Below are 57,671 nucleotides of genomic sequence, written 5' to 3'. Positions count from 1 at the left end.
AGACGAAGAGAAATCAAAACCTCAGGCGGAAAGAAGCGAAATGGCTTTGTTAGAGAAACTAAACTTTGTTTTAGAGAACAACTTCAAACGTGTTTCTTATACAGAAGCAATTGACATTTTGAGAGATTCTACTCCAAACAAAAAGAAAAAATTCCAATATATCATCAACGAATGGGGAGCTGATTTACAGTCGGAACACGAGCGTTATTTAGTGGAGAAACACTTTAAATGTCCGGTAATTTTATTTGATTATCCGGCAAGCATTAAAGCGTTTTACATGCGTCTGAACGACAATACTGAACCTGGAAGAGAAACCGTTCGTGCAATGGATATTCTTTTCCCTGGAATTGGAGAAATCGTTGGTGGTTCTGAAAGAGAAGAGCGTTACGACGTTTTGGTTGAAAAAATGAAAGCCTTAGAAATTGACGAAGAAGAATTATCATGGTATTTAGACACCAGAAGATTCGGATCGGCAACTCACGCAGGTTTCGGACTTGGATTTGAACGTTTGGTATTGTTTGTAACCGGAATGACAAACATCCGCGATGTAATTCCTTTCCCGAGAACTCCGGGGAATGCAGAGTTTTAAAAAAGGTTCTAAGGTACTGAGATACTGAGGTTCTAAGTTTTTAAATATAATAAAATTTGTTTCAGGTTTCAAGTTATTGGAGTTTGAACTAAAATAATAATATTTGTTTCAAGTTTCAAGTTTCAAATTGTGGCATGTTCTACAACCTGAAACCTGAAACTTGAAACTTTTAACAAAATCAAATGCTAAAGCAATTTTTAAATCTAAAATTATCCCAAAAATTATCTCCACAGCAAATTCAGCTGATGAAGTTAATTCAATTGCCTACGCAAGCTTTTGAACAACGTTTATTGGAAGAAATGAACGAAAATCCGGCCCTCGAAGCCGGTAAAGAAGACGAATACGAAGCCGATGAATTTGCCAATGAAGACTACGACGATTACGATGATGCTGAATCAGACAGAATCGAAGCAGACGACATTAACATTGACGAATATCTAAGCGACGACGACACACCCGATTACAAAACTCAGGTTAACAATTACAGCGAAGACGAGGAGCGCGAAACTCCTTTTGCCTCACCAATTAGTTTCCACCAGGATTTAATCAATCAGCTGAATACTTTTATTCTCAATGATGAAGAACGCGAAATCGCTGAATTCCTTGTTGGAAGTATTGATGATATGGGTTACATCCGCAGAAGTGTTCCGGATATTGTAGACGATATGGCTTTTACTCAGGGAATTTACACCGATGAGAAAATGGTCGACAAAATGCTTCATGTCATTCATGAGCTCGAACCTTCAGGAGTCGGAGCACGTGATTTACAAGAATGTCTGCTACTGCAATTAAAACACAAAACTCCAACCGAATATATTGATTTAGCAATTGATATTATCGAGAATCAATTTGATGCTTTTACCAAGAAACATTACGACAAACTTTTACAGAAATACGGTGTTTCGAACGAACAGCTTAAAAAAGCCATTCACGAAATCGAAAGACTGAATCCAAAGCCCGGAGGTTCTTACACCGGAAACAATAAAGTAACAGAGAACGTTGTTCCCGATTTTGCCATTAGAATTGTTGACGGAGAACTGGAACTTACCTTAAACGGACGAAATGCTCCTTCCCTGCACGTTTCTAAAGATTATCAGGAAATGATGCAGACGTATAAAGATTCTCGTGATAAATCATCGGCACAAAAAGATGCTGTTCAGTTTATCAAACAGAAACTGGATTCGGCCAAATGGTTTATCGATGCTATCAGACAGCGTCAGGAAACTCTGTTTGTTACGATGAACGCTATCATGCATTATCAGGAAGAATACTTTCTGGACGGTGACGAAACCAAACTAAAACCAATGATCTTAAAAGACATTGCGGATATGGTTGGTCTTGATATTTCGACGATCTCACGTGTAGCCAACAGTAAGTATGTAGAAACGCCATACGGTACAAAACTGATCAAAGAGTTTTTCTCTGAAGCCATGAAAAATGATCAGGGAGAAGATGTCTCTACTTTAGAAATTAAAAAAATTCTTCAAAACACCATTGAAGAAGAAGATAAAAAGAAACCTTTACCGGACGATCAATTGGCCGAAATCCTGAAAGAAAAAGGATACCCAATTGCCCGAAGAACTATTGCAAAATACCGCGAACAATTAGACATTCCGGTAGCAAGAATGAGGAAGAAAATTTAAGTTTTTAATCTCTTACAAGAAGAAAAAAATATTCTATTAAACAAACCTAACAGCTTTTTAAACACTGTTAGGTTTTTTTTACCTCAAAAACAACAAAGCCGACAGGTTTTTGTTTTATAACTGTTTTTATCAAGTTTATCGTTCTGTCAGGCTGAGCGAAGTCGAAGCCCTACGCGCAAAGCTTCGACTTCGCTCAGCCTGACAGTCGTTTTCAAAAAAATAAACCCGACAGGTTTTTGAAACCTGTCGGGTTTATTTTTTAAAACGCTTAAATTATTTATACTGACTAGGCGTTATCGTAATCTGAAACAGATAATTTTCTTTTTTGTCATCGTAATTATAGATCAGGGTAAAATCATTATCTCTAAAAGCTTTAAGCCCTGGATTTGCTTTAACTGTACTTAGGAGACTTTCTTCTATATTTTGCTTAATTACTTCAATTTCGGCAGTTTCTTTTTCAACATTTAACAAAGTCAAATTGTACTGAACCACTTTATCTTTAGGCAGTGTAACATTATCCAGACGAATTCCTTCCTGAATGGTTAAAGGGCAATTTTCGTTGTATTTTGCAACCAACTCAATCATTTCCTTATCTGTTACAGGCTCTTTAAAAGAACAATATGCAATCAAAGCCAGCAATAATGCCGCAATTGCACACACTATTAAAATGGTTGAATTCTTTTTTTTAGTTGGTTGCTGCATCTGTTCGTTTGTTTGTTAAGAAAAGAAAAAATTATTTATCCTGAATCTTTTTCATGGCATTAAAATAGGCTGCACGGCTCAGTGGCTCATACTCTTCCGTTTCGCCAAGCATCACTAACTTATCATTATCGGTTTTACGAAAACTGTAGTTGGCAAGATTTCCTGTTCGGGTGCAAACCGCATGAACTTTGGTGACATATTCGGCGGTTGCCATAAGTCCCGGCATGGGACCAAAAGGATTTCCTTTAAAATCCATATCAAGTCCTGCAACTATCACACGAATTCCCTGATTGGCCAGATCGTTACATACTGTCACTATCTCATCATCAAAAAATTGTGCTTCATCAATACCGATCACATCGCAACCTTGTGCTAAAATAGAGATATTGGCAGCCGCCGGAACCGGAGTAGAACGAATTTCATTGGCATCGTGAGACACCACCATTTCGTCATGATAGCGGGTATCAATAGCGGGTTTAAAGATTTCGACTCTTTGTTTGGCAAATTGGGCGCGCTTTAATCTGCGGATTAATTCCTCGGTTTTACCCGAAAACATTGATCCACAAATAACTTCAATCCAACCAAATTGTTCTTTGTGATTTACTGTATTTTCGAGAAACATTTTGTATTTTTCTACCTTTAAAAATGAATAGTTTTTATTACTTTGTACTGGTAATAAATCGACGTAAAAAATCGCAATTTTTCACTTTTTCAAAAGTAGAAAATTTTTATCAAATCGAAGATTCGCAAACGCGTATTAACAGAAATAAAAAAATATCTTTCAGATTTCGGCGACGAATAAAGACATTCAAATACAAAATATACTAAAATACCCTATTCACTATAATTTCAACAGTTATGAAAAAAAAATTGGAAGCCGATTTAATCAGCATTGCTCATCGAATTTTAAAGCTTAAAAACAAATCCGATATCAATCAATTGTATCTTGAAACGCAGAAATTATATGAAAAACTAGCGGTTTTAAAATTTGTAGATGAAAATTTCGACACTCTGAAGCCAACCATTGGCCACAGCGAAATCCATTCTGAAATTGAAGCTGTCTTTGAAAAAGAAGAAGCAATCCCAACAGAAGTTCAGACTGAAACTCCAATAATCGTTGAAGAAATAGCTACTGAAGAAACTTTAGAGCCAGAAATTGCTGAAGAAATTACTGCTGAGCCTGCAGAAGAATCAGATCCGGATCCTGAAACTCCTGAAGAAGCAATTGGTGAACCCTCCGAAGATATAAATCCGGAACCTGAGATTTTCGCAGAAGTAACAACAGAAATTCCTGAAGAAACAGCAGCCGAACCAATTGTAGAAACCATTGCCGAACCGATAGCCGAAATCGCAGCCGAACCAATTGTTGAAAAAATGGAAGAACCAATTTCAGAAACAACAAAAGAACCGGAAACTATAGCAGAACTTTCGTTTACAACTATTAGTGATTCTAAACCGATTCCTGCTTTTATTCCAGCTTTTGAATTGGATAAATCAGAAGAGGTACAAGAAGAGAAGAAACCGAAAAAAGAAGAGCCAAAAGCAGAAAGCCCATCAAAACCGGAACCTGTTCACATTTCTTTTGAAGAGATATTAGGTGTAAACTATGCCGATGCGCATTTTGTAAAAGTAGACAGTTTTGAAGCTGTTTCTCCTGCTCCAACACCGTCAATCAATGAGTTCAAAGAGCAAAAAGCAGTTGAAACAACTGTATTAGAGACTCCGGCTGAACCGAAAGCTGCCACTCTAAATGAAAAACTGGTAAAAGGTTTTCACATTGATTTAAACGACCGAATTGCCTTCACTAAAAATCTTTTTGGAAACAGTTCAGAAGATTACAGTCGTGTTTTAAATCAGTTACTGACTTTTGACACTTACGGTGAAGCAAAAGAATTTATTGAGGATATGGTAAAACCGGATTACAACAACTGGGATGGAAAAGATGATTATGCAGAACGTTTCTTAGGAATTGTAGAAAAGAAATTTTCATAAAAACTAAAACACAAATTACACGAATTAGCACGAACCTTTTGTTTGTAAAATTCCTAAAGACACTTAAAATTTATGTCAATTAGTGAAATTCGTGTCCAATAAATCCATTTAGAATTCAGAAAAATTATGTCTAAATTATATATCGTTCCCACGCCAATTGGCAATCTTGAAGACATGACTTTTCGTGCCATTCGGATTCTGAAAGAAGTCGATTTGATTTTGGCGGAAGACACCCGAACCAGTGGCAAACTTTTGAAGCATTTTGAGATTGGCACGCACATGCACAGTCATCACATGCACAACGAGCATAAAACAACCGAAAATTTAATTGCACGTCTGAAGGCGGGTGAAAATATCGCCCTGATTTCAGACGCAGGAACTCCTGCTATTTCAGATCCCGGTTTTTTACTCACGCGTGCCTGTGTCGAGAATAAAATTGAAGTGGAGTGCCTTCCCGGAGCCACAGCTTTTGTTCCGGCCTTAGTCAATAGCGGATTACCCAATGACAAATTTGTCTTCGAAGGTTTTTTACCCGACAAAAAAGGACGTCAAACTCGTTTTCTGACTTTAGCCGAGGAGACCCGAACCATGATTTTATATGTTTCGCCACATAAACTGGTTAAAACTTTAGCCGAATTCATTCAATATTTCGGAGAAGACCGACAAGTTTGCGTCTCCAGAGAATTATCGAAACTGCATGAAGAAAATGTACGCGGAACCGCTAAAGAAGTTTTAACACATTTTGAAAAAACAGCACCACGCGGCGAAATTGTCGTGGTGGTTGCCGGAAAAACAGTAGAAAAAGAAACGAAGAAAAGTAAATATTCGAAAAACGAAGAAGAATAAAAACTTCATTGATTTTTAAGCCCCGGTTTGTCACATCGAGCGAAGTCGAGATGTCACAAACGGTTCTCGACTTCGCTCGAACTGACACTCGACTTCGATCGAACGGACAACAAGATTATATAAAATAGCAAAGCATAAACATCATGAGCATACAAGCCTTTTTAGAAAAAGTAAAACAAACTCCAAACGAAATAACATTCCCGGAAACTATTGCAGTAATTGAAGAAAACTACAACTTCACTCCAACAGCTTTCCAAAACGGAACACAACATAATGCTGCCGGAGAAAATTCCGGTTCCTGCAAATTATTCTCTTTCGCAAAACTGCAAAACTTAACTAAAGACGAAACTTTGGCCTGTTTTGGAGCTTTCTATTTCGATGAAGTTTTGGGCGATCCCAACGGAACTAACCATCAAAACATTAGAAACTTCATCAATTTAGGCTGGGACGGAATTCAGTTTGAAGGAAATGCTTTAGAACAAAAATAATTATCTAAGATTTTTGATTAACGATTTTTGATTTCAGAAATCAGCAATCTAAAATCAACAATTTAAAATCTAAAATCAACCATGCGTTGGACCATAAAACCAAAACCTTCTGAAGAAAAAATCAAGCATTTAGCACAAGCTTTAAATGTAGAAGATTTTGTCGCAACACTTTTGATTCAGCGTGGCATAGAGACTTTTGATCAGGCAAAGGATTTCTTTCGCCCTCAATTAGAACAGCTTCACGATCCATTTTTGATGAAAGACATGGATAAAGCGGTTTCAAGAATAGAACTGGCGATTAAAAATCAGGAAAACATTTTGGTTTTTGGTGATTATGATGTCGACGGAACAACGGCCGTTTCTTTGGTTTCTTCCTATTTGAAATCACATTATCCCAATATTGCGACTTACATTCCGGATCGTTACGATGAAGGTTACGGAATTTCTTTTAAGGGAATTGACTTTGCCGATGATAACGGATTTTCATTAATTATTGCTCTCGACTGTGGCATAAAATCGATTGATCATATCGCTTACGCAAAAGAAAGGAACATTGATTTTATCATCTGCGATCACCACAGACCCGGGGATTCTCTTCCGGATGCTGTCGCCATTTTAGACCCAAAAAGAGACGACTGCTCTTATCCTTATGATGAGCTGTGCGGCTGTGGTGTTGGTTTTAAACTAATTCAGGCTTTAGGAACAAACAGAAACGAAACCATTCACGATCTCGTTCCCTATCTTGATTTAGTTGCCACGGCAATTGCTGCAGATATCGTACCTATAACGGGTGAAAACAGAATTCTGGCTTTTTATGGCCTACAGGTTATCAATTCTGACCCAAGACCCGGAATCAAGGCTTTGGTACATCAGGTAAAAAAGAAAACATTAGACATAACCGATGTTGTTTTTATCATCTCTCCGCGAATAAATGCAGCGGGAAGAATCAAACATGGCAATCATGCTGTGGAACTACTCACTGAGTTTAATTTTGAACAAGCACAGCAGTTTGCTTCAGAAATTGAGCAATACAATGCAGACCGAAAAGATCTGGACAAAAAAATTACAAAACAAGCTTTTCAGCAAATTGCAGCAAACAACGAACAAGATCGATTTTCGACGGTTGTTTTTCAGGAAGACTGGCACAAAGGTGTCATCGGAATTGTGGCTTCCAGATTAATCGAGACTTACTATCGCCCTACTTTGGTTTTTACCAAAAGCGGAGACAAATATGCCGCATCAGCAAGATCCGTAAAAGGATTTGACGTTTATAATGCGCTTGATGCCTGCTCTGAACATCTGGAACAATTTGGAGGGCACATGTACGCCGCAGGAATGACTCTGAAAGCCGAAAATTATAAAACCTTTAAAGAAGCCTTTGAAACACAAGTTTCTGCAACCATACTTCCGGAAATGCGAACTCCGGAAATAGAAATTGACGCTGAAATAAATTTCAGCGACATCACTCCAAAACTAATACGCATCCTAAAACAATTCGAACCCTTTGGCCCTCAGAACATGACACCGGTTTTTATGACTTCGGATATAAAAGATACGGGATATGCCAAAACTTTAGGTGCTGAAGAGGAACATTTGAGGCTTTTTGTAAAGCAAAATAATTCAGATGGAATTGCCGCAATAGGCTTTGGTCTTGGAAAAAAATTAGACCTCGCAAAAAATCAAAATTCATTTCAGCTGGCTTATTCTCTGGCTGAAAATGAATGGAACGGAACCGTTTCGAACCAACTTATGCTTAAAGATATCAGAACAAATGGAAAAAAATAATTCAACCAAACCTGATCCGTATCAGGCCTTACGTTACAGAGAATTCAACGTATTTTTAATATTGCGTTTTGCAATGGTTTTTGCCTGGGCAATGCAGTTTATCGTAATTGAGTGGGAAGTTTACAGCATCACTAAAAATCCGCTATCACTTGGAATTATTGGTTTAATGGAAGTTATTCCGGCTGTTTCAATGGCACTATTTGCCGGACACATTGTCGATCAAAGAGAAAAGAAAGGATTATTGGTAAAATGTATTCTGGGCTTTTCGGTAATCAGTTTCGGATTATTTCTGGTAACCTGGCCAAGAGTTGTTGGGGGTCTATCTTCAAATGTAATTTTATACTCCATTTATATCTTAGTCTTTTTGGGCGGATTAGTCAGAGCTTTCCTTGGGCCGACTATTTTTTCTCTTTTATCCTTGATAATTCCTAAAAAAGCATATCCCAATGCCGCAACCTGGAGTAGTACAGTTTGGCAAATTGGTGCTGTACTAGGCCCTGCCGTAGCAGGTTTTTCAATCAATTGGATTGGGGTTCACTGGTCAATGTGTCTTGTTTTCGGATTCTCTGTACTTTCCTTAATTGCCTTATCACAAATCAGCAAAAAACCTATTATAAACCCAAAGATTGGAGAATCAATAAAAGACAGTCTTACCGAAGGTTTAACGTTTGTATTTAGAAACCAAATTGTATTAGGAGCTTTATCACTGGATATGATTGCAGTCCTTTTTGGAGGTGCCGTAGCTTTATTGCCTATTTTTGCTCAGGATATTCTTAAAGTCGGTTCAGAAGGATTTGGCATTTTAAGAGCCGCTCCTGCCGTGGGTTCTTTTATAACAATGCTGGTTTCGGCTTACGTACCTCTCTATAAAAACGCAGGAAAAAAACTTTTGATTGCCATATTCGTTTTCGGATTATCGATCATCTTATTTGGCTTTTCTACCTATTTCTGGCTTTCTGTTTTTGCTTTATTTTTAAGCGGACTTGCCGATGGAATTTCGGTCGTAATCCGTCAAACGATTTTACAGCTTAAAACTCCGGATCATATGCGTGGACGCGTGGGTGCAGTAAACTCTATTTTTGTTGGATCTTCTAACGAGCTGGGAGCCTTTGAGAGTGGAGCAACCGCCAAATTAATGGGAACTGTTACTTCAGTAATTTTTGGAGGTAGTGTCACACTTCTAACTGTTTTAGGCTTTGGACTGATCTCTCCTACTTTTAGAAATCTGGATCTTCAAAAAGACATGGACGATCATCATAATATGGAGTAAAACATTCAAATTCTAATTTTTCAAATTCCAAAATTTCAGTAAAAGAGGTTTAGACCTCATAAACATTATATGTTTTTTGACTTAGAAAGAAAACCAAATTAGCTTATATAACTTATACGTTTAAAAAAAACATTTTTTTAAGACTTTTTTATTTAGAACAAATATAAATAATATCTATATTTGTTGAAATAAAAGAATCTGTAATGAGAGAAATAGAACAATTATATCATAATAATTTTGGAATTGCCTTTTACTGGAAAAAGGAAAACGAAACCATCACCGACAAAGTACAATTGGTTTTTAAAGAAACCGGATTTTATTTCACGGTTCAGGAACTGAATTATTTTTGTGATTTAATTGAGGACAGTATGATTGAAAATGCTTGTTGTGAAGCTTGCGAACTAAAAAACTCCTGTCATAAATTCCTGCTCAAAACTCCTTGCGCTGCAATAGATTTGGCGGTTTCTATCAAAGAATTAAAATCAATTAAAGACTTAGTTGAAGGTTCTTTATTCAGAATCGAACTGGATGAATACGTTTACGGAGTTGGCTTAAACTAAAAAAACGCTCAAGATCATTCGTTTATAACAAAACAAAGTGATTATTTCTCGAATTTTTTAAGTTCGAAGTTTTCTCCGTCAAATACTCCGTAAGTAAAATAGCCAATCCAGTCGCCTAAATTCACATAATTGGAATCTTCTCCAACCGGAAGAATCATTGGTAAATGGCGATGACCAAAAATAAAATAATTGTAGTGTTTGGTCTCCAGTTTACGTTTGGCATATAAAACCAGCCATTCGTTTTCTTCTCCCAGGAATTTCACATCTTCATCCCCTGAAATCAATTTGTTTTTAACGGATAAATACTGTGCCAGACTTACCCCTACATCGGGGTGAAGCCAACGAAAGAGCCATTTTGAAAACGGGTTAGTAAAGACCTTTTTCATACGTTTATAGCCTTTATCTCCCGGTCCTTTCCCGTCACCGTGGCCAATTAAAAAGGTCTTTTCATTAAAAGTAAACTCCTTGTTATCATGATAAACCGGAATATTTAATTCGGTTTCAAAATAATCATCCATCCATAAATCATGATTTCCCACGAAAAAATAAACAGGAATACCACTATCACGAATTTCAGCCAGCTTACCTAAAATACGAACAAATCCTTTTGGTACAACCGTTTTATATTCGAACCAAAAATCAAACAAATCCCCCAGTAAAAAAATAGCTTCTGCATCTTCTTTCACCTCATCCAGCCAGGCCACAAATTTCTTTTCACGTGGCAAACTCAACTCTGGCGTTGGTGCTCCGAAGTGCTGATCTGAAGCAAAATATACTTTTTTCATTTAGATTATTAGATTGTTGGACTTCTTAGATGTTTTAAATTGTGAGATCGCTTGACTTTCGACTTTCGACTAAATTAATTATCTGAAGCGTACCATTCAGCAAACGAAGATTCGGTTTCCTGAAGTTTAAGCGAAAAAAGTGAAATCTCCTTAGGTAAACGTGCTATAATTCTGTCTGCAAAATCAACTACCATATTTTCACTTGTGGGCTGATAATCTACCAGAATTACATGGTGACCGCGATTCTTCAATTCATTTGCCAATTCGATATGTGGTGTTGTTTGATTAAAAACCGTCGCATGATCAAACTGATCGACGATTTCTTCCTTTACAATTTTCTTTAGATCCGAAAAATCAATTACCATCCCGAATTTCACATTCGATCGGTCTGTAATTGGCGAACCAATAACCGTTACCGATAATTTATAACTGTGTCCGTGAACGTTCTTGCATTTTCCGTCGTAACCGTATAAAGCATGTCCGGTTTCGAAACTAAATTGTTTTGTAATTCTGATATTACTCATCGATTTGAATTTTAGGTTGCAAATTTACAAATTAATAACCGTTCTCGTCTCTTTTTTTGGCTCTGTTATACATCCAATATGCAATTCCGACTAAAACAACGAAAGGAATAAAGGATCCGATCACCACTCCTATCTGATAACTGCTGTCCGGAGCAGCCTTAATTTTCTCTGCAACATCAACTTGCTGCAACAACGAAATAATTCTCATCTTGATTTATTTTTTATGTTTCACTTCAAAAACATTTCAAATTTATGCCTGTCTGACGCTGCATCCAATGACAAATATCATAATCCAAAATCTCTGAAAGGAACCAGATAAAAATTTTAGGATTCCGCTATTTCTTAAACTGCTCTAAAGCATTTCTGCTAAAGTCCGACAAAACTAATTTTCCCGTTATAGAGGCACGCTCGACAAGTAAAGATTCCCAGTGTTCGGTTCCTTCCCAAATAATTTTCTTCATTTCGTACAAAGCTTCAGGATTATACAAACTTAATTGTTGAGCAAAATCTGCTACCGCCACATCTAAATTTTCAGCATTATGAATCTCTGTGAACAATTTATTTTCTAATGCCCACGTTGCCGATTTCCATGCATGTGCTGCCAAGGTCATTTCGGCCATCGCAGCTTTTCCAATCTTACGCGAGACCGCGGGTTCAATCACAAACGGACCAATTCCGATGGCCAGTTCCGACAATTTCACAGCACTTTCAGAAGTCGCAAAAACATAATCACAAGCCGAAATAATTCCGACGCCGCCACCAACTGCTTTTCCCTGAACACGAGCCACAATAATTTTAGAACAATTTCGCATCGCGTTCAGCAAATGAGCAAAACCGGAGAAAAAGTGTGCTCCCTGTTGTTCATTTTTCACGGCTAACAACTCGTCAAAAGAAGCACCTGAACAAAAAACTTTCGTCCCTAAGCTTTGTAAAACAATAACCGAAACGGCTTTATTCTGACTTAGAGTATTAATTTCGGAAGTTAAACGATCTAATAATTGTCTTGGAAAAGAATTGCTGGCCGGATGCCCAAATTCAACTGTTGCAACAGCATTATGGTAAGTAGTCTCTAAAGAACCTTCAAGTTTTTCTGCACTCATAAAAATAAATTTGATCGTAAAGTTACACTTTTGAAAAATATTTTCATCGGAAGTGATTTGAAATTTGCTTTTTGAAAATTAATTGACTTTATTTGCTATCGCTTTGGGGGATTAGCTCATTTGGCTAGAGTATCCCGATGAAAAATCGGGAAGGTGACAGTTCAAATCTAATGTTGTCCAACAAACAAAACACACGGGGGATTAGCTCATTTGGCTAGAGCGCTACGCTGGCAGCGTAGAGGTGATCGGTTCGAATCCGATATTCTCCACTAAAGTTTTTATAAAAAATACCCAAACGTACGTTTGGGTATTTTTGTTTATAGCCATTATGTTCTACACTTATATCATATACTCAAAAGCGCTTGACAAATATTATATCGGTTCCTGTCAGGATGTTGAAAAACGACTTCAGGATCATTTAAACAGTAGAAGCAATTACACAAAAGTTGCCAAAGATTGGGAACTAAAATATTATGAAACTTTTCCAACCAGAAGTGAAGCCTGCAAAAGAGAATCACAAATCAAGAAGATGAAAAGCCGAAAATATATCGAAACCCTAATCAAAACAAAAAGCTAGAGCGTCCCGATGCATCGGGAAGGTGATCGGTTCGAATCCGATATTCTCCACTAAAGTTTTTATAAAAAAATACCCAAACGTACGTTTGGGTATTTTTTGTTTATAACCATTATGTTCTACACTTATATCATATACTCAAAAGCGCTTGACAAATATTATATCGGTTCCTGTCAGGATGTTGAAAAACGACTTCAGGATCATTTAAACAGTAGAAGCAATTACACAAAAGTTGCCAAAGATTGGGAACTAAAATATTATGAAACTTTTCCAACCAGAAGTGAAGCCTGCAAAAGAGAATCACAAATCAAGAAGATGAAAAGCCGAAAATATATCGAAACCCGAATCAAAACAAAAAGCTAGAGCGTCCCGATGCATCGGGAAGGTGATCGGTTCGAATCCGATATTCTCCACAAAAAAACCGTATTTCTTTATTGGAATACGGTTTTTCTAATTTAAGGAGAAAATCTCTTAGCGTTCATTCGCAGAATCTTCAGCGTCTACTCTTTCTTTCTCGGCTTTCTTAAAATCATTATTTAATAAATCCGTCAGTTTCTTTTTCTCTTTCTGATTTTTTTTGATTGTAAATACGATCACAACGATTACAACGGCCGCTACAATTCCAATCACTACCCAATTGATTTCCATAACTTTAATTTTGAGTTAAAAGTAAAGAATTAGAAGTTTTGCGACATTACCAAAAAGTTAAGCCTTAATCTTATAAAAATGCGGAGAGGAGAAATTTGCTAACGAAGAACAATTTCTCTTGCCTAATATTGCATACTTTATCAAAGAGATTGCAGTCTGGTACTTTCATGAAATGCAGAGACTAGATCTATAAATAAAAGTTAAATGTATCAAAAGAAGAGAGTTCGGAATTGTTTTTGTTAAACTTATCGAATACAACTTTTAAACGCCAAAAAAATGAAGAATTTAATTTTACTCCTGAGCTTAGTTTTAATTACCTCTTGTTCGTCAAGCGACGAAGATACCCAAGGTGTTTTCTATTCTCCTTCCTGGATACAAGGAAGCTGGAAAGATAATACCACCGGAGCAATCCTTACTTTTACTAAAAATGATATCAAGTACAATTCTGGCGGAAACACCTATTCTTTCAGTAAAAATCAAATTAGGACTTCCTCCAACCGAATCATTCCACAGCAAATAGCTAAAACTGACAATCTGTATATTGTAGACTTTGGTCAGGGACTTGAAGGGTCATTAATCCGATTTAACTTTTTCAAAAAGACAGATAATACAATAGAATCAAAAGGACATTTACCCGGAAATTATACCCGATTATAGTTAACCCCAATTTTATCGCGTATTTCTTATAGCTGTCAGAATAAAAATCATCATTCTAGTCGAGACATTACACAGAGATCCACAAAATGTACACACAAAGATTCACGAAATCCTGAAGGCATATTTACATCACCGAAAACCAAAATTACAAGAGCTTACTTCAACAAATACCCAAATCGAATCGACCCGTAAAAGTAACCCGCATTGGTATTGGTATTCGGATCGTTTAATTCTCTGCCCCGATAGATAAACGAGTACGACATATTGAAGTTATTGTGTCGGTATTTTAATCCGGCCTCGGCATTGAAACGAAGGGGCTCCAAATCAAACGTTAGCGGACTGGTGTTACTAAACATACTGCCTTCTATGGTAGCGTCGTAAAACTGGTAATTGACACTTGGCATTGCGTAAAAGTAAAACTCACGGATATTGTATTGCCGAGTATTGCTTACCGAGGCATCGTGTAAATTGGAATCATAAACCGGGAGTAGTTTTTTGAAACCAATTCTGGTCAGTAAGCCTGTTGAAACACCTGTGAAGATTGTCCCTACATTGGCTTCCGACTGAAAGTGAAGATCGACAAAATCATTGTGCTTTGAGGGAAATAATTTCTTCGAATACATTACATGCGCCTGAATAGCGAATGCGTTGTGCAGCTGGTTTTCCCAACCATACACCGTTTTGTACCCAATAAGATGATGGAAACTTTCCTGAGTTTCTCTTCCAAGGGCATTGGGTCCCATAAAGCCCAACTGAAAATCGGTCTTTAAAACGGATTCGCTTTTATAGAAAAAACTTCGTCCTGCTTCGGCAAAAAGATAACCTGTGAAAGGTCGATCGTTAATCGTAACAGCCTCTTTGTTTATAAATCTCGGATTATAGATATACTGCCCAATACGAAATTCGGTGATTTTCTTGCTGATTTTTTCGTTATTGTTCTTCGATAAAAAACGATAAAAAAGCTCCAGACCATTGGTATAATACATATCGTTTTTAGATGAAGTATATAAATCGTTATCTGTAATTAAACCTATTTCTGTCGTTTTTGCCTGTCCAAAACTGAAGACCGTCGTCAATAACAGAAATCCGAGAAAGCTTTTTTTATTCTGCATTGTAATTTATTTTCCCAACCGAGCGCATTTCACGAACAATTCGTTCTTTTCTTCGGTTGATATAACTGGAAGATCCTGTTGCTTTAAATTTTCTTGGGTTTGGCAAAATAGCTGCAATTCCGGCTGCCTGCATAGGTGTTAAACTTGAAGCATCGCGTCGGTACCAATGTTCGGTTGCGGCATAAGCTCCGTACACTCCATCTCCCATTTCGATGCTGTTCAGGTAAACCTCCATAATACGTTCTTTACCCCAAATGAGTTCTATTAAAACAGTGAAATAAGCTTCTAAACCTTTACGGAAATAACTTTTCCCCTGCCATAAAAAGACGTTTTTAGCTGTTTGCTGCGAGATGGTACTTCCGCCACGAATACGACGTCCGCGTTCGTTGCTTTTATAGGCTTTTTGAAGTGCTTTAAAATCGAAACCATTATGTTTTAGAAAAGTTCCATCTTCACTGGCAATAACCGCTTTTTGCAAATTCATTGAGATTTTATCGATCGGCTCCCAGTCATGATCAAAATAGACTTCTTTATCGGCCATTTTGTTTTCGATCGCCCGGATGATCATTAAAGGTGTAAAAGGTACAGGCACATATTTAAAAAACACGACAGACGCAATCGAGATTCCGAAGAACCATAAAAATAATTTGATGAAAAACCACTTTACTTTTTCGCCAAAAGAACGATTGCCTTTCTTTGGTGCCGGTTTTGGTTTATTGGCGGTTGTTTTTTTTGGTGCCGGTTTTTTGGGTGCTGCCATTATATTAAATCTGTTAATCTAAAATGTAATACTAAAAGATAGTACAACTTAGAACATTACTTCTTTATTACTTTAAACGTTTCTTTTTTATCATCCTGAGTTACCACCAACAAATATACCCCTGAAGCATGATTTTTAAAATCAATACTAACTTTAGAATCCGAGTAATTATTTATAGAAAGCAACTGTCCGCTTAAAGTATAAACTTCTACTTTCGAAATTACCGAATTACTTTCTATATGTAAAACATTTTCTATTGGATTTGGATAATATTTAAAATTGGTAAAATGAGTTCCGTCAACACCCAGTGATGATGTTTTGTCGAACACCAGATTGTCCAGATAAGCATTATCTCCGGCATCAGATTTACCAATATGCTGTAATGATATTTTAATATCTGTCCCGATATACGGTGTCAGATCAAAGGTGTATTTTTTATAATCATCTCCATTGGCCGACTGTGGTTTTATTATATCTCCCACTACATTCCCATTTACAACAACTCTAAACATTGATTCTGTATTTGAAGAAACAAAGGTTTGTTTCAGGTCAAAATGCATAAATAAGCTGCTTGCATTTGCGGCATTTACTTTTGTATTTATCTTGGTAATACTACTTTCATTTCTTTCCCATACCGAAGAATTGTCAACAGCCGTTCCTTTCTTTATTGGAGAAGTACCATTAGCCTCCTTCCATACAGATGGCGTACTGTTTCCTTTCATCACCAGTATATTATTGTTAGCATCTAAAACAATGCTATTGTAACCTCCTTCTAAAATCAATTCTTCTGACGGCATTTTTGTAAAATCATACGTTGTTGTTTTTCCACTTCCATCAATTGAAGACGTATATCCTTCTTTCAATTCAAAATCATCCACAAGTAATCGTGAACCACCCGAATTGGCAAATTCCATCAAGAAACTGTAATCACCCGATACCAGAGGCGTAAAATAATAGGATACATCTCTATAGTTGTATTCGGTCAGGCTACCACTTCCGGTTTGACTAATGTTAAGAGACATGTTGTAGTCGTTTTGTCCTTTTCCAACATATAATCCAACACCCTGAACGCGGTATTCATAACTATTTCGACCTTTCAGGTTAAACTTATAAGTAGTCCCTGCATTTAAGTAAAACATAGGCGTCATGATCTGAGTCCAGAATCCACCGGTAAGATACAAATAACCCGTATCATCAAATCCGGTTCTTATATTATCCGGATTAAAATTATAATAAACATCATTCTGAGCTTTATTCTCTAAAATAAACTCTCCTCTTAAAAACTTAAAGCAATCAGGAAGTACATTTTTTCCGTAACGACTCAGATTGGTAAATTTCTCTTTCCACGGTAAAGTCAGTGCTTCACAGGTCGTTTCTATTTTTCGCGGTCCTGCTTCTAACGAACTACCGGATGCACAAGTGGTTTTGAAATAGAATTCATACGAAGTTCCCGCTTGCAGCTTCGAAATCAGAATCTCATTCTTGTTGGCGTTTACAATAGTTCCTGTACCTTTAGTAAAACCGGTTAGTCCGTATTCTATCTGAACATTTTCTGCCGCCTGATTTTTTGAAGTCCAGCTTATAAGCGCCGAATTATGATTGATATCAGAAAAAACCACGTCTATTGGTTCATAACATGGCAAAGTCTGATCATAACGAAAATTGTCTATCAAAACATTATTTCGTGTGTAATCTCCATTAATTGATTCGGTCACATATTTAAAAACGATCTGTTTGTTTGCTCCCTGATACTGAGAAAAGTCAATATTGACTTCTTTTCCGTACAGTGGCAAACTATTAATTTCCTGCTCCGTAATGGTCATATAAGGTTCGAAAGTACTAAGATCCGCAGCATTCTTAATCGTTCCTATAATTAAAGTTCCTGCCTTTGCATAACTACCGGTCTGCATACCTCTAAGCCAAAATTTTACTTTTTTATTTTTATCAAAATCATCCAGATAAGGAGAAATTAATATTGCACTGTCTTTGTTGGTGTACAGTGAAAAAGCATAAGGTGCACTGGTAATATTAGTCAGATTGAATTCTGCTAACTGTGCATAAAGCTGAATATTGTAGCTCCAGCAAAAAGTAGCGCTCTGATCTAAATTCCTACCATGTTCATCAAAATTTTCCACAAAAGGTGCTGTTTTGGAACAAGAAGTTTTAAAAGTATATCTATCACTCCAGTCTGAGGTAATATTGGTATCGCAATATGCTCTTACTCTATACTCGTAAGTGCCACGAGCTAATCCCGTCAAATTGTAAGGACTTGCAGTGACTTTAATTATCGTTCCTGAACCGTTTACAAAACCTTTAGGACCATACTCAATATCATAACCCTGGGATGGTTTTACAGTATTATTGTCTTTCCAATCCAGTGCAACACTTTCGGGACCTGATTGTCTCGCTCCTAATACTCCCGGAATTGGGCATCCGTTCTGGAAATATTCAAAATCATCTATAAATATTCTTCTGTTTCTCGCGTTTTTTACGCTTTGTTTTATTCCAATAAATTTATCTGTACCATAGTAGTTCGAAAAATCTACTTCATATCTAATCCATTTTCCAATATTTTCAACAGGAATAGCGATGACTTTATAGGATGTAAAAGACATATAGTCTTCAGGATCAGACATTGTACCCACAATCATTTCTACCACAAGGTTTTCATTATCTTTTGGCGAAAGCATCCAGAAAGCGATTTTTTTATAATGATCAAAATCTTTAAATCTCGGAGAAACCAGCACTACTCTGTCGGTTTTCTCTCCTTTGCTACCTGCCGGATACGGAGCATCTAATTGATTTAGCATAAAGATAGAAGCAGTACCGCCATGAACTGTCGATGATCCCTGACTCAGTGTGTTTACTTTTATAAAATTATTTTTATCCCAGTATCTTTGATTGATATACGGAACAATTCTGGTCCAGCATCCGTTTTTTTCAAAAAAGGCATTTTCAAAATTTTCAGTATAACCTGCCGTTAGTCCCAAACATTTGGTTTTAAAATTACCTCTGTCAGACCATGCGCTGTATTCGTTTCCACATTGAGCACGAACATAAAAATCGAAATCCGTATCGTCCTGAAGAGACTCTAACTTAAACGGAATTGTTACCGCATCAACGATCTTTCCCGAGCCATGAGCAAATCCTTTTGGCCCATACTCTATTTGAAATTGTGATGCCGGTTTATAATTTTCCCAACTTACAATGGCAGAATCATAGCCCAAACTGATGGTTTTAGGATCAAGAGGTTCTACACATACAGGTGCTTTTTCGTAGGTAAAGTCATCGATACTAAAATAAGAATCGCTCTCATTATTGTATCTCAAAGCGATATAATTATGGTTATTACTCTTTACATAATTATCTAAATAAACAGTATGCTCTTTCCATAGCGAAGACTTATTTAAGTTTTCAGTCTCGTTCATCTCTGAAGGCAAAATTGTTTTTAAAGCCACAAATGTAGCTGCATTTTTAGGATCAGACATTGTTCCAATAGTCAGCGAAGTTTTGTTATACACATTGTCACTGCTATAAGCTAAAAGACTAAATCTTATTCTCTTATCAGCATCAAGGTCCGCAATATAAGGTGTTACAAGATAAGCTTTGTCAACATTCAGGGCACCCACAAATTTCGATATTACAATCGTTGCTGTACCTGTTTTGGGTGCAGGTTTTCCGGACCAACCCGTATTTTCAAAACTACTCTGAACCAAACATTTTCCTGCAATAACACTCCAGCATGGATCAACATATTTTGTTCCTTCAAAAGAGGTGCTGTAACTTCCTGTAATTACGGTACAAGGTGTTTTGAAACTTATTGTCTTAGTCCAGTTTGAGAACAGATCATCAATACAATTGGCACGTACCTTTACTTCATAATCTGTATTTCCAACCAATTTATCTAAAGTAAAAGAGGTGCTCTGAATCGTAAAAATTTCCGTAGTCTTCTTAACTGTATTAGTCAGACTCACCTGAAAGTTATTTTGATTGGGAGCATCAAAACTTATCTGAGCGCTATTTTGCTGAACATTTGTTACTGCGAAATTAGTCTGATTGAAACAGTCTGACGCTTTTTCGTAACTAAAATCGTCTATATATAAATCGGTACTGTTACTCCCATAATACCCCCTTTTAAAGAAGAATACCACATATTGGTCTGTACCGTTATAATTTGTAAAGTAAACCGTTTCCTGCTTCCATTCTGACGATGATTTCGGCTCTATTTTCTGCAGAAGATGAAATGTGTTTTTGTCATTAGGATCACTCATGGTTCCCACTAACAATTCTGTTCCCGAATCATAAAGTCCGTTTAACCAGAATTTTATTTTTCGATCTGTGGCCAAATCATTAAATCTCGGAGATATCAAACCAATATGACTCTTATCGTCATAGTTGTAACTGGACATTGTCATCGAAGAACCTGCTGCATTGTTTTCGCTGTGATTCTTATAGGTTGTATGAAATACACCGGCTGCACTGCTACTGTTGTTATAGATAAGGCCTCTCCATTCTGAATCTGTTATTTTTTTATCATTGAAGTTTGTAGTATAACCTACAGAAAAGACTTTATCGCTTGAAGCAAATATTGTTTTAATTTGTGACCAGTCTGTCCAGGCTAAACCGGACATATCATCTAAAAGATAGAGCTGTCTTACCCGGAAATCATATCCAATCAGAGGATTTGTTAAGGTAAAGCGATAAAAGTTAATACCCGTACCTGAAACACTTATAACTTTACCCTGACCCGGCTTGAACCCCTTAGGACCATATTCAAATTGCCATTGCGATGTTTTATAAACATTATAATCATGGTATTCAACCAAAACTTCCCCCGTTAACGAAACGGTAACATCAAAATTCGCATCCGCAATATTTGATTCTGTCCTATGATTTGCATGAGCAAAAAGAATGAAAAAAAAAGAAAAAAGAGCAACTAAAGTAGTTTTTTGCATGTATTATCTGTTTTTTTAGGTTGTGGTATTACTTGGATTAAATTCTTTTAAAATTATAATAAGTCTGCTAATTCTGTTCCTATTAAACTCCCGATTGCTACTCCCATTCCTCCTAAACGCACTCCACAAAACACGTTTTCAGACAATTGAGTAACAACAGGATTTTTACTGTTTCCTATTCCCATGATACCGCTCCAACGATGGGCGATTCGGAAATCCTGATTCGGTAAAATTACATTTTTAAGTAAATCCTCCAATTTATTTTGTACAATTTTCGTCTCCCCAAATTCCGTTGTTGTTTCGGTTTCAAAATCAAGATTTCTGCCTCCGCCAAGTAAAACTCTATCGTTTATATTTCTAAAATAATAATACCCGCGATCCAGATGAAAAGTTCCTTTAATGGCTAAATTTGCAATGGGTTCTGTAATCAAAACCTGCGCTCTGGCAGGCTTTACCGCTCCCTTTGTCAGCTGAGCTGCAAAACCGTTGGTCGCAAAAAGTACTCTCCCCGATTTAAAACTAAAATTATTCAACACCAGTTCAACCTCACTCCCTAAATCAGAATAAGCAGTAAGAGTTTGCTGATTGAGAATTAAAATATTTTCAGAAACGGCCTGTCTCAGCAATTCCTGCATCATACTTCCGGTATCAATTTGTGCCTCAAAAGGATTAAAAATTAAATAATCATGACTGTTTCCAAAACCAAACCGATCGGATTCTTTAGCAAAAACATCCGCTTTAAAAAGTGGTTTTAAAATTTCATTGACAAAAGGCAGCCTTGCAATACACTCCTCAAAATTTAAATCATCTTCTCTTAAAAACAATTCATAACCGCCATATGGCTTGAAATCTATTGCGGTATCACCTAATCTTTTTCTCAACAGTTGCAATCCTTTCCATCTTTTCTCTACAAGCTGTACCACTTCCTCTTCTGAATGCGTTTTAAGATCTTCCATAATTTCAGAGAGGCTTCCAAAGCATGCAAAGCCGGCATTTTTAGTACTGGCCCCTTGTGGCAACATTCCTTTTTCCAGAATCAGAATTTTTGCGGTTGGAAATCTTTCGCGTAAGCGTAGTGCCGCGTGCAGTCCTACGATTCCGCTGCCAACAATAGTATAATCAACATTTGTAAACCAGTTCTTGAGTTCCCAGTAGCTTAGTTCCATCATAAAATAATAAATTCCAATTAGTTAAAATCCAAATCACAATTTAGGAAATAAATTTAAGCCAGAACTTTCATTTTCTAAAATTCCAAAACGCGTACTATTTTTTTTCAGCCACGAATTCACAAATTATTTTTGCTGATCCTTAAGAATAAAAATTCGGGAATTCATAGCTGAAAAAACTTAGCCCATAAACTTTAACAATTTTTGGAATTTGGAATTTAGCTAATTTGGAATTTAATTGTTGTATTTTTAGTCCCACGAAAAATTAGAATTTTATTATGAAAAAAGTATTATTTACAACCTTAATAATGATGAGTTTAAACGCTATCGGACAAAATGTAATGTCCCCAGAGTTGTTATGGAAATTAGGAAGAGTGAGTGCACTCGGACTTTCAAAAGATTCAAAAAATGTTGTTTTTAAAGTTTCTACCCCTTCGGTTGAAGAAAACAAATCGTCTTCTAAATTTTACATCATTCCTGTAGGTGGTGGAACTGCAACCGAAATTAAAGACACTAAAGAAGTTTTGGCAGACAAAAACGTTTCGCCTGACGGAAAATTTTTAGTGTACAACGAAGAAGTGAAACTGGAAAAAGTTCTAGGTAAAGATTTTTATCCAAAACTGGATAAATCTGATGCTCAAATTTATGACGGATTGGATTATCGTCATTGGGATACCTGGAATGAAGGTAAATTCAATCATGTTTTTTACAAAGAAAACAAAGAAGGTGCCGCCGGAATTGACATCCTGAAAGGTGAAAATTTTGATTCTCCACAAAAACCTTTTGGTGGTGACGACGATTACATCTGGTCTCCTGACGGAAAAAGCATTTTATATGTATGCAAGAAAAAAGCAGGAACTCAATACGCAATTTCTACTAACACTGATATTTACGAGTATAATTTAGAAACTCAGAAAACGATAAACAGAACCGAAGGTAATTTAGGTTACGATACAGCACCACAATTTTCGCCAACAGGAAACTTAACCTGGCTGCAAATGAAACGTGACGGTTATGAAGCCGATAAAAATGATCTTATTGTTGAATTTAAAGGCATCAAAACAAATTTAACGGCAAACTGGGACGGAACTGTAGATAATTTTATCTGGAGTAAAGACGGTAAAAACGTATACTTTGTAGCTCCGGTGGATGGTACAAAACAGCTTTTTACAGTTAACTTTCCGGGATTGACCAGAATCGCTATTCAAGTTCGTCAATTGACTAATGGGGATTTTGATGTAAATGATTTAGTAGGTTTTGCCGGTGATGATATTATTGTTACCAGAAATGATATGAATCACGCTCCGGAAATTTATTCTTTTAATTTGAAGAAAAACACCTGGAAACAAATCTCAAATGTAAATACAGAAATCTACAAAACATTAGCGCTTAGCAAAACAGAAAAGCGTTATGTAACTACTACAGACGGTAAAAAAATGTTGGTTTGGGTAATTTTACCTCCAAATTTTGATGCTTCTAAAAAATATCCAACTTTATTATTCTGTCAAGGTGGGCCACAAAGTGCTTTAACACAATCGTATTCTTTCCGTTGGAATTTCTCATTAATGGCTGCAAAAGGTTATGTGGTGGTTGCACCAAACCGTCGCGGAATGCCGGGTCATGGTGTTGAATGGAACGAGCAGATTAGTAAAGATTGGGGCGGACAGGTTATGGATGACTACCTATCAGCAATCGACGATGTTTCTAAAGAAAACTATGTAGACAAATCTCGTTTAGGATGTGTAGGCGCAAGCTACGGAGGATATTCTGTGTTTTATTTAGCAGGTATTCACAAAAACCGTTTCAAAACTTTTATCGCTCACGACGGTGTTTTCAATACTGTGAGTATGTTAGGAACTACTGAAGAGGTTTTCTTTAACAACTGGGATTTTGGAGGTCCGTACTGGGAGAAAGACAATGCAGCTGCTCAAAAATCGTATACTGTTTTTAACCCTGCAACAATGGTACAAAACTGGAACAGACCCATCTTAATTTTCCAGGGAGGAAAAGATTTCCGTGTACCGATCGGACAAGGACAGGAAGCTTTTCAGGCGGCACAATTAAGAGGACTTAAAAGCAGATTTGTATATTTCCCTGATGAAAATCACTGGGTTTTACACCCGCAAAACGCTCAGGTTTGGCAAGGTGAATTCTTCAAATGGCTGAACGAGACGCTTTAAGCCTAAACATATTAAATTAAAAAATAGCCGTAGATTTTAAAAATCTGCGGCTATTTTATTTTCTGAGCCCTCTTAATTATGTAAAACATTAGCATTATTTTGTATTTCAAAAACCGAAATTTTAAATAAATTGCACTGATTTCCAATATAAACATCCCAAAACCTATAACATTACCCCATGGAGAGTAAAAAAAGTTACATGCCGATAAAAGTACTCTTCAGTTATATTGCGTTACTGGGATTAGTGGTTACTGTTGGTTGGTTTTTGTACTCAGAAAATGTAGTCTACAATAAACTCGAAAGTAAAATTGCTTTTGAGAAAACTAAAATATTAAAAGTAAGTAAACTGTTTTCTAACGTTTATAAGACCGAAAGTTTAGCCAGAAAAACCATCCAGACTAATTCTGAGGCTGATTTTAAAAGTTACCTTATCGAAACCGATTCCCTGAAATGCAGAATCGATACCTTAAAACAAATTGTTACCACACAATATCAAAAGACACTGCTCGACAGTGTTACATACCTGTTGTCAGAAAAGACAAAAAACATCAAACAGTTAAAAACCATAAAAAACAAAGCCGACGACGAAGTTTCGGTAAATACGGCCATTGATGAAATTACCAAAATGGAGTTTAAACTCCGTAAATTAGAACTCCAGGATTTCAACAAGAATCCGAATCAATTGGGGAGTTATCAACGCAGTGTACTTCAAAAATATGTCGATTATCTCAATCAGAATATTCCTGACGACAGCACCAATACCTTAAGCAAACAAGCCTCAGATTCGATCCTCGCCAATTCCAAAAAACTTTTAAGCAATGTGAAGCTGAAAGCTGAAAAGAAAAAGGAATCATTGAATTTTGAAGAGAACAAATTATTAAAAAATGAAATCGCTATTTCAGAACAACTCCGAAAAGTACTTCGAATTATTGAAAGAGAAATCATCATCAACTCGATAAAAAACAATTCTTTAAAAGAAAAATCACTTAAAAAAGTGAATGATATTGTTACGGCTTCGGCAATTATTGGTTTGATACTGACGTTGTTTTTCTCGATACTAATTGTAAGCGATTACTCTAAATCGCAGGTTTATAAAAAGAAGCTGGAGATTGCGAATTTCAAAACAAAGAATCTACTGAAAAGCCGTGAACAGCTCATTTCGACGGTAAGTCATGATTTAAAAACACCTCTGAGCACAATTGTAGGCTATTCAGAACTGCTGGGTAATTCTGAAGTGAATTCCAAGCAGTCTTATTTCATCAAAAACATTAAAAATTCTTCTGAATACATCACACAGCTGGTTCAGGACTTGTTGGATTTTTCTCAAATCGAAGCTGGAAAAATCACCATTGAAAAGGTCCCATTCTTATTGCCGGAAATAATCGATGGAGTAGCCAAGAGTATTCAAACCGTTTACCAACAAAAGAACATCGACCTGATTATTAACGTCGATGACAAGCTGAATACGCGAATTGTAGGCGATCCGTTCAGGCTAAAGCAAATTCTAAGCAACATCATTGGAAATGCCTATAAATTTACCGAAGAAGGCTTCATAAAAATAAGCGCTTACACCACAGAAAATAATGACTTTTTCATCGTTTCCATTCAGGATTCAGGGATTGGAATCGAAAAAGGAAATCAAAAATTAGTTTTCGAAGAATTTGCTCAGGCAAATGAGGGAATCGAAAAAAAATATGGTGGAACCGGCTTGGGATTATCCATTTGTCAAAAAATAATTTCGATTTTAGGCGGAAACTTAAATCTTGAAAGTACTTTTGGAAAAGGAAGTACTTTTCAAATTCAACTTCCTTTATTGTTCGATAACAGTCAGAATTTAGTAATTGAAGAAAAAGAACCTATTATACTGAATACTCCAAAACAAACCTTTATCGTTCTTGACGATGATATTAATCTTCTGAATTTAACGAGTGGTGTTTTAAGACAGGAGAAACATGAGGTCTTTTCTTTTAACAGCGCCGAAAAAGCTCTTGAAGCAATTGGAAATACTCCTTTCGATTTTATCATTACAGATATACAAATGCCGGAAATGGATGGTTTTATGTTTCTGGAAAAACTCAAAAACAACGGTTACTCTACTTTTAAAAACCAGCCTGTAATTGCTTTAACCGGAAGGACTGATCTGGATGCTGAGATTTATACCAAGGCAGGTTTTACCACGGTAATTCAAAAACCTTATTCCCCTAAAATACTATTGGAGACGATTCATCTAATTTTGGAAAACGACACCTTGCCCAATATTGACATTAACAAAGAGGAAGAAACTGTAAATTCAACATTGTATTCTCTGGATACCCTTAAAGAGTTTCTAGGCAACGACAATGACGAACTAAAAGAAATTCTGAAATCGTTTATCGAAAACAGCTCTGAGAATCTGAACGCTTTAGAAAATGCCTTTAGGGCAAAAAACACGGCCGAGATTAACTCAATTGCACATCGAATGGCGCCTATGTTCAAGCAAATTCAGACACAAGAGATTAGTGAAATTTTAAAAACTTTGGAAAGCGCAAATCTTGATATTTCTGAAGCAGACAGCATTCTGGACACCTTAAAATCTAAAACTAATATTCTTTTTGATGCCTTACAACAAGAAATAGTTTAATCTATATTGTAATGCTTTAATTTATTGTAAAGCGTTTTTCTGGTAATCTTAAGTAGTTTTGCTGCTTCCGATTTGTTATTCTGCGCTCTAGACAACGCCTGAATAATGGCCTCTCTTTCATTTTCGGATAAGGAAAAATTATCGTTGGAACTTGTCGGCTTTTGTATCTGAAAAAACTCTGCCGGCAGAACGTCACTTTCGATAAATTCACCTTTGGACAACAATGTTGAACGTTTGACACAATTTTGCAGTTCACGTAAATTTCCCGGCCAGTTGTAATTTTGAAAAATCGCAACTACTTCGGGTGAAAATCCAATCACCTCTTTGTTCAGCTGCTGGTTTGCTTTTTCGAGGAAATAATCTGCAAAAACCATCAAATCTTCCTCCCGCTCTTTTAAAGAAGGTGACAGTATTGAAAACTCGTTGATTCTATGGTATAAATCTTCTCTAAAATCGCCGTTTTTTACTGCCTCACGCAAATCTTCGTTCGTAGCGGTAATAATACGTATATCGACGTTTATTTCTTTATTACTTCCAACGGGTTTAATTTTTCGTTCCTGAAGTGCTCTTAACAGTTGAATTTGATTCTCATAAGAAAGATTCCCTATTTCATCCAGAAAAAGCGTTCCGCCATTCGCTGCTTCAAAATAACCCATTTTGTCGCTGATAGCACCAGTGAAAGATCCTTTTAAATGTCCGAAGAATTCACTTGCTGCCAATTCTTTCGGAATAGCTCCGCAATCGACCGCAATAAAATTATTGTTTTTTCTTAAACTTTGCTGATGGATACTTTTGGCAATAATCTCCTTTCCGGTTCCACTCTCTCCGATAATTAAAACCGACATATCTGTCGGGCTTACCAATTGAATATGATCCAGAAGTTTTTTAGAGGCTATAGAAATCCCTTTTACAAATTCGTTTTCGGCAGCAGTTTGTTTTTTTGTAGTTTTCTTCTCTTTCACCACTACTTCATCCGTCTCCTCTTCTGAAGCTTTTAACGCATTTGTGATGACCAGTAAAACTTCATCAGGATTGAACGGTTTTGAAATGTAATCAGCTGCTCCATTTTTGATGGCTTTAACTGCAGTATTAACATCAGAGTAGCCCGTCATCAAAATTACCGGAACTTGCGGATATGCCGTTTTAATTTCGGCCATAAGTCCGATACCATCAGAATCAGGTAAACGGAGATCTGTTAAAATCAAATCGAAAGATTCTTTTTTGATTGCAACTCTGGCTTCGGCAGCTGAGAAAGCAATGGCTACTTCGTATGTTTTTTTGATTAGAAATTTCTCTAATAATTTGCAGAACGAAATATCATCTTCTATCAGTAATATCTTTGGCATTTGTTTCTGAGGACTTTTTTGCTAAAATAATACTAATAAAATTGTCTTTTCACAAAATTATGTAAAAAAAAAGAGATTGCTTATCGCAATCTCTTTTTCACCAAAAACATAAATCTAAAATTCACCTAATTATATCTTTAACCAGTTGCCATTGACATCTGAAAAAACAGTAGCCTTTTGGTCCCCAACTGATATCTCAAGTTTATATTCCTTTTTTTCGTTTACCCATGCTTTCGCGAGTTTTGCTCCAGGATACGCTGTTTGCAATGCAGTTTTCACAGCAGCTGGCACAGCATCTGCAGCAACTTCTGTATATTCTGTCTGAACATTAACAGCAATTTTTATTTGCTCCTGAGCAACAACAGTATTCGCAGAAACGGATAAACTTCCTAAAACAACTGCTACTGATAAGGCTAACTTTTTCATATTATTCTTTTTTAATATTTCGGGGCAATGACTCCTTTGTCATTTGTGAAGACAAAATGTTTGTCCTGATCGGCCCCGGAATTAAGTTCTAATTTGTACTGCTTTTTCGGATTTACATAAGCCTTTACAAGCTTTGAACCTGGAAAAGATTTTTCTAAAGTCGCTTTAACTTCAGCAGGAAGTGCTTCTGGTTTTATTTCCTTAAAATCGTCTTGAAATTTAACAAAATTCAAAACTGATTTTTTTAATGTAGTCGCTTCTGCATTCGTTAATAAACCTCCTAAAATGATTACAGCTGATAAAATTAATTTTTTCATAAGTACTTGCTTTTTTTAATTAGTATTAGCTGATAAAATTAGGCAATTATTTTTTAAGAATATTTCCGGAAGCATCTGTAAACACAGTGTATTTTTTATCTCCGCTGGAAATTTCCAATTTATACTCATCCTTCTCACTCTTATACGCTTTTTCAAGTTTTGTGTTAGGGAAAGATTTTTCGATTGTTGACTTTACTGCCGCCGGAACTGCATCTGTACCAATCTCTTTGTATTCATCCTGAACAATTACAGATTGAATGTCTGAAGTTTTCACTGTCGAAGTTGCTGCCTGAACGGATAAACCTCCAAGAACAATCGCTGCTGATAAAATTAACTTTTTCATAATAAATGGTTTTTATGGGTTACTAATCGTTATTTTTTAAGAATATTTCCGGAAGCATCTGTATAAACTGTAGATTTTTCTCCTCTAACGGTTATCTCTATTTTATACTCCTTCTTTGCATTTACATAAGCTTTATCCAGTTTTACTCCCGGATAAGCATTGTCTAATGCGGTTTTGATCGCAGCCGGAACCGCATCAACTTCTTTATATTCATCCTGAACACTTACAGTTTTTACCAATAAACCTGTCATTGTTCCACTTCCTGCCTGCATAGACAAACTACCTAACACGATAGCTGCCGATAAGATTAACTTTTTCATAATGATCCTTTTTAATGGTTCTTATTAATTATTTTTTGATCCAGGTTCCATCTGCATTTGCATAAAGAGAGCCTACTTTGTCACCTACCGTAACACTAAGCTTGTACTCTGCTTTTTCATTTTTGTATGCTTTTGAAAGTATTGCATCCGGATACGCTTTTTTAAGAGCATCGATTACAGCAGCAGGAACTTCTTCCACTTTAATTTCAGTGTACTCGTCCTGGATAACTGCTATTTTTACGATTGTATTTGACATTGGAGAAGTTGAAGCAAATGATGTTAAACCTCCCAAAACGATTGCGGCTGATAGAAATAAATTTTTCATAGTGTGTATATTTTAGTACTCTTAATTTTATTTTAATGTTCTTAATTTGTATAAACATAAGAACGGCTTTACCTTATTTTTTAATCCAGGTTCCGTCTGCATTAGCAAAAAGGTTACCTACCTTTTCTCCTACTGTAACGTCTAATTTGTACTCGGATTTTTCGTTTTTATACGCTTTTGTAACTACAGCGCTTGGATATGCTTTTTTCAAAGCTTCCGTAATTGGAGCAGGTATCTCTTCTAATTTGATCTCTGTATATTCGTCTGCAACAGAAACCGTTTTAACGATAGTGTTTGCAATTGGAGCATTTGATGCGAATGATGTTAAACCTCCTAAAACAATTGCGGCTGATAAAAATAAATTTTTCATAATGTGTACGTATTAAATTATTTAATAGTTGTTTACGCTTTAGATAATGAAATTATTATGCCGTAACGAAAACGTTGTACCTACAATTAGCTAAATCCTTATTTTTAAAGGAATTAAACCATTTGTGCCAAAATTCAAAATTTATAAAAAGTGTGTAACTCAGGAAAAACCTGTATAAAAAATACACACCAAAAGTGTTTACTCTACCAAAAAGCAAACCCGATAAGTTTCTAAAACCTATCGGGTTTACCAGTTGGTAACATAAAAAAAAGGCTGTTGAAAAATCAACAGCCTTTAATTTTATTCCTCTATAGGTTTCATTTTAAATGTATCCATAAAAGCAGTAGTATAATCTCCTGCAATATATCTTGGGTCATCCATCAATTGTCTATGGAATGGTATTGTAGTTTTGATGCCTTCAATAACAAATTCATCTAAAGCTCTTCGCATTTTACTGATAGCTTCTTCTCTTGATTGTGCAGTTGTGATTAACTTTGCAATCATCGAATCGTAATTTGGCGGAATGCTGTAACCAGAATATACGTGAGTATCTAAACGAACACCATGTCCTCCTGGCATATGAAGCGTCGTAATTTTTCCTGGTGAAGGACGAAAATCGTTATAAGGATCTTCAGCATTAATACGGCATTCGATGGCATGTAATTGTGGTAAGTAGTTTTTTCCTGAAATTGGAATTCCGGCCGCTACCATAATTTGCTCACGAATTAAATCGTAGTCAATTACTTGTTCAGTAATCGGGTGCTCTACCTGAATACGGGTATTCATTTCCATGAAATAGAAGTTTCTGTGTTTGTCCACTAAAAACTCTACAGTTCCGGCTCCTTCGTACTTAATGAATTCTGCCGCTTTTACAGCCGCTTCTCCCATTGCCGCACGCAATTCATCAGTCATGAATGGTGAAGGTGTTTCTTCAGTTAATTTCTGGTGACGACGTTGTACTGAACAATCTCTTTCAGAAAGATGACATGCTTTTCCGTATGAATCTCCAACAACCTGAATTTCGATATGACGTGGTTCTTCGATAAGTTTCTCCATGTACATTCCGTCATTTCCAAATGCAGCGGCAGCTTCCTGACGTGCACTTTCCCATGCTTTCAATAATTCATCTTCTTTCCATACCGCACGCATTCCTTTTCCACCACCACCGGCAGTAGCTTTAAGCATTACCGGGTAACCAAATTCTTTAGCTAACTTTTGTGTTTGTTCGAAAGATTCTAATAATCCGTCAGAACCTGGTACACATGGAACTCCTGCAGCTTTCATTGTCGCTTTTGCAGAAGCTTTATCTCCCATTCTGTCAATCATCTCAGGAGCTGCACCAATAAATTTGATTCCGTGCTCCTGACAAATTTTTGAGAATTTAGCATTCTCAGAAAGAAATCCATAACCTGGATGTATTGCGTCTGCGTTAGTAATTTCAGCAGCAGCAATTATATTTGACATTTTCAAATACGATAAGTTACTTGGAGGGGGACCAATACAAACCGCTTCATCAGCAAACTTAACATGTAAACTTTCAGCATCGGCTGTAGAGTAAACTGCTACAGTTTTGATTCCCATTTCTTTACATGTACGAATTACACGAAGTGCAATTTCTCCTCTATTTGCAATTAATATTTTTTTAAACATCTTATTTTAATTAGATAATTAGACAATTTGATCATTAGATAATTTTAGATGTCTGTATTAATTCTGTCAGATCAATCTAAAATCTAAAATCTAAAATCTAAATTTATTTATGATGGATCAACTAAAAATAAAGGTTGGTCAAATTCTACAGGAGACATATCGTCAACAAGAATTTTTACAATTTTACCTGAAACTTCCGATTCGATTTCGTTGAATAATTTCATTGCTTCAATTACACAAAGAACATCACCTTTTGCGATAGTGCTTCCAACTTCAGTAAATACTGGTTTGTCTGGAGATGGTTTTCTGTAAAAAGTTCCAATAATTGGAGATTTAATAGTAATGAATTTAGAATCTTCAACAGCAGCAGCAGGTGCTTCTGCACTTACATTTACAACTACAGGAGCTGTTTGTTGAGGAACAACTGCTTGTGGCAATGCTGCCTGAGCTGGTAATTGCTGTACATAAGTAGCTTCAGTTACATTCGTCTCTAAAGTTGTTCTGATCGTGATTTTTACATCATCCATTTCCAACTTTACTTCTGCAACACCCGAATTTGCTACAAATTTGATTAGGTTTTGAATTTCTTTTAAATCCATAATGATTCGTTTTTAGTTTTGATTTATTTTTTATCGTATGCCCATTTTAGGTAAATAGATCCCCAAGTGAATCCTCCACCAAAAGCGGCAAAAATAATATTATCTCCTTTTTTAAGCAAATGTTCAAAGTCACTTAATACTAATGGTAACGTAGCTGAAGTGGTGTTACCATATTTTTCAATATTCACCAATACTTTTGAATCCTCAAGATTCATTCTGTTTGCAGTAGCATCGATGATACGTCTGTTTGCCTGATGTGGCACTAACCAATTCACATCCTGATTCGTGAGATTGTTTCTTTGCAAAATCAATTCGCTCGCATCGGCCATATTGGTTACAGCGTATTTAAAAACGGTTTTTCCGTCCTGAATAATATTGTGTTGTTTGTTTTGTACGGTCTCCGCTGTAGTTGGAGTTAAAGAACCTCCTGCAGAAATTTTAAGAAAATCGCGTCCTACACCGTCGCTTCGTAAGTATTCATCTTGTAAGCCTAAGCCTTCATAATTAGGTTCGAATAAAACGGCTCCCGCTCCGTCACCAAAAATAATACAAGTTGCTCTGTCTGTATAATCTACAATTGATGACATTTTATCGGCACCAATTAATAATACTTTTTTATATCTTCCTGACTGCACATAAGCTGCAGCGGTAGACATTCCGTATAAGAAACTTGAACATGCCGCCTGCAAATCATAAGCAAATGCATTGGTAGCTCCAATTTCTGTCGCAACAAAAACTCCTGTAGAGGCTACCGGCATATCTGCTGTAGCTGTTGCCATTATAATCAGATCAATCTCTAACGGATCAATATTAGCTTTTGCTATTAAATCCTGTGCTGCTTTTATAGCAAGAAACGATGTTCCTTTATCAGCATCTTTTAAAATCCTTCTTTCTTTAATTCCGGTACGAGTAGTAATCCATTCGTCATTGGTATCGACCATCGTTTCCAAAACTTTGTTCGAAAGTACAAAGTCGGGAACGTAAGCTCCAACAGCGGTAATTGCGGCTGTGATTGTATTCATTATATTCTATTATTTCGTTTCAAATACAGCGTATCTGAAAAATTTTTAAAAGACTTGAAAATTACAAAAAAAAAACGAAATTAATTTGCAGTTATTTTCTTAAAAAAAGAAAAGTATAACCAACAAAAAAAACTCTCACTATGTGAGAGTTCCAGTATCATTTACAAAAACGTATTAAGCAACCGCTACAGATTTATCGATAACAACTTGCCCTCTGTAGTACATTTTACCTTCATGCCAGTAAGCTCTGTGGTATAAATGTGCTTCTCCAGTAATAGGACATGTAGCGATTTGAGCTACAGTAGCTTTATAATGTGTTCTTCTCTTATCTCTTCTTGTTTTCGAGATTTTTCTCTTAGGATGTGCCATTTTACTATATTATTTATCCGTTAATAGTTTCTTTAATTTGTCCCAACGCGGGTCAATATCTTCTTCTTGTTTACTCTCTTTTTTCTCTTCTTTAACCGTTAGCTCATTCAGTTTTTTTAAAGCGTCAGTTTGCAAACTGCCGTCTTTCACTCCCGGATGAACTCGTTTTAGAGGTACCGACAGTGCAATCATTTCATAAATGTACTGTGCTACATCAATTTCATGCTCTCCATGCGGCAAGATTAAAAGCTCTTCATTATCGTTATTGAATTCTTCTCCAAAACGAACTATTAATTTCATTTTACCTTTTAAGGGCAAATCAAAATCTTCGCTTGTCAGATCACAAGGTACATTTACAGTCCCTTTGTGCTTGAATTCCAACTCTAACATGTTGCTTTTCTTATCTAAAACTAAACCTACTTTGATATCTGAACTTTGAAATTCGTCGTAATCAAAGTTCGCAAAGAACGTGTTACTTATTTGATACTCAAAATGGTGTTTTCCTAGTTTTAATCCTACGAAAGGAATTAAAAATTCTTTTGTTTTGCTCATTTCAACATCAATTTGTCCAATCCGTATCTAAAACTCAGATACCTGAATTGGGGTGCAAAGATATAAAATTATTATAAAACTAATAATCTTATTCACCTTTTTTTGTTTATAACTGTTTTTCTTTTATTTTGAGTGGTTTTTCAGTAATCTCCTCATACTGATTACGCGAGCGAAAAATATCTATTGCAAGATAAACCGCCTCCTTAAATGAGTTAAAATCTGCCATATCTTTTCCGGCAATATCATAAGCCGTACCATGATCCGGTGAGGTTCTAACCTTATTCAAACCAGCCGTATAATTCACTCCTTTACCAAACGACAATGTTTTAAACGGAATCAATCCCTGATCGTGATAAGTAGCTACAATAGCATCATACTTCTCATATTGACCACTTCCAAAAAAACCATCTGCCGAAAATGGTCCAAAAACCATAGTTCCTTTTTCAAAAATCTTTTTCAGAGCTGGCTTCAAAATCAAATCTTCTTCTTTCCCAATCACACCACCATCACCACTATGCGGATTCAATCCTAAAACAGCAATTTTTGGTTTAACAATGCTAAAATCCTGAACCAGTGATTTTCTGATTGTTTCAATCTTTCTAACGATTAATTCTTCTGTCAAATGCGAAGAAACCTCATTCAACGGTACATGATCGGTAAGCAAACCTACTCGCAAATTATCCTGAACCATCATCATTAAAGCATTTCCTTCTAATTCTTTGTCCAGATAATCGGTATGTCCCGGAAATTTAAAATCTTCCGATTGAATGTTGTATTTGTTTATTGGCGCCGTTACCAAAACATCTACCAAACCTTCTTTTAGCGCTTTGGTAGCCGCAACAAATGATTTAATTGCGTATTCGCCAATTTTCTCATCATTTTTACCGAAGTTAATATCAACCCCTTCTTTCCAAAGATTAAAAACATTGACTTTTCCCGGCAAAACCTGCTCTAATTTATCTACACCGTGAAACTGAACAGTCGACGTGAAGCTCTTTTTAACAAAAGAAAGTATTTTGGCGTTTGCAAAAATAACTGGCGTACACATCTCCAACATACGAGAATCTTCGAATGTTTTTAATATAACTTCGCTTCCAATACCGTTTAAATCTCCAACCGAAATTCCAACAATTATATTTTCTGCTTTTTTATTCATGAGCTCAGATTATTTATTACTAATTTTGATGTGCAAATTTAGTAAAATAAAACCAAAATGTTCACAGGAATTATAGAAACCCTAGGAAGGATTCACGAAATAAAAAAAGATCAAAACAATCTTCACATCACAGTTGACTCCACAATCACTAATGAATTAAAAATTGACCAAAGCGTTTCTCATAACGGAATCTGCCTGACGGTTGTAGCTATAAAAGATTCATTTTATACCGTAACCGCTATCGACGAGACCATTTTAAAAACCAATATTGGCGACTGGAAAGAAGGCGATATTGTAAATCTGGAAAGAGGAATGAAACTTGGAGACCGTCTGGACGGGCACATCGTACAGGGGCACGTTGACCAAACCGGAACCTGCATTAAAATCGAAGAAGCACATGGAAGCTGGAATTACACTTTTGAATACGACAAAAACCTCAGCAATATTACCATCGAAAAAGGCTCTATTACGGTAAACGGAGTAAGCCTGACGGTAGTAAACTCAAAAACAAACGAATTTAGCGTTTCGATTATTCCTTACACTTTTGAAAATACTAATTTTAAAAACTTCAAAGTTGGGACTAAAATAAACCTTGAATTTGACGTTGTTGGAAAATACATTTCAAGACTTTATGCGATAAACAAATAATTTACAGAATATACCCATAAAAAAAAGCTTCAGTTTACGCTGAAGCTTTTTTTATTTTATTTCGATATATAATTGTAATCCCTAAAACAATGGCCACTATTGCCAAAAATACTAAATGATCATCTATTGGCACTATGTCCGGATCATTCGGATCGTCTGGTGGAGGCGGAGGTTTTTGCGCCAAAGCACTAAAACCATTCATCAAGGTCAGGCAAACTGTAAAAAAAACGATCTTTATTGTCTTCATAATTTTAACATGCTGCAAAACAGCAAGGTAGGTTGTTAAACTTATTTTTATCTACTACAATTCTCACAAAAACAGGGGCTTACAGCGAATTGTGCGACAAATGTATAAGATTTTTATAGAACCACAAGGTTTAAAACAAAAAAAGCAAAACAAAAATAATCTGCCCGTTTTACCGTAAGAATAAACCTTAAAGTATCAATCCCCCACTGCTATTTACGTATATTTCTGTCTGTTAGTTTTCTATTTCCACAAATCAAAACTCCTTTTTTTATCACAATAAATCAGGATTGCGTGATTTACGAAAAAAAACACATCCTTTTTAGTTCATTACATTGTTATTTCGTAAAACCACCTACTCTAAAACACGAGCAACTGCTTTATATTCAAAAAACCAGATATTAACCACAAATGACCTCCCATTACACACCAATTACAGTTGTTACAATAGCCCGTTAAAAACAAGACCAAAGCGATACTTTTGTACTATATAAAACAAAAATTTGAGTCTATTTCTAATCAAAATAAGTTTTAAACCGCATTTTCTTTGAATTCTAAATCAGGGAACAAATCAGCTATTATCAGAAAACAAAAACACCTGATTTAAAGAAAACTAACTCAATTCCGACAACTTAACTTATGTCTTTTTATAGTAAGTTTTTTTATTTAAAAAGATTCATATACAAAGAAAAACCGAAAAAAGTTCATTTCCATTTTTGCTTGCTTACCCCCTTAAAAACAGACAATTAATTTAAATCTATTATCAAATGAGGAAAACTACTATTATACTGCTTCCATTGTTGTTCTTTTTACAACTGTCAATTGCCCAATCACAGATTAAAAAGGAAAAACTGAAAGAGTTTCGTAAAAGTGCGAAATGGAAAGAAATGATGAAGGACCCTAATGCAAATTTCGACGAAACTAAGGCTGCTTTTGAAGAATTTTGGAAAGGAAAACCTAATCCGTTAGAATTGATGGAGGGAGAAGAAGAAGCGTTGGAAGAATTAAAAGAAAGATCCTTTATTTCCAGACTCTTTAAAAGCAATAGGGCACTAAAAAAAGAATCACTTCAGTACGCTGAAGATTTTAAGAAATTTAAATTTTGGAGAATCCAAAGTGAAGGGTTTGTAAAATCTGACGGAAGGGTAATGACTCCCGATGAAATTCAAGAGATGGTCCAACAGGAACTACAAAGCAGGCAAAAAAATAAAAAATAATTTCCCGATAATCTTAAAATAATCTATGCAAACAAATCTACGTATTGCAGTGTTACTTGTATGCTCTCTTTTCTTTAACCTTACAAGTGCTCAAAATTCTGCTCCGAACTGGAAAAATATCGGCCCTATACCCTTTCCACAGAAAACCATTGGTCAGGTACACGGTATTGGACGTTGTGTTCAGATTAAATTTCACCCCACAGATCCTAACAAAATGTATGTTGCCAGTGCTTCAGGGGGGCTGTATCAGAGTAATGACAAAGGTCTTAATTGGACTTCATTAGGAACCGATCAGGTTATTAATGCTTCGTCTTCCTCCATAACTGTAGATCCTACTAACAATCAGGTGATTTATTGGGGAACAGGTGATGCAAATTATTCTTATGATGGTTTGGGGGTCTATAAAACGATCAATGGAGGAGCCACCTGGGCAAAATCTAATTCCGGAATGGGTAATCGATTGGTTAGAGACGTACTTATTCTTCCCACAGATAGCAATACTATCATTGCGGCTACCAATAACGGTATCTATAAATCGACAGACGCAGGGGCTAATTGGACCTTACAATCTGTTTCTGGCATTGAAGTTCAGGATATCTGCTACAAACCGGGCACAAACGGTCAGATAATATATGCAACAGCATCTAAAAATTTTTATCGTTCTCTCGATGCCGGAAGCAGTTGGACTGAAATCACTTCTCCAGCCTTTGTATTCGGAGCTAACGGAACAAGAGTATCGGTTTGTGAGGCCGATCCAAATGTTGTTTATGTTGCCAATGTTGGTGCTAATGCTATAGGAGAAATTTACAGATCAACAGATGGAGGAAGCACCTTTACAAACACGCGTTCGACTACGGAGTGTATTGCCGCATATTCGGCATCAGGGGGCGGCCAGGGAGATTATAATTTTGATTTTGAGGTCAATCCTGTTAACTCAAATGAGCTTTATGTATGTGCTCATGTGATATGGCGTTCTACAGATGCAGGTGTTACCTGGGTACAGCAACAATCTTCCTGGGCAAAGGATCTTCATACCGACCAACATCATATTGTATTTGATCCTTATGTTAGCGGTCAGCTCTGGAATGCCAACGATGGTGGAATCTGGAGCAATACAGCCAATGGAACAGGAGCATGGACTCCAAAGTCTGACGGTATTGCAGCCACCGAAATTTATCATGGTGCTCTTGGTAAAACGAATAGAAACCTACAGTATATAGGCACACAGGATAATGGCGGATTTTACTACAATAACGGTATCTTTTATAATAACAGGGCTGGTGACTATGGTCCATATATGTGGTTTGATTATTTAAGTAATTTTTACTCTGAGTCAAACAAATATAAATGCCCCTATCCTCCTGGCTCAGGTTCTTGTGTAGATTTGAATCTGCCAGAAACCCCATCGGGCGGAAAATTTGCCTTCACTCCGGAAAATGCTGATATTGCTTACCATGCTAATGCCGGAAAAATTTACCGCTGTCTTAATCTAACTTCAGCCTCTCCTTCCTGGACACTTATTTACACTGTACCATCTGGTACTATAAGAGACCTCCAGATAGATCCCGGTAATGCAGATCGTTTATATGTATTTACAGATTTACCTGCATTATACAGATCAGACAATGCAAAGACTGATGCCTCTTTTGTTCAGACAACACTTCCTTCTACATCGACTAATGGTTCTGTAGCTCCCATATCAAATTCAGATGTTGTATACTTAGGACTTGGAACTACTATTTATCGCTCTGCCGATAAAGGAACAACATGGACCCCTACAAAAGGATTTCCTTCAGCACAAGTTCAAAAAGTGGTGGCCGATAACAAAAGTATAAATGAGGCGGTCTATGCTTCTTATGCCTTGGGCGTTTATTATAAGGACATCACTAAATCCTCCTGGATCAATTACTCTTCAGGCCTTCCTATAATTTGCAACATAACAGATATGGATATTTATAATGATGGTATTTCTAAAGGCATATTGACTGTTTATTATTATGGAAGAGGGGTATGGCAGAGTGATCTGGTTCCTCCTCCGAGTAACATTACGGTGGCTATGACTTCGCCAGTCAACAATACAACATTTAGCGGTCCGGCTACTATCAATCTCAATGCTACTGCTTCTGTAAGCTCAGGAAATATTAGCAAAGTAGAATTCTATAATGGAACTACCTTACTGAGTACAAGCACATCCTCTCCCTATAATTATGTGTGGACTGGAGTATTGCCCGGAAACTATGATCTGACGGCTGTGGCTTATGATAATCTGGGAAATAAGAAAAGCTCTGCCTTAGTAACTGTTATGGTGACTTTAGTTTGTAATAAAGTCACAGGAATTGCCTTTGGGACCGCTCCTTATTACCACTATACATGTGATAAAGCTTTTGACGGAGATATAAACACCTCTTTTGATGCTGATGATTCAGAAGATCCAGCTTATGTCGGATTAGATCTTGGAACAGCAAAAGTGATTACAAATCTCCGATATTATCCAAGAGATTCGCGAGCAGGAAGGATGACAGGTGGGAAATTTCAGGGTTCTAATACCTCTACTTCTGCCGGTTTTGTTGATCTGTATACCATCCCAACCGAGCCAAATTATGCCTGGCATGACGTTAGTATACCGAACAGTACAGCCTACAGGTACTACAGATATTGCACTCCACCCGATAATTATGCTGATGTGGCCGAGATTGAGTTCTGCGCTTCTAATGAGCTTCCAACAGTAAACATTACAGCACCACTCAATAATAAACTTTATGCTACTGTTCCTGCGAATATAAACATTACAGCAACTGCTTCTGATACAGATGGATCGATAAGCAAAGTCGAATTTTATCAAGGAGCAACTTTACTTGGTATTGTTACCTCAAGTCCCTATTCGTTTAACTGGACAGGAGTTCCCAGCGGCACTTATCAACTTAATGCAAAGGCTTATGACAACCTAAATGCTGTAGCGGTTTCCTCTAATATTACTGTAATAGTAGGAAATCAAAACCCAACAGTTTCCATTATTTCACCTGATGATTATGCTGACATTCCAAATCCTTCAGCTATTACTATTTATGCAACAGCCTCTGACGCTGATGGTACGATCAGTAAAGTAGAGTTTTATAATGGCACCTCTTTCTTAGGGACTTCAACAACCAGCCCGTACAGTTATAACTGGACCAATGTCCCTATAGGAACTTACACGCTAACCGCTAAGGCGTATGATAATAGCGGCGGGATTACAAGCTCTTCACCTATCACTGTTAATGATATTTTCCCTTGTTCTACACTTTCGGGCAGTACTTTTGGCACTTCTCCCTGGACAGCTGGTTATGAATATGATAAAGCATTTGACGGAGATATAAATACAAATTTTAGTGCTAAATCTGCTAGTTCAGGTTATACCGGATTAGATTTTGGAACAGCAAAAGTGGTTAAAGCAATACGTTTTTATCCAAGAGAATCTTTTGAAAAAAGAATGACAGGTGGAAAATTCCAGGGTTCTAACACCTCTACTTCTGCTGGTTTTGTGGATCTGTATACCATCCCGACCGAGCCAAGTTATACCTGGCAAGAGGTTAGTATACCTAACAGTAAAGCCTACAGGTATTACAGGTACTTATCTCCCAAGAATGGATATTGTGATGTAGCGGAAATTGAGTTTTGCGGATTAAACGATACAAAGGTAAGTATTAGTACTCCTGCTAATGATGCTACTTATATTGCTCCGGCTACCATTAATATTGCCGCTGATGTAAATGGCGCTGTAAGCAAAGTGGAATACTATATAGGAGCTTCTTTACTTGGCACATCCACTAACAGTCCATACAATTATAACTGGACAGGAATAAGTAGCGGATCATACAATCTGACAGCAAAGGCTTATGATAATACGGGGGCGGTTACTTCTTCGGCTCCAGTAAGCTTTACTGTCAGAAATAATATTGCTCCAACAGTAAGCATTATCACTCCGGCCGACAAGGCAATGTATACTGCCCCGGCCACTTTCGATATAGCAGCCACAGCTAATGATACCGACGGAAAAATAGACAAAGTAGAATTCTATAACGGCGCTACACTATTAGGAACCGTTAATACAAGTCCGTATTCTTTCAATTGGAAAAACGCAGCCGCCGGAACGTACACCTTAACTGCCAAAGCTTACGATAATAATGGAGTTGCCACCAGTTCTTCCGCAGTTTCAGTAAGAGTAAACCAACCTCCTACAATAAGTATTACTTCTCCGACCGACAATACAATTTATGCCGCTCCGGCCACTTTCGATCTATCGGCCACAGCTAACGATACCGACGGAAGTATAGGCAAAGTAGAATTCTATAATGGCACTACCCTGTTAGGAACCGTTAATGCAAGTCCATATACTTTCAATTGGAAAAACATAGCTGCCGGAACGTATTCGTTAACGGCCAAAGCTTACGATAATAATGGAGCTGTTACCACCTCTTCAGCAGTTTCAGTCAGAGTGAACCAACCACCTACAGTAAGTATTACCACTCCGGCCGACAATGCAATTTATGTTGCTGGTACCACTTTTGATATATCCGCCACAGCTAAAGATGCCGACGGAAGTATAGACAAAGTAGCATTCTATAATGGTGCTACACTTTTAGGAGTAGTTAATGCAAGTCCGTATACTTTCAATTGGAAAAACGTAGCTGCCGGAACGTACACGTTAACAGCTAAAGCTTACGATAATGACAACGATGTTACCACTTCTTCTGCAATTGTAATTACAGTAAATACACCTGTCAATCAATCACCTTCAGCAGCCATTACTGCCCCTGCCAATAATACTGCATTTACAGCTCCTGCAAGTATTACTATCGATGCTGTAGCAACCGATTCTGATGGTACAATCTCTAAAGTAGAATTCTATAACGGAGCAACTTTATTGTCGACTTCAACAACCAGTCCTTATACCTACAATTGGAAAAATGTGACTGCGGGAACTTATGCCATAACAGTAAAAGCATATGATAATGCAAATGCAACAGCAACATCAGCCGTGGTAAACCTGGTCGTTAATAATAATCAGGCTCCTACAGTAAGAGTCACTTCTCCTGTTGACAATACTACATTCATTGCTCCCGCAACTTTTACAATCAAAGCTGAAGCGGCCGATTCTGACGGAACAATCTCTAAAGTAGAATTCTATAACGGAGCGACTTTATTGTCGACTTCAACAACCAGCCCGTATACCTACAATTGGAAAAATGTGACTGCCGGAACTTATGCCATAACAGTAAAAGCATATGATAATGCAAATGCAACAGCAACATCAGCTGTGGTAAACGTAGTCGTTAATAACAATCAGGCCCCAACAGTAAGACTTACTGCTCCAGCTGATAATACTACATTCATTGCTCCTGCAACTGTTACAATCGATGCCGAAGCAGCCGATTCTGACGGAACAATTTCTAAAGTAGAATTCTACAACGGAGCAACTTTATTATCGGCTTCAGCAACCAGTCCTTATACCTACAATTGGGAAAATGTGACTGCGGGAACTTATCAGATAACAGCAAAAGCGACAGACAATACCGGAAACGTCACCAGCTCGACTCCTGTAATTATTGCTGTAAAAGCTAGCCCAATTATTAGTATGATTTCTTCTTCTGAAAATAATCAGGTAATAGATAATGGGAAGGATATTTTATTCACTTTCAATGTGACTGATCCTGATGCTGTATTGTCATCTATTATTATTAAAGACAACGGGGAAATAATTTCTACAATAAATAAGTCTTCTTATTCATTTGTTCTTACCGATATAAGTCCCGGAGATCACTATTTCACCGCAATCGCTATTCTTAAAAATGGTACAAAATACACATTTGCGAGTTTAAATATAGTAAGTAAAAATTGCAAAAGTACAGAATGGAATACTTCAACTGATTATTTAACTGGAGATCAGGTAATCTATCAAAATATTATTTACAGGGCTTTGGCAGTTAACAAAAATAAACAACCTAATCAGGACCAATCCACTTGGTCTAATATAGGAACTTGTGAAAATTTGATAGTTAAAAATCCTCCTGCAGTTAAACCTAAGTATATGTTATACCCAAATCCATGCACCACACATTTCAATATCAAATTTATGGATTGCGAAGGGAAGAGTTTTTACTATAGCATAATGGATGTAAACAGCAGAATCTTAAGAGAACAAAAAAGCGAGAGCATCAACAATGCCATATTTGAGAAAGAGGTAAACATTCAGGGATTACCTTCCGGAACATACTTAGTACACATTCATTTAGATGAAAGGATATATAGTGAAAAGATAATTATCATAGAAAAGCCTTCTATGTATAAGAGAAAGAAATAATGCTTTTTACTATCATTTTATGTTACATGGAAAACCATAATTAACATTCATAGATTTTAGGAATTATGTAATCCCAACGTTTTATAATACCATATCAACAACTCTTCTATTCAGAAGAAAATTTTAAATTAAATTATTGTTACATGAAAAAAATACACTTTTTAACAGCATTCTTTGGTGTCATTGCAGCTTATTCACAGCAGATTTCTGATACTACAGAACCAAAAAAACTAAAAGAAGTACATATCATTACAGAACGTTACTCCAAGTCGACGCAGGATATGAAACACATTTCGCAAAAGGAAATAGAATTTCAAAAAAGCCAAAATACTGCCGATTTACTAGCCAACACAGGTTCCGTATTTGTTCAGAAATCGCAACAGGGTGGAGGAAGTCCCGTGTTAAGAGGTTTTGAATCCAATAAGATTTTACTTTTGATCGATGGAATCAGAATGAACAACCTTATTTACAGAGCGGGACATCTACAAAATATCATTACGGTTGACGAAAATTCGCTGGAACAGATTGATGTTCTTTTCGGACCTGCATCTACTATTTTTGGGAGCGATGCGTTGGGTGGTGCCATCAATATGAGAACCAAAAACCCTATGTTTCTGTCCCAAACGGATAACAAAATGTTTTCAGCAAATGCAATGTCAAGATACAACAGCGCCAATAAGGGATCAACACAGTATTTTGACATTAATTTTGCAGGTAAAAGATGGAGTTCTCTATCCTCTTTCTCGTATAATAATTACGGTGATTTGAGAATGGGAGCCAATACTAATAGAAAAAATGGATCTTTTGGCGAGCGTCCTCAATATGTTGAAACTACGAACAATGTAGATAATCTGATACAGAATGAGAATCCGCTTATTCAGAAGTTTTCCGGATATAAGCAATATAATGCCATGCAAAAGATACTTTTTCAACAAGATGAATACACACAGCACAGCTTGAATCTGCAATATTCCTCTTCTTCAGATGTGCCAAGATATGATCGTCTGACAGATCCATCGGGTTCGGGGCTGAAATATGCTGTTTGGAATTATGGTCCGCAAAAAAGATTCCTTTCGGCTTATAAATTTTCGAAACAAAAGGCCTTGTTCAACAGTGATATGAATCTTGGAGTGAGCTATCAAAACATTGAAGAAAGCAGAATCTCAAGAAAATTTAACGATGACAAAACTAAAAGTCAGGTCGAAAAAGTAAATGTATTTGCTTTTAACGCAGATTTCAGAAGGAAACTAGGTAAGGGTGACTTTCTTTACGGAACCGAATTTTTTTATGATAATCTGAATTCGACTGCTACAAGTTCAAACCGCATCACCGGTATTGTCTCTCCAACAGATACTCGCTACCCAAACGGCATAAATCATACCTTTAGAGCAGATGTTTTTGCAACTTATAATGAAAAAATAAACGAAACTACGTTCTATAATTTGGGGATTCGTACAGGTTACTCTTCCTTAAAAAGTACTATTGCTAATAATTCTTTTTTCCGACTTCCATATGATGTCATCGAGCAGAGTAACTTCACATATAGCGGTACTGCCGGAATGGCAAAGAATATTCAGAGTACTAAATTGGTTTTCAATTTGGCTTCGGGCTACAGAGTCCCAAACGTGGATGATTTAGGAAAGCTTTTCGAATCAGTGCCCGGAACCTTGATTGTCCCTAATCGAAATATTGCTCCTGAGAAATCAGTAACAGCCGATTTTACTGTAGCATTGGGACAGGGAAAGAGAGTTCAGTTTGACAATACGGTTTATTATACCCGTCTTTTTGATGCCATTGTTACCGATCATTTTTTATATAATGGACAAAGTTCGGTGATATACGAAGGAGTGCAAAGCGAGGTCTTTGCCATGCAAAATAAAGGGAATGCTTATATAGGCGGTTTTTCTTCCACCCTGAAAATGGCTATCACAAAACCACTGGGAATTTATGGTATGGTAACTTTTACCAAAGGGGAAATAATGGACCGTGCGGGGAACACTCCATTAGATCATATCTCTCCAATGTATGGAAAAGCAGGATTGAAATATGAAAATAAAGTGATGCTTTTGGATTTCTATACATTATTTAATGGCAAGAAAGATATAAGCGATTATTCTACAAATGGTGAGGACAACCAAAAATATGCCCCAAAAGAAGGTATGCCAGCATGGCAAACCTTTAATTTCAAAACATCCTTTATGGTTGATAAAAATATTTCACTTTATGCCGGAATTGAGAATATTTTAGACCTACAGTACCGTGTTTTTGCGTCGGGTATCAATGCATCGGGCAGAAATATATCTGTGGCAGCAAAATACCGCTTCTAATATAAAATTCCCATTTCTGTTTTTACAAATCTAAACTCCTTTCATTACAAAAGGGATGTGTTGTAAAATACAAAAAGACCGTTTCGTTATCCGAAACGGTCTTTTTGAAATTTATCAAAAGGTTATTTCCCTTTTTCCAATATTTCCAAGTATTCTACTTTTTCTTTTTCGGCCTGAAGCAAACGCTCGTAAAGCTCGACGACTTTATCAAGAGCTACAAAATCGTAAAACTCCACACAACAATATTTATTCCTTATCTCTAAGATGTAAATCTTTCAAAAGTTCACTGGAAGTGGTATCAAGTGCATCTGCCATTCTAATCAGAAGATTTACAGTAATTCCTTGCTCATTTCTTAGAATTCTTCTCACAGTGGTTTCAGTGCAGTTACTTGCTTTAGCAAAACTACTTTTGTTTCCCGAATATTTATCCAGAAAAAGCTTATAAATTCTATCGACTATTTCAACTTCTAACTTATCAATCGTTTTCATAAAACAAAGAAAAAGAAGTAACCTCATGATTTTTTAAAACAAATTCGACTTATAAGTCGAATTTGTTTATATTTGTATGAAATGGCAAAACTTGAATCAATTAACAGCTAAACATTTAAATGATAAATGATGTCAAAAGAGTATTATATCAATTTAAAAACTATACACCATGAAAGAAGACCGTACAGTACAAATAACCAAATTTTTAAACCTAGTCTCCAGAATGAACTTTTTTACAAACCTGAAATCCGAACAGCAGAATGATTCGGTTGTGTCTTGTTTCAAAATAGCCAGTTACAATGAGTTAAATTCAACTATTTCATCTTTACTACGAACCTGTATTCAAACGCTTAAAAGTGATCCATCGGAGACTGACATTGATATCATCAACTTACTTGAAATCGCAGTACAACTATTACCCAGTGACGAAATAGAATTGCTCGATGAGCTAAATAAAATACTATAAACTAAAGACAACATAAAGCCTGAACACTTTACAAAACAGGTTTCCTTAGAAAACCTAAAGCAATATCTGTTTTCAATAATAAAAAGTATTTCAAATTAAAACATAAATATTTTCTGTCTTCTGCTAAAAATGTAAGTTTATTTTTATATATTTGAGTTCTTCGCAAAAACAAACTTACCGCACTATATACTCCGATTTACTAACTATTATAAGCCAATAATCATGAAAAAGCTATTTAAGTACGCCTTAGCGTTTGTTTTTCTTGCCTTGACAGGTTGCGAAAAAGATTCAAATGAACAACATGAAACCAAAACAGAATCAGCAGTTCCTTTTGAAAAGAAACTTATAAATGCCAATGAACTTCCGGCTGACATTCAGCAATACATCAACACTGATGGAACAAAAAACAGTTCAAAATCCACTAATGCTGAAACTTTAAACGAGCCAATATTTATGATGCATGACATCGTAAGTATGACCGATGACAAAAACATCACCAATTACAGTATTAGCTTCTTTTATCCCGACACTCCGGAAAATGTGTATTACAATCTGGTCATAAATGTACTTCCAACAGGAGAAAGTAAAAAATACATCTTTAAATATATTTGCAACCCGGAGGATTTTGAAAATTTTAAAGCACACCGTTTTGATTTTAAATATTTCGATGGTACCACCGAAATAAGTCAGGTTAATTACATTACTTCAGGAAAATTCACCTCGAAGTCCAGTGCGGGAGATGATCCATGCAATAAAATCTTTGTTCCTTCACCTTCAGATCCCAAAAGCAATCCGGCTGCAGGTGGCGGAAGCGGTAATGGAGGAAACCCAGCACCGGGAGGATTCAACACAAGCGTTCCGGGGTACAATTCTCCTCCAAGCAGTGGTGGTTATACTGGTGGCGGTGATGGCAGTTCCGGTCATGATCATTCTAACTGTTATGGCAGCAACGGACAATATTGGTATTATGCCGGTGATGTTCGTCCACCACATCCTCATACTTCAAAAAGTGCCGGGCCATGTCCTGAAGTAACTCCTCCAACCGGATATGTACCCGTAAATACAATGCCACTGATTAAAATTTTAGGCACTCAATTAAAACTATCTATAGCTCAAATCGCTTTTTTAAGAAATCGTCCTGACACTATGAATATCATAGGTAGTTATTTGAATTCAAATAATTTCTCTGAAGAAGCTAAAAGTTTTTGTAAAGAAATAATAGATCAGAGTATTCTAAATCCTAGCCTACATTTTGACATTCTTGCTTCTGCTAACTCACCAATGAATATTGACAAATCCTCCATAACGAATGATACGCCTGAAGGCAAAAAATTTAATACTATTTATAATGCATTAATAACATCTCCTGAATTTAAAAAACTATTTATCGATATATTTCAAAATAACAGTAGATTTAATGTTAAGTTTGAAATTGAAGAACATGTATATGAAGACAATAACCCTTCAAAAAAAGAAGTAAATGCTACCACAAGTCAACTTTCTGGTGCAAATAATATTGTTATAAAAATAAATAAACAGATATTAATTTCTGGCACTGATAAAAGCCAGACCAACATAGAAAATGCAAAAACCATTTTACACGAATGCATACATGCCTATCTTTTTATAAAAGCAAGTAATCCTGCCATTGGCGCAGATTTTGTAAAAATCCTGAATACAATGTATCCTACTGTTAGCGAACAACATGATTTTATGTACGACAAAATGATTCCTACTATGCAAAAAGTACTTTCTGAAATTAGGGATTTAGTAACAACCGCAACAAAAAGAGCTAATATTGAGCAATACATATTACATCCAACACTAAAGCCTTTAACAACTACAACATTTAGTTGGTTTAATTTTTATTTCTATCTAAGTTTGAACGGATTGCAAAGTACATATTGTTTTACTCAGGATTTTCAATATCCTTCTGACAAATATTCTTTATACAAACAATATATTGATGCTGGAAGTATAGAATTAGATAGATAAAAAACAAAAAACATGAAAAGCTTACCTTTATTTCTATTATTATTTGTATGCAGTATCTATTCTCAAAGCACTTTGAATTTAGACTCTCAGGACACCATTTTTGTTCATTTCAAAAGAAATAAACTTCAATCTAAAACCGTATTTCCAATTGATAGCTTCGGTGTTCAAAAAAGGTGGTATACGATTACTTTAGGAAATAGTTATGAAAAAAAATTTATAAGATTCTATTTTCAAGAATACACAAGCCCTGAAAAAAGAGACAAAAAAACAAAATCAGATGTACGAACTGAAAACAAACTCTTTTTAAAAAAACATAAAAAACAAATAGTGGGAATTGATTTTTTCAAAAATCATGACGTGTGTACCTTAAGAGAAATATTTTATAATAAAGTAGTTTATATTATTGATTTTAATGAAAGAAAAAAAGGGAAATTGATTTTATATGAGACAACTCCATCATTTTCATGTGATGCTATTGAATAAGTAAAGTTTTAAATAGATATATACAGAACAATCTTTAGTTCAAGAGTTAAGTATCATAATTAATAATCTCTTCCCTTTTAACATAACCACTAATCAAAAAGAACATTTTACACGAATGCATACATAACTATCTTTTTGTAAAAGTAAATGGCTAAGTCCTTTTTAATACTTAGCCATTTATGAATAGGTTATGGCAATTTGTTTTTTCTAGTAAACTACCGTTTAAAATCTATAGTTTAGCCCTGCACTGATAATTCCTCTATGTCCAAATCCTGCTTCCACAAATCCGCCAAGTTTTTTACCTATACGAAGGCCCGCCGGATTAACCTGAAAAGCAAAATCTATAGTATTGTCTTTAACGGCTGGCTTGTTAGGTTCTGTTTCTGTATATTTATCCAGAATAACACCTGCAGCAGCTGAACCATAAAAATCTAACCACTCTGTTTTTATGTAACTAAAGGATAACGTTGGCATGACCATAAAATAGAGATCGGTCCTCTTATTGTCGTTTTTCTTGGCTTGTACCTGCTGAAAAGCAATATCAGCTCCTACTCTTATTCGTTCACTGATTTGATTTCGATAACCTAAACCCAAATTCCCAAAAGAGGTAATCTTACTTCCTTCTTTTTGCAACGTAAGTGCGGAAACAAATACATCTGCAAAACCATTTACAAAAACCATTGTTGCACCGTCACTATAGGTTAGATTAATCTCATGTTTACCCCTTTCTTGTGCGTTTACTACAAGTGTACTGAATGTTAAAAAAATTGCGCTTACAATAATTGACTTTTTCATCTGTTTTAATAATTTTAATTAAATTCGTGGCAAGAACTCTTTATTGCCCTATTACTAATACGTCAAAAAATAAAATACCCCTATTACGCTGCAATAAAATTTTAAAATTTCCCTACTTTTTATGATATGAATGAGGATCTGAAGCATTTTAAACAATTGTTCAACGAGCTTTATCAGCCCTTATGTAATCATGCCTATAAGTATCTTCAGGATAGGGATGAAAGTGAAGATGTAGTGCAGGAACTGATGATTAAAATATGGGAAACCCGCAAGGATTTACTTTCTGAAAAGAGCCTTAAATATTACCTCTATATAGCAGTTAAGAATCGGTGTATATCCATTCTGAGAAAAAAAATCTATATGTTTGACGTTGACGAAATGTCTGCCGATATTGCCGAAGAAATCCCCGAAACGAAGCCCTTAACAGATGCTAACCAGCTTATAGAAGATGCATTTAAAGGAATTTCTCCAAAATGTCTTGAAATTTTCAAACTAAGTCGTCTTGAAAAATTAAGCTATAAACAAATTGCAGAGAAATTAGGAATATCAATAAAAACAGTAGAAAATCAGATGGGCAAAGCCATCAAACATATACGGGAGTTTGTTAAACAGCATCCCAACTTAATTATTTTCTTTAAAATATGGTATTTTAGTTATTATATAGTGGGGGTTTTAAAAGAATTTGTGTTTTATTTAAAAGAGGTATAACCATGGACAGCCAAGATATTAATGTATTATTAGCAAAGCATTTTTCAGGAGAAACGAAACCTGAGGAAGAAGCTGTGTTAATGAATTGGATAAAAAACAATCCTGATGAATACCTCTCGCTTAAGATTTTTTTTGCAGAAAGTCAGCCATTAGATTCTCCTCAGTTATTTGAAACAGCTAATGCCTGGAACCGCATAGCGCCAAATTTATCCTCCACGAAGACAACCGTATTTCAGTTGTACAAAAAATACATCTACGCAACAGCAGTTGCAGCCGTTTTCATTTTAATAAGTACGTTCGCTTTCTTGTATGCAAATACCGAGATAACCGTTCAAACAGCTGATGGGCAGGTAAAAAGTATCGAATTGAGTGATGGTTCTTTAGTTACGCTGAACGATAACTCGAGTATTACTTATAAAAGATTTCTATGGAACAATCGTACTGTCAGCTTAAATGGAGAAGCTTTTTTTGAAGTAAAACATGACGAGAGCAGACCTTTTTCTGTAAATACGGGTACTCTATCCGTAAAAGTTTTAGGAACCTCCTTTGTTGTAACAACAACAGAAAAAGAAAAATCAGTAGACGTGATTACAGGAAAAGTCAAGGTTACCGCCACTCCTACTAATCAAACTGTCATTTTGGAGAAAAAACAAGCGGTTCATTACGCTTCCGGCAGATTAATTAAAAGTGACACAGCCGACAAAAACTTACTTTCCTGGAAAACAAAGTCTCTTTCTTTCGAAAATACTCCACTTCAAAAAGCTTTTCAGGATATTGAAGATTGTTATCATATTAAAATACAGGTAGAAGGCAAAATCTCTGATTCCTGCACCGTTACCACAAATTTCAAGAACGAATCCATAAAAGAAATATTGGAAGAATTCCGTTTATTGTTTGGGCTTAGTTATACACAAAAAGGCAATACTGTTTGGGTGAAAAACATATCCTGTGAAAAGTAATTCTTTTATAAATAACTGGTTAACAACTTCATTCTATTTTGTACTTTTCTTTTGTGCCGGATCTTTACAAGCACAAAAAACAAGCTTGCTGGAAAAAAAGATCACTATCCAAATAGAAAATGATAGTATCGGAGCTTATATTTCCACCATAATAACACAAGGCGTAAATTTATCCCTAAGCAACAACAAGCTCAATCTTGACAAAAAGATAAAGATCGACAAAGGAACTTATAAATTAAAAACGCTTCTACATCTTCTTTTTGAAACAGAATCAGTAAAATTTCTCGAAAAAGACAATAAAATAATTATCTACACGGTTTCACGAGCTCCTGACCCATTTACTATTAGCGGGTTTGTTTATGCAGGCGACAGTAAAGAAGCGCTACCCTATGCTACCGTACGAGTTTTAAACACAAACATTGCTGTTAATTGTAATGATTATGGCTATTATACGCTAACATTACCCGAAAACAAGTACATCATAAATGCGAGTTATACCGGTTTTACTTCACAAACAGATACGATACTGGTAAACAAAACCATTAAAAAAAACTTCAATCTTGAAATGGGACTATCCCTTGCTCCGGTTGAAGTTAAGTCATCCAAAAAACCTTTAAATGAGATTTCCAGCATAATCGATACGCAGCATGTTAACGCTCTTCCCTTTCTAACGGGGCAATCAGACCCGTTAAAACTTCTTACCTTAAAACCGGGCACCTATGGCACTTCTTTAAATGTAAGAGGAGGCTCAACTGACCAGAATCTGGTTTTATTAGATGGTGTTCCTATTTACAATTACAATCATTTTACGAGTTTGTTATCTATTTTCGATTCGCAGGCCATCAAACAAATAAGTTTTTACAAAGGCGGTTTTCCGGCTCGTTACGAAGGAAGACTTTCGTCAGTCATAGATGTTAAAACAAAAGATGGCGATATACAGTCCTACCATGGAGCTGCTAATATTGGCTTACTAACGGGTTCTGCGATGATTGAAGGACCTATCATAAAAGACAAGATGTCTTTTATGATTAGTGCGAGAAGAAGCTGGATTGATGCTTTGACCGAAGCGATTTTTGATCAGGATATTAATTTTAAATATCGGATGTATGATGCCTATTTTAAGATTAACTATTTTATTAATTCCTCCAATCGGCTTTACCTTGGTGCCTATACCGGCGGAGATCTTATTCGTGTAAATTTCTTTTCGTCCGAAGCACCTCAGCTTACCTGGAACAACAGAACACTTTCTTTGCGCTGGAACAGGGTATATAATCCCAGACTGTTTCAGAATTCGGTTCTAATGCTAAGTAACTATAACAACCAGTTTGCCAATGCAGATGAGGATGGAACCAGAAAGTTTCGTATTACAGATATAGGTATCGAAAACAACCTGAATTATCACTGGTCGTCATTCCTAAATAGTGCTATAGGCTTACGAATAAATATGACCAATTTTTCTAACAACACTATTGACCGTGATCAATTGATAAAGTCACTACATTTCAAAACCTATTGGGACAATGATATAACGCTGTCTGATAAAGTTCGAATAAAAGCGGGTCTACATTATGCAACTTTTTTAACTAAAAACAAGGTTTATAATTCTTTTCAGCCCCGTACCAGTTTGGTTTACAAGTACAGCAATTCTAATAGCCTCTTTGCCTCCTATGCCATAATGGAGCAATTTTATCATCAAATTGCCCAGAACACCTATGCTTTACCCTCAGATTTGCGCATGCCGAGTACAGATCAGTTACCTCCGGAAAAGGCTTTTATCTATGAGGCCGGCTATGAAAAAACTTTAGACAAAGGATATATCCGACTACAGCTTTATGAAAAAAAAGTATCCAATATTTTAATGTACCCACCCCTTTATGATGTTTCAGATGAGAACAAAATACAATCCCCTCTAATCGGGTTTGGCAATTCAAGAGGCTTGGAACTTGAATTTTCCAAGCAGTTCAAAAAGTTTGATGTACAGGCGTCGTATACCCTGAGCAAATCGACATTGCGATTTCCAACAATAAATAATGGTCAGACATTTAATTCTCCAAACGATATAACCAATCAAATAAAAGGAGCTGTTACCTGGAATATTAATCAATCCTGGGTCCTATCCACTATGTTCAATTATAGTTCCGGTGTTTTAATCTCGGCACCAGACTCTTTTTCCTATAATGACAAAAAAGACTCGTACCCAGTAGATCCCAACCAAAGCAATGAAATATCAAGACCTAATAACTACCGTTTACCGAGAAATTACAATGTCGATATTGGCGTTTCAAAAACAAAAAAAACGAAATCCGGCAACCAATCCAGATTATATTTTGGAGTTAACAATCTCGTAGGACAATCTCCACCTTTTATCATTGAAACAAGTTTAAGTAATAGCACCTTTAATGTCGAACAGGCCAGAATGTTTAAATATTTTCCTTACGTTGGATATACTTATACTTTTGGAACGGGTAAAGAAAAATTAAACTAATTTCCGGAATCTTTAAAAAACAAGGCATAAATAAAATCTACAATCTCTTTTTTTGATAGCAGCCCTTGAAATGAACCAATACATTTTCTCTCCTTATAAACAAATAAACCGGACCGGTTTTAAAAACCTGTCCGGTTTGTAATATTGATCCTAATTAATTGATAAAACAAAAAAGCCTTTACATTGCTGTAAAGGCTTGAATTTCTGTGGTCCCACCTGGGCTCGAACCAGGGACCACCTGATTATGAGTCGTAACTCATCTATTTTCTTTCATTTTCCTTTATTTTCAAAGGCCTACCAAAGTATTGTATATCAAGACGAATATACTAAAATGCTTTTCATTTTTCTACTTATATTTTCATTTTTCTGCTATTTTTGTGTGCAATATGTGTGTTCCGCAACACACAAAAAATAAATACCAAATATGTTTAGCTACTCAAAAGACGGCATAACCGTTGCATCTATACTTGATAAAAGAAAACAAAACAAAAAAGGTTCTTACCCAATTAAGATACGCGTCACTTACAAAAGAATTAGGAAACATTATTCAACTGGTAAAGATTTAACCATCGAAGAATGGAATCTTTTACCCCAAAGTAAAAATAGATTACTTAAAGAAACCCGAGAAAGTATAGAAAATAGTTTTTCGCTCGTCAAAGCAAATGTTGAAAACCTAGCTGAAAAGGGAGAATTTTCATTTGATGCTTTGAATTTAAGACTAAGCAAAGCAAATGGATCAACTGTTAATAATTCACTTTTAGCTAAAATTGAAAACTTAAAAAGAGATGAAAGAATCGGTACAATGGAAATTTGTAAAAATGTTTTAAGTAACATAGAACGTTTCGGAGGTAAAAATTTATCGTTCGAGGCAATATCTATTGATTGGCTTAAGAGATACGAAAAGCACATGTTAATTGATAAAAAACATTCAACGGTAGGGTTTCATATGAGAGAAATCAGAACTATAATGAATGAAGCCAAAAAAGCTGGAATAATAAAAGACACCCAATATCCTTTCGGCAAAGGCAAATATGAAATCCCGACAAGTGAAGGAAATAAAAAAGCCTTGACATTAGAACAGCTTGGGAAAGTTATCAGATTCAGCGATGGCAATGAAACCACAGAAAAATATAAGGATTTATGGTTTTTTATTTATTTATGCAATGGAATCAATGTTGCAGATGTTATTAAATTGAAATTTAAAAATATTAAAGATGGTGAAATTTGTTTTATTCGTCAAAAAACAGAAAGAACAACTAAAACCAGAAAAGAAATTCGCGCAACATTATCAAATGAAATTGAAGACATTATAAAACGATGGGGCAACACTTACAAACCTGAAAATTTTATTTTTCCTTATTTAAAAGGAAAAGAAGATCCTGAAAGTGTAAAAAAGATTACCAAGGATTTGACAAAAAAAATTAACACTAGAATGAAGAAAATTGGCAATCACTTAGGATTAGGCGACATTACTACTTACACAGCTCGCCATACCTTTGCTACAGTATTAAAACGAGCAGGAACTAATATTGCGTTCATTAGTGAAAGTTTGGGGCATAATGATTTAAAAACAACTGAAAGCTATCTTGCTAGTTTTGAAAAAGATGAGCGTCAAAAAAATGCAGGATTTTTAACTGATTTTTGATTATAGGAATGAACGTTGAGGCTTATTAATATTCAGAATAAATTGTATTACTTTTTTAAAACCTGATTCAGAGCTATAACCACTGAAAGTCCCACCTACTAACCAGTCATCTTGATTTATATAACTTTCAGAAATATAATTCTTAATAATTTTAAGTGATTTATCATTTAAACCTCGTGCATTATCAGAAGTTTTACCATTAACAATGTTGCTCACAATATTGTTAATTGATTTTGCTCCCATTGTTCTTTGAATATAGTGTTTATTACTATAATATATATTTTTCGGTTCAAAAAACAGATCGTAAACTACTTCGGACTCTTTAAAGCAGTATTCCCATTTCTTTTTAACTATATCATTCCATACTATATGCAAAAAATCAGCTATGTTTAATGCTGCTTCCTTTGAATATAAAATTAAATCCTCCCCTTTTAAATCTAAATACCTACTATTATCGTTGATTTTTATATATGCATCGACTACACCAAAAATTGATTCTCGAAATGCATTTACTCCAATTATACCTATAGTTTGCTCGTCATGAATTCCAAATTTAATTGCATTACTCCATACACTTTGCTCTATTTTTTCATTTAAAAAATACGCTGTCTGAATTGCAATATGCTCATTTAATTCTCTTTCATTTAATCTTTTTTCAATAATTCTATAATTGAATCGAGCTAATTCTATTAAATCAACTTTTAATCTTTTTCCCTTAGAATTTATGTCATAAAAAATCTCCATTTCTACAGATCTAGATTCTGGTTTGACTATCAAAATTATAACGTTAAACAAAAAATTTTCTAATTCAGGTTTAGATTTTATTGCTTCTCGCATAGCAATTATTCTATGCTGACCATCAACTATTCTTAATATTTTATGTTCAATTCCCTTTTTTGAATCATTAAATTCTAAAATATTTAATTCTCGATTTAATACTTTTTTGATTTCGTTTTCATCAACTGCCAAAACAATAGATGTCGGGAGTATGAAATTTTTAGTTTCAAGGATGTATTTTTTTATTTTATTGTAATGATTTGGTTCAGGCTCACGTTGATAACCCAAAGGATTTTCACCATAAATCAATACCTTACTATTGCTATCTATCGTTTTAAAGGG

Annotated in this window: 52 protein-coding genes, 1 tRNA gene and 1 pseudogene (1 of these 54 running past the window's edge); 25 read left to right on the top strand and 29 right to left on the bottom strand. The window is 35.8% G+C overall.

What is annotated here, in order from left to right; translation table 11 throughout:
• Together asnS and rpoN are read left to right on the top strand one after the other, a co-directional pair.
• Positions 1–589: the final stretch of an asparagine--tRNA ligase gene (gene asnS / locus B0A80_RS10125; protein WP_089077218.1), read on the top strand. 860 nt of this gene lie to the left of the window's left edge; the window shows 589 of its 1,449 coding nt (coding positions 861–1,449); its start codon lies off the left edge, out of view; the stop codon is at positions 587–589.
• A gap of 182 nt (positions 590–771) precedes the next feature.
• Positions 772–2,232: an RNA polymerase factor sigma-54 gene (gene rpoN / locus B0A80_RS10120; protein WP_070906488.1), complete on the top strand. Its 1,461-nt coding sequence runs from the start codon at positions 772–774 to the stop codon at positions 2,230–2,232.
• 273 nt (positions 2,233–2,505) lie between these two features.
• On the opposite strand, the gene B0A80_RS10115 is transcribed toward rpoN, so the two are convergent.
• Positions 2,506–2,934 carry a hypothetical protein gene (locus tag B0A80_RS10115; protein WP_089077217.1) on the bottom strand — a complete coding sequence of 143 codons (429 nt, stop codon included), beginning with the start codon at positions 2,932–2,934 and terminating at the stop codon, positions 2,506–2,508.
• A 31-nt stretch (positions 2,935–2,965) separates the two neighbouring features.
• The gene (locus B0A80_RS10110) at positions 2,966–3,556 is read right to left on the bottom strand and encodes a thymidine kinase (RefSeq protein ID WP_017496250.1); all 591 of its coding nucleotides are present in this window, start codon (positions 3,554–3,556) and stop codon (positions 2,966–2,968) included.
• 236 nt (positions 3,557–3,792) lie between these two features.
• On the opposite strand from B0A80_RS10110, the gene B0A80_RS10105 reads away from it, so the two are divergent.
• From B0A80_RS10105 to B0A80_RS10080, 6 genes are all read left to right on the top strand, one after another.
• Complete coding sequence (locus tag B0A80_RS10105; RefSeq protein ID WP_089077216.1) at positions 3,793–4,926, top strand: hypothetical protein; 1,134 nt, start codon at positions 3,793–3,795, stop codon at positions 4,924–4,926.
• A gap of 126 nt (positions 4,927–5,052) precedes the next feature.
• Positions 5,053–5,772, top strand: a complete 720-nt coding sequence (gene rsmI, locus B0A80_RS10100; RefSeq protein ID WP_089077215.1) for a 16S rRNA (cytidine(1402)-2'-O)-methyltransferase — start codon at positions 5,053–5,055, stop codon at positions 5,770–5,772.
• A 143-nt stretch (positions 5,773–5,915) separates the two neighbouring features.
• A complete protein-coding gene (locus B0A80_RS10095; protein WP_089077214.1) occupies positions 5,916–6,260 on the top strand; it encodes a HopJ type III effector protein in 345 nt (114 codons plus the stop codon).
• 81 nt (positions 6,261–6,341) lie between these two features.
• Positions 6,342–8,045 carry a single-stranded-DNA-specific exonuclease RecJ gene (gene recJ / locus B0A80_RS10090; protein ID WP_089077213.1) on the top strand — a complete coding sequence of 568 codons (1,704 nt, stop codon included), beginning with the start codon at positions 6,342–6,344 and terminating at the stop codon, positions 8,043–8,045.
• On the top strand, positions 8,032–9,315 hold the full coding sequence (locus tag B0A80_RS10085) for an MFS transporter (RefSeq protein WP_017496255.1): 1,284 nt from the start codon (positions 8,032–8,034) through the stop codon (positions 9,313–9,315). Before recJ ends, B0A80_RS10085 begins: the two co-directional genes overlap by 14 nt.
• Before the next feature lie 203 nt (positions 9,316–9,518).
• Entirely contained in the window at positions 9,519–9,875 is a 357-nt protein-coding gene (locus B0A80_RS10080; protein ID WP_017496256.1) for a hypothetical protein, read from the top strand.
• A 41-nt stretch (positions 9,876–9,916) separates the two neighbouring features.
• Here B0A80_RS10080 and B0A80_RS10075 read toward each other — a convergent pair whose 3' ends face one another.
• The 4 genes from B0A80_RS10075 to B0A80_RS10065 all read right to left on the bottom strand — a co-directional run bounded on the left by B0A80_RS10075 (position 9,917) and on the right by B0A80_RS10065 (position 12,284).
• Entirely contained in the window at positions 9,917–10,660 is a 744-nt protein-coding gene (locus tag B0A80_RS10075; protein WP_089077212.1) for a UDP-2,3-diacylglucosamine diphosphatase, read from the bottom strand.
• 74 nt (positions 10,661–10,734) lie between these two features.
• A complete protein-coding gene (locus tag B0A80_RS10070; protein ID WP_017496258.1) occupies positions 10,735–11,184 on the bottom strand; it encodes a 6-pyruvoyl trahydropterin synthase family protein in 450 nt (149 codons plus the stop codon).
• 31 nt (positions 11,185–11,215) lie between these two features.
• Positions 11,216–11,392, bottom strand: a complete 177-nt coding sequence (locus B0A80_RS20785) for a hypothetical protein (RefSeq protein ID WP_165607908.1) — start codon at positions 11,390–11,392, stop codon at positions 11,216–11,218.
• Between the two features lie 127 nt (positions 11,393–11,519).
• The gene (locus B0A80_RS10065; RefSeq protein ID WP_089077211.1) at positions 11,520–12,284 is read right to left on the bottom strand and encodes an enoyl-CoA hydratase/isomerase family protein; all 765 of its coding nucleotides are present in this window, start codon (positions 12,282–12,284) and stop codon (positions 11,520–11,522) included.
• A gap of 195 nt (positions 12,285–12,479) precedes the next feature.
• On the opposite strand from B0A80_RS10065, the gene B0A80_RS10060 reads away from it, so the two are divergent.
• The 3 genes from B0A80_RS10060 to B0A80_RS10050 all read left to right on the top strand — a co-directional run bounded on the left by B0A80_RS10060 (position 12,480) and on the right by B0A80_RS10050 (position 13,221).
• Positions 12,480–12,553: transfer RNA gene (locus tag B0A80_RS10060), tRNA-Ala, on the top strand.
• A 59-nt stretch (positions 12,554–12,612) separates the two neighbouring features.
• On the top strand, positions 12,613–12,861 hold the full coding sequence (locus B0A80_RS10055; protein ID WP_089077210.1) for a GIY-YIG nuclease family protein: 249 nt from the start codon (positions 12,613–12,615) through the stop codon (positions 12,859–12,861).
• A gap of 111 nt (positions 12,862–12,972) precedes the next feature.
• Positions 12,973–13,221, top strand: coding sequence for a GIY-YIG nuclease family protein (locus B0A80_RS10050; RefSeq protein WP_089077209.1), 249 nt, complete (start codon positions 12,973–12,975; stop codon positions 13,219–13,221).
• A gap of 108 nt (positions 13,222–13,329) precedes the next feature.
• Here the strand turns inward: B0A80_RS10050 and B0A80_RS20780 are convergent, their stop codons facing one another.
• Complete coding sequence (locus tag B0A80_RS20780; protein ID WP_017496262.1) at positions 13,330–13,506, bottom strand: hypothetical protein; 177 nt, start codon at positions 13,504–13,506, stop codon at positions 13,330–13,332.
• Positions 13,507–13,782: 276 nt separating this feature from the next.
• Here B0A80_RS20780 and B0A80_RS10045 point away from each other — a divergent pair, with 276 nt between their 5' ends.
• Positions 13,783–14,163: a hypothetical protein gene (locus B0A80_RS10045; protein WP_070906478.1), complete on the top strand. Its 381-nt coding sequence runs from the start codon at positions 13,783–13,785 to the stop codon at positions 14,161–14,163.
• Between the two features lie 155 nt (positions 14,164–14,318).
• On the opposite strand, the gene B0A80_RS10040 is transcribed toward B0A80_RS10045, so the two are convergent.
• From B0A80_RS10040 to B0A80_RS10025, 4 genes are read right to left on the bottom strand one after another with little or no spacing between them, the layout of a single operon-like run.
• Positions 14,319–15,275, bottom strand: coding sequence for a lipid A deacylase LpxR family protein (locus B0A80_RS10040; protein WP_089077208.1), 957 nt, complete (start codon positions 15,273–15,275; stop codon positions 14,319–14,321).
• The gene (gene mtgA / locus B0A80_RS10035; protein ID WP_089077207.1) at positions 15,265–16,035 is read right to left on the bottom strand and encodes a monofunctional biosynthetic peptidoglycan transglycosylase; all 771 of its coding nucleotides are present in this window, start codon (positions 16,033–16,035) and stop codon (positions 15,265–15,267) included. Before mtgA ends, B0A80_RS10040 begins: the two co-directional genes overlap by 11 nt.
• Positions 16,036–16,091: 56 nt before the next feature.
• Positions 16,092–20,990 (bottom strand): fibronectin type III domain-containing protein, encoded by a 4,899-nt coding sequence (locus B0A80_RS10030; RefSeq protein ID WP_089077206.1) that lies wholly within the window; start codon positions 20,988–20,990, stop codon positions 16,092–16,094.
• A 53-nt stretch (positions 20,991–21,043) separates the two neighbouring features.
• A complete protein-coding gene (locus tag B0A80_RS10025; RefSeq protein ID WP_089077205.1) occupies positions 21,044–22,156 on the bottom strand; it encodes an NAD(P)/FAD-dependent oxidoreductase in 1,113 nt (370 codons plus the stop codon).
• A 278-nt stretch (positions 22,157–22,434) separates the two neighbouring features.
• Between B0A80_RS10025 and B0A80_RS10020 the strand changes: the two genes are divergently transcribed.
• Entirely contained in the window at positions 22,435–24,336 is a 1,902-nt protein-coding gene (locus B0A80_RS10020; protein WP_089077204.1) for a S9 family peptidase, read from the top strand.
• A gap of 178 nt (positions 24,337–24,514) precedes the next feature.
• Complete coding sequence (locus B0A80_RS10015; RefSeq protein WP_089077203.1) at positions 24,515–26,956, top strand: ATP-binding protein; 2,442 nt, start codon at positions 24,515–24,517, stop codon at positions 26,954–26,956.
• Here B0A80_RS10015 and B0A80_RS10010 read toward each other — a convergent pair.
• The 13 genes from B0A80_RS10010 to pdxA all read right to left on the bottom strand — a co-directional run bounded on the left by B0A80_RS10010 (position 26,953) and on the right by pdxA (position 35,751).
• Positions 26,953–28,302, bottom strand: a complete 1,350-nt coding sequence (locus B0A80_RS10010) for a sigma-54-dependent transcriptional regulator (RefSeq protein ID WP_070906473.1) — start codon at positions 28,300–28,302, stop codon at positions 26,953–26,955. The two genes, B0A80_RS10015 and B0A80_RS10010, sit on opposite strands and share 4 nt — an antisense overlap.
• Before the next feature lie 129 nt (positions 28,303–28,431).
• Positions 28,432–28,728, bottom strand: a complete 297-nt coding sequence (locus tag B0A80_RS10005) for a hypothetical protein (protein WP_017496270.1) — start codon at positions 28,726–28,728, stop codon at positions 28,432–28,434.
• Positions 28,729–28,739: 11 nt separating this feature from the next.
• Positions 28,740–29,045: a hypothetical protein gene (locus B0A80_RS10000; RefSeq protein ID WP_089077202.1), complete on the bottom strand. Its 306-nt coding sequence runs from the start codon at positions 29,043–29,045 to the stop codon at positions 28,740–28,742.
• Between the two features lie 46 nt (positions 29,046–29,091).
• On the bottom strand, positions 29,092–29,388 hold the full coding sequence (locus B0A80_RS09995; RefSeq protein ID WP_017496272.1) for a ubiquitin family protein: 297 nt from the start codon (positions 29,386–29,388) through the stop codon (positions 29,092–29,094).
• A 29-nt stretch (positions 29,389–29,417) separates the two neighbouring features.
• Positions 29,418–29,708 (bottom strand): hypothetical protein, encoded by a 291-nt coding sequence (locus B0A80_RS09990; protein WP_089077201.1) that lies wholly within the window; start codon positions 29,706–29,708, stop codon positions 29,418–29,420.
• A gap of 28 nt (positions 29,709–29,736) precedes the next feature.
• A complete protein-coding gene (locus tag B0A80_RS09985; RefSeq protein WP_017496274.1) occupies positions 29,737–30,033 on the bottom strand; it encodes a hypothetical protein in 297 nt (98 codons plus the stop codon).
• Positions 30,034–30,106: 73 nt separating this feature from the next.
• Positions 30,107–30,403 (bottom strand): hypothetical protein, encoded by a 297-nt coding sequence (locus B0A80_RS09980; protein WP_089077200.1) that lies wholly within the window; start codon positions 30,401–30,403, stop codon positions 30,107–30,109.
• 300 nt (positions 30,404–30,703) lie between these two features.
• Positions 30,704–32,053: an acetyl-CoA carboxylase biotin carboxylase subunit gene (accC, locus tag B0A80_RS09975; RefSeq protein ID WP_017496276.1), complete on the bottom strand. Its 1,350-nt coding sequence runs from the start codon at positions 32,051–32,053 to the stop codon at positions 30,704–30,706.
• A 107-nt stretch (positions 32,054–32,160) separates the two neighbouring features.
• Positions 32,161–32,652, bottom strand: a complete 492-nt coding sequence (accB, locus tag B0A80_RS09970; protein WP_017496277.1) for an acetyl-CoA carboxylase biotin carboxyl carrier protein — start codon at positions 32,650–32,652, stop codon at positions 32,161–32,163.
• Positions 32,653–32,675: 23 nt separating this feature from the next.
• Positions 32,676–33,674 carry a beta-ketoacyl-ACP synthase III gene (locus B0A80_RS09965; protein ID WP_017496278.1) on the bottom strand — a complete coding sequence of 333 codons (999 nt, stop codon included), beginning with the start codon at positions 33,672–33,674 and terminating at the stop codon, positions 32,676–32,678.
• A 174-nt stretch (positions 33,675–33,848) separates the two neighbouring features.
• Positions 33,849–34,043: a 50S ribosomal protein L32 gene (rpmF, locus tag B0A80_RS09960; RefSeq protein ID WP_007137315.1), complete on the bottom strand. Its 195-nt coding sequence runs from the start codon at positions 34,041–34,043 to the stop codon at positions 33,849–33,851.
• A gap of 9 nt (positions 34,044–34,052) precedes the next feature.
• Entirely contained in the window at positions 34,053–34,595 is a 543-nt protein-coding gene (locus B0A80_RS09955) for a YceD family protein (protein WP_017496279.1), read from the bottom strand.
• Positions 34,596–34,701: 106 nt separating this feature from the next.
• Positions 34,702–35,751: a 4-hydroxythreonine-4-phosphate dehydrogenase PdxA gene (gene pdxA, locus B0A80_RS09950; RefSeq protein ID WP_070906468.1), complete on the bottom strand. Its 1,050-nt coding sequence runs from the start codon at positions 35,749–35,751 to the stop codon at positions 34,702–34,704.
• 57 nt (positions 35,752–35,808) lie between these two features.
• Between pdxA and B0A80_RS09945 the strand changes: the two genes are divergently transcribed.
• Positions 35,809–36,399, top strand: a complete 591-nt coding sequence (locus B0A80_RS09945) for a riboflavin synthase (protein ID WP_089077199.1) — start codon at positions 35,809–35,811, stop codon at positions 36,397–36,399.
• A gap of 34 nt (positions 36,400–36,433) precedes the next feature.
• On the opposite strand, the gene B0A80_RS20700 is transcribed toward B0A80_RS09945, so the two are convergent.
• Positions 36,434–36,646 carry a hypothetical protein gene (locus B0A80_RS20700; RefSeq protein WP_124020567.1) on the bottom strand — a complete coding sequence of 71 codons (213 nt, stop codon included), beginning with the start codon at positions 36,644–36,646 and terminating at the stop codon, positions 36,434–36,436.
• A gap of 764 nt (positions 36,647–37,410) precedes the next feature.
• Between B0A80_RS20700 and B0A80_RS09940 the strand changes: the two genes are divergently transcribed.
• The 3 genes from B0A80_RS09940 (at position 37,411) to B0A80_RS09930 (ending at position 46,527) form a co-directional block, all read left to right on the top strand.
• On the top strand, positions 37,411–37,860 hold the full coding sequence (locus B0A80_RS09940) for a hypothetical protein (RefSeq protein WP_089077198.1): 450 nt from the start codon (positions 37,411–37,413) through the stop codon (positions 37,858–37,860).
• A 25-nt stretch (positions 37,861–37,885) separates the two neighbouring features.
• Positions 37,886–44,200 (top strand): Ig-like domain-containing protein, encoded by a 6,315-nt coding sequence (locus B0A80_RS09935; protein WP_089077197.1) that lies wholly within the window; start codon positions 37,886–37,888, stop codon positions 44,198–44,200.
• A gap of 143 nt (positions 44,201–44,343) precedes the next feature.
• Positions 44,344–46,527 carry a TonB-dependent receptor plug domain-containing protein gene (locus tag B0A80_RS09930; RefSeq protein WP_089077196.1) on the top strand — a complete coding sequence of 728 codons (2,184 nt, stop codon included), beginning with the start codon at positions 44,344–44,346 and terminating at the stop codon, positions 46,525–46,527.
• 122 nt (positions 46,528–46,649) lie between these two features.
• Here the strand turns inward: B0A80_RS09930 and B0A80_RS09925 are convergent.
• A pseudogene (locus B0A80_RS09925) lies at positions 46,650–46,748 on the bottom strand (transcriptional regulator); the annotation flags it as partial.
• Positions 46,749–46,773: 25 nt separating this feature from the next.
• Positions 46,774–47,043, bottom strand: coding sequence for a helix-turn-helix domain-containing protein (locus B0A80_RS09920; protein WP_233430734.1), 270 nt, complete (start codon positions 47,041–47,043; stop codon positions 46,774–46,776).
• A 196-nt stretch (positions 47,044–47,239) separates the two neighbouring features.
• On the opposite strand from B0A80_RS09920, the gene B0A80_RS09915 reads away from it, so the two are divergent.
• The 3 genes from B0A80_RS09915 (at position 47,240) to B0A80_RS09905 (ending at position 49,960) form a co-directional block, all read left to right on the top strand.
• A complete protein-coding gene (locus tag B0A80_RS09915; protein WP_124020566.1) occupies positions 47,240–47,482 on the top strand; it encodes a hypothetical protein in 243 nt (80 codons plus the stop codon).
• 222 nt (positions 47,483–47,704) lie between these two features.
• Entirely contained in the window at positions 47,705–49,477 is a 1,773-nt protein-coding gene (locus tag B0A80_RS09910) for a hypothetical protein (protein WP_089077195.1), read from the top strand.
• Between the two features lie 12 nt (positions 49,478–49,489).
• Positions 49,490–49,960: a hypothetical protein gene (locus B0A80_RS09905; protein WP_123923405.1), complete on the top strand. Its 471-nt coding sequence runs from the start codon at positions 49,490–49,492 to the stop codon at positions 49,958–49,960.
• A gap of 222 nt (positions 49,961–50,182) precedes the next feature.
• On the opposite strand, the gene B0A80_RS09900 is transcribed toward B0A80_RS09905, so the two are convergent.
• Positions 50,183–50,755 (bottom strand): hypothetical protein, encoded by a 573-nt coding sequence (locus B0A80_RS09900; RefSeq protein WP_089077194.1) that lies wholly within the window; start codon positions 50,753–50,755, stop codon positions 50,183–50,185.
• A 126-nt stretch (positions 50,756–50,881) separates the two neighbouring features.
• On the opposite strand from B0A80_RS09900, the gene B0A80_RS09895 reads away from it, so the two are divergent.
• From B0A80_RS09895 to B0A80_RS09880, 4 genes are all read left to right on the top strand, one after another.
• Positions 50,882–51,463 (top strand): RNA polymerase sigma-70 factor, encoded by a 582-nt coding sequence (locus B0A80_RS09895; protein WP_089077193.1) that lies wholly within the window; start codon positions 50,882–50,884, stop codon positions 51,461–51,463.
• 2 nt (positions 51,464–51,465) lie between these two features.
• Positions 51,466–52,422: a FecR family protein gene (locus B0A80_RS09890; RefSeq protein ID WP_070906455.1), complete on the top strand. Its 957-nt coding sequence runs from the start codon at positions 51,466–51,468 to the stop codon at positions 52,420–52,422.
• Entirely contained in the window at positions 52,412–54,907 is a 2,496-nt protein-coding gene (locus B0A80_RS09885) for a TonB-dependent receptor (protein WP_089077192.1), read from the top strand. Before B0A80_RS09890 ends, B0A80_RS09885 begins: the two co-directional genes overlap by 11 nt.
• Before the next feature lie 424 nt (positions 54,908–55,331).
• Positions 55,332–56,552 carry a site-specific integrase gene (locus B0A80_RS09880; RefSeq protein WP_089077191.1) on the top strand — a complete coding sequence of 407 codons (1,221 nt, stop codon included), beginning with the start codon at positions 55,332–55,334 and terminating at the stop codon, positions 56,550–56,552.
• Here B0A80_RS09880 and B0A80_RS09875 read toward each other — a convergent pair.
• Positions 56,553–57,671, bottom strand: a 1,119-nt coding sequence (locus tag B0A80_RS09875) for a DGQHR domain-containing protein (protein ID WP_089077190.1), incomplete at its 5' end; no start/stop codon positions are given.

The sequence above is a fragment of the Flavobacterium tructae genome (genome assembly GCF_002217475.1).
GTDB lineage: Bacteria > Bacteroidota > Bacteroidia > Flavobacteriales > Flavobacteriaceae > Flavobacterium > Flavobacterium tructae.
This window is presented reverse-complemented; position numbering and strand designations above follow the sequence as displayed.

What these genes read in the sequence shown, in the direction of transcription:
- rpoN (WP_070906488.1), top strand. Translation starts at nt 772, where the DNA reads ATGCTAAAGCAATTTTTAAATCTAAAATTATCCCAAAAATTATCTCCA.
- B0A80_RS10115 (WP_089077217.1), bottom strand. Translation starts at nt 2,934, where the DNA reads ATGCAGCAACCAACTAAAAAAAAGAATTCAACCATTTTAATAGTGTGT.
- B0A80_RS10110 (WP_017496250.1), bottom strand. Translation starts at nt 3,556, where the DNA reads ATGTTTCTCGAAAATACAGTAAATCACAAAGAACAATTTGGTTGGATT.
- B0A80_RS10105 (WP_089077216.1), top strand. Translation starts at nt 3,793, where the DNA reads ATGAAAAAAAAATTGGAAGCCGATTTAATCAGCATTGCTCATCGAATT.
- rsmI (WP_089077215.1), top strand. Translation starts at nt 5,053, where the DNA reads ATGTCTAAATTATATATCGTTCCCACGCCAATTGGCAATCTTGAAGAC.
- B0A80_RS10095 (WP_089077214.1), top strand. Translation starts at nt 5,916, where the DNA reads ATGAGCATACAAGCCTTTTTAGAAAAAGTAAAACAAACTCCAAACGAA.
- recJ (WP_089077213.1), top strand. Translation starts at nt 6,342, where the DNA reads ATGCGTTGGACCATAAAACCAAAACCTTCTGAAGAAAAAATCAAGCAT.
- B0A80_RS10085 (WP_017496255.1), top strand. Translation starts at nt 8,032, where the DNA reads ATGGAAAAAAATAATTCAACCAAACCTGATCCGTATCAGGCCTTACGT.
- B0A80_RS10080 (WP_017496256.1), top strand. Translation starts at nt 9,519, where the DNA reads ATGAGAGAAATAGAACAATTATATCATAATAATTTTGGAATTGCCTTT.
- B0A80_RS10075 (WP_089077212.1), bottom strand. Translation starts at nt 10,660, where the DNA reads ATGAAAAAAGTATATTTTGCTTCAGATCAGCACTTCGGAGCACCAACG.
- B0A80_RS10070 (WP_017496258.1), bottom strand. Translation starts at nt 11,184, where the DNA reads ATGAGTAATATCAGAATTACAAAACAATTTAGTTTCGAAACCGGACAT.
- B0A80_RS20785 (WP_165607908.1), bottom strand. Translation starts at nt 11,392, where the DNA reads ATGAGAATTATTTCGTTGTTGCAGCAAGTTGATGTTGCAGAGAAAATT.
- B0A80_RS10065 (WP_089077211.1), bottom strand. Translation starts at nt 12,284, where the DNA reads ATGAGTGCAGAAAAACTTGAAGGTTCTTTAGAGACTACTTACCATAAT.
- B0A80_RS10055 (WP_089077210.1), top strand. Translation starts at nt 12,613, where the DNA reads ATGTTCTACACTTATATCATATACTCAAAAGCGCTTGACAAATATTAT.
- B0A80_RS10050 (WP_089077209.1), top strand. Translation starts at nt 12,973, where the DNA reads ATGTTCTACACTTATATCATATACTCAAAAGCGCTTGACAAATATTAT.
- B0A80_RS20780 (WP_017496262.1), bottom strand. Translation starts at nt 13,506, where the DNA reads ATGGAAATCAATTGGGTAGTGATTGGAATTGTAGCGGCCGTTGTAATC.
- B0A80_RS10045 (WP_070906478.1), top strand. Translation starts at nt 13,783, where the DNA reads ATGAAGAATTTAATTTTACTCCTGAGCTTAGTTTTAATTACCTCTTGT.
- B0A80_RS10040 (WP_089077208.1), bottom strand. Translation starts at nt 15,275, where the DNA reads ATGCAGAATAAAAAAAGCTTTCTCGGATTTCTGTTATTGACGACGGTC.
- mtgA (WP_089077207.1), bottom strand. Translation starts at nt 16,035, where the DNA reads ATGGCAGCACCCAAAAAACCGGCACCAAAAAAAACAACCGCCAATAAA.
- B0A80_RS10030 (WP_089077206.1), bottom strand. Translation starts at nt 20,990, where the DNA reads ATGCAAAAAACTACTTTAGTTGCTCTTTTTTCTTTTTTTTTCATTCTT.
- B0A80_RS10025 (WP_089077205.1), bottom strand. Translation starts at nt 22,156, where the DNA reads ATGGAACTAAGCTACTGGGAACTCAAGAACTGGTTTACAAATGTTGAT.
- B0A80_RS10020 (WP_089077204.1), top strand. Translation starts at nt 22,435, where the DNA reads ATGAAAAAAGTATTATTTACAACCTTAATAATGATGAGTTTAAACGCT.
- B0A80_RS10015 (WP_089077203.1), top strand. Translation starts at nt 24,515, where the DNA reads ATGGAGAGTAAAAAAAGTTACATGCCGATAAAAGTACTCTTCAGTTAT.
- B0A80_RS10010 (WP_070906473.1), bottom strand. Translation starts at nt 28,302, where the DNA reads ATGCCAAAGATATTACTGATAGAAGATGATATTTCGTTCTGCAAATTA.
- B0A80_RS10005 (WP_017496270.1), bottom strand. Translation starts at nt 28,728, where the DNA reads ATGAAAAAGTTAGCCTTATCAGTAGCAGTTGTTTTAGGAAGTTTATCC.
- B0A80_RS10000 (WP_089077202.1), bottom strand. Translation starts at nt 29,045, where the DNA reads ATGAAAAAATTAATTTTATCAGCTGTAATCATTTTAGGAGGTTTATTA.
- B0A80_RS09995 (WP_017496272.1), bottom strand. Translation starts at nt 29,388, where the DNA reads ATGAAAAAGTTAATTTTATCAGCAGCGATTGTTCTTGGAGGTTTATCC.
- B0A80_RS09990 (WP_089077201.1), bottom strand. Translation starts at nt 29,708, where the DNA reads ATGAAAAAGTTAATCTTATCGGCAGCTATCGTGTTAGGTAGTTTGTCT.
- B0A80_RS09985 (WP_017496274.1), bottom strand. Translation starts at nt 30,033, where the DNA reads ATGAAAAATTTATTTCTATCAGCCGCAATCGTTTTGGGAGGTTTAACA.
- B0A80_RS09980 (WP_089077200.1), bottom strand. Translation starts at nt 30,403, where the DNA reads ATGAAAAATTTATTTTTATCAGCCGCAATTGTTTTAGGAGGTTTAACA.
- accC (WP_017496276.1), bottom strand. Translation starts at nt 32,053, where the DNA reads ATGTTTAAAAAAATATTAATTGCAAATAGAGGAGAAATTGCACTTCGT.
- accB (WP_017496277.1), bottom strand. Translation starts at nt 32,652, where the DNA reads ATGGATTTAAAAGAAATTCAAAACCTAATCAAATTTGTAGCAAATTCG.
- B0A80_RS09965 (WP_017496278.1), bottom strand. Translation starts at nt 33,674, where the DNA reads ATGAATACAATCACAGCCGCAATTACCGCTGTTGGAGCTTACGTTCCC.
- rpmF (WP_007137315.1), bottom strand. Translation starts at nt 34,043, where the DNA reads ATGGCACATCCTAAGAGAAAAATCTCGAAAACAAGAAGAGATAAGAGA.
- B0A80_RS09955 (WP_017496279.1), bottom strand. Translation starts at nt 34,595, where the DNA reads ATGAGCAAAACAAAAGAATTTTTAATTCCTTTCGTAGGATTAAAACTA.
- pdxA (WP_070906468.1), bottom strand. Translation starts at nt 35,751, where the DNA reads ATGAATAAAAAAGCAGAAAATATAATTGTTGGAATTTCGGTTGGAGAT.
- B0A80_RS09945 (WP_089077199.1), top strand. Translation starts at nt 35,809, where the DNA reads ATGTTCACAGGAATTATAGAAACCCTAGGAAGGATTCACGAAATAAAA.
- B0A80_RS20700 (WP_124020567.1), bottom strand. Translation starts at nt 36,646, where the DNA reads ATGAAGACAATAAAGATCGTTTTTTTTACAGTTTGCCTGACCTTGATG.
- B0A80_RS09940 (WP_089077198.1), top strand. Translation starts at nt 37,411, where the DNA reads ATGAGGAAAACTACTATTATACTGCTTCCATTGTTGTTCTTTTTACAA.
- B0A80_RS09935 (WP_089077197.1), top strand. Translation starts at nt 37,886, where the DNA reads ATGCAAACAAATCTACGTATTGCAGTGTTACTTGTATGCTCTCTTTTC.
- B0A80_RS09930 (WP_089077196.1), top strand. Translation starts at nt 44,344, where the DNA reads ATGAAAAAAATACACTTTTTAACAGCATTCTTTGGTGTCATTGCAGCT.
- B0A80_RS09920 (WP_233430734.1), bottom strand. Translation starts at nt 47,043, where the DNA reads ATGAGGTTACTTCTTTTTCTTTGTTTTATGAAAACGATTGATAAGTTA.
- B0A80_RS09915 (WP_124020566.1), top strand. Translation starts at nt 47,240, where the DNA reads ATGAACTTTTTTACAAACCTGAAATCCGAACAGCAGAATGATTCGGTT.
- B0A80_RS09910 (WP_089077195.1), top strand. Translation starts at nt 47,705, where the DNA reads ATGAAAAAGCTATTTAAGTACGCCTTAGCGTTTGTTTTTCTTGCCTTG.
- B0A80_RS09905 (WP_123923405.1), top strand. Translation starts at nt 49,490, where the DNA reads ATGAAAAGCTTACCTTTATTTCTATTATTATTTGTATGCAGTATCTAT.
- B0A80_RS09900 (WP_089077194.1), bottom strand. Translation starts at nt 50,755, where the DNA reads ATGAAAAAGTCAATTATTGTAAGCGCAATTTTTTTAACATTCAGTACA.
- B0A80_RS09895 (WP_089077193.1), top strand. Translation starts at nt 50,882, where the DNA reads ATGAATGAGGATCTGAAGCATTTTAAACAATTGTTCAACGAGCTTTAT.
- B0A80_RS09890 (WP_070906455.1), top strand. Translation starts at nt 51,466, where the DNA reads ATGGACAGCCAAGATATTAATGTATTATTAGCAAAGCATTTTTCAGGA.
- B0A80_RS09880 (WP_089077191.1), top strand. Translation starts at nt 55,332, where the DNA reads ATGTTTAGCTACTCAAAAGACGGCATAACCGTTGCATCTATACTTGAT.